This window comes from Sporolactobacillus caesalpiniae, from assembly GCF_040513385.1.
GTDB lineage: Bacteria > Bacillota > Bacilli > Bacillales > Sporolactobacillaceae > Sporolactobacillus.
The window spans coordinates 344,489-402,159 of the sequence record NZ_JBEVCB010000004.1; the positions used below are offsets into that span (position 1 = coordinate 344,489).

Below are 57,671 nucleotides of genomic sequence, written 5' to 3' on the forward strand. Positions count from 1 at the left end.
AAACCAAACAAGAGCGGCATCGGCGCATGGTTTGGTGCAGCAAAATAGCCGCCTAATGTTGTGATGCTGTTGATCGCAATCGCGAGGACAAGATCCTTGATCCGGACGACATCATCCCAAATTTCAATCATTTCGGAATCCTTTTTTGAACGTGCAGTCATGGGTAGCCATTCTCCTTTCTGATTTAAGACGCAGCAACAGGCGCCGTGTACGTAAGACCGTGTCCATTTCACGTAGCTGAACGGGTAGCCAGCGCTTCGGGCCGTGGTCCTCTTAGACGTGCCCACTCGAAAGGGGAACCGCTCAGGATCAGATTCTTTTTCCGAAGTGCCTGTACAGTCGGACAGCCAAGAAGCAGCATAATCTGATTCATTTGTTCTTTCCATTCGTCAATCTGGGCAATCAGTCCATCCTTGCCTTCCGCGAGTGCGGTATGAAGAAAGGTTCCTGAAATACCGACCGCACGGGCCCCAAGTGCAAGAGCTTTTAGAACATCCAGCGGATTGCGCACTCCTCCGGACGCAAAGAAGACCGTCTGATCAATATAAGGCTGCGCTTCAAGCATCGAGATGACCGTCGATTGACCCCAGTCTTGTAAGTAGTCAAATCGTGCCCGCTCGCGGCGAAGATTCTCAATCGCGATAAAATTTACCCCTCCGTTACCGGCAACATCAATGGCCGCGATACCTGCATCGATCAGCTTCTGATAAGTCGCCCGGCTCATCCCGAACCCCACCTCTTTCACGACAACAGGAACATCAACAGCGCGAACAATCCTTTCCAGATTTTTTAGCCATGAAGAAAAATCGCGATCACCTTCAGGCATTACGATTTCTTGCGGGGCATTTAAATGCACTTGCAACCCATTCGCTTCCAGCATATCAACTGCACGTTTCGCTTGTTCCTCATCGAGTTCAGCACCGATATTTGCAAAAATAAATCCATCGGGGTTGACGCGGCGCAGCACTTGAAAAGTGTCGCACAATTCCGGATCTCTTAAAGCCGCCTTCTGCGAGCCGGATGCAACCGCAAGCCCCGTTGCTGCCGCGGCTTTTGACAGACATTCATTGATCTTCTTTGTCTTCTGGCTTCCCCCAGTCATACCATTGATAAAAAAAGGAACCGGCCAACTGCCGAAAGACAGATCCGTTGTGTAAGTAACCTGCCTAAGACTCATTTCCGGCAGCGCATCATGGATGAATTTTACAGAATCAAAATCATTCGTATGCTTCTGGTGGGTTTCCTGAAATAGTCGGACATGCTGATCTTTACGCGATTCCATCTCACGATCCTTCTTCCTTTTACCTCTCTCTGTCATACAGAGCAAGCGGAGTAATTCCATGGTCTTTCCATGCTTTGATTAGTGCCTTCTGATCGGTCTCCTGGTCAGCAAGAACGATGCCGCAATCGCCTCCGCCGGCACCCGATGTTTTTGCTGCACCTCGATTCTTTTCGGCAATGCTGCAGAGCTGATGCAATTTATCGGTTTCAATGAAGACCCCACACAGCTTGGATAATTGAGCAAGAATCCTGCGATTTTCGCGAATCCCTTCCAAAATTAGCTCGGGTTGCGGGTTTAAAAAACCGGCGATCATTTTTTCTACACAGGCTTTGCTTTGCTTCAAAAAGTGCTGGTAGCCTTTTTCCTGACCGCGTCTTGCTTTTTCCACCCGATCAATGAGCTTGGCTGTTGCGGCGGGTATGCCTGTCCATCCGACAATTAAGTGCAGATTTGCGGGAAGCACAAGCGGCTGAATCGATAACTTCGGCCAATCCATCTTGAGTAGCGGCAGCCAATCTTTTTTTGAAGAAACGAACGCTGCCAGCCATTTACGATCAAATGAGGTATAGGCAATCCAGCCGCCATAAACGCCGGCAGCAATATCCCCACATGATCCGTTTCCTTGAACGGAAAGATGTGCAAGGGCAGCCAGCTTGAATACGATTTGTTGCTCAATTTTCATTTCATAGAAAGCAAGGATTGCCTTCGTGCAGGCAACCGTCACAGCAGCACTGGAACCTAATCCGTATTTTCTACCGTCTGTTCTTGTCAAACCACTGCTGATGGTCAGTTGATAAACGCCGAGTTGTTTTCCGAGCGCTTGTACGTACTGCTCGGTTCGTTCGATTGCCGATAATACAAAACGGAACGGAGAAACATCACCCTCAGTGTTCCATTGGTTTGTCGCACTGCGTTTCAAGTCGAGTTTTGCATTGACCCATTGAATTCGGCCACATGTTTCTCTTCTTTCAATGGTTACGGTGACGGATTTGTCGACTGCAGCAATGATGGCAGGATAGCCCGGTTCAACAACCGCATACTCTCCCGCTATATAAAGTTTTCCAGGTGCACATTGTACGCCATACAATTTGTGAATGTCTCCTTTATTGAATAGGGTTCTTCAAATAGTCAACGCCAGGTCCTGGCCGGGCAACGGTCAGGGATTCTGAAGGGAAAAATTCAGATAGATCTTCGAGAATCCGCCCGACATTTGCTTCCGAGCAAAGCAGTTTGACATTTGGGCCGGCATCCATCGTAAAATAGCATGGTATGCCTTGCTCGCGCAGATGAACAGCGCACCGCATTACGGTTATTGTTCCTTCTTCCCAGTATGTAAAGGGAGGATCCGCTACCAGCATAGCCGCATGCATCTTCAGTGCATTTGCTTCAGCAATTTTGCCGACCATGTCCAAATCGTGTTTGCGAATCGCCGGTTCAATTCTGGCAAGATCCCTTTCCGCCTCTTTGATCCAAACCGGATAAAAGGATGATGTCTTGACGGTTCGCCTCATTCCTTCGCGACTGGAAATCTTTTTGGGCTGCTTGTTCACAGCAACAGACACGAGGCAAATCGGCCACTTTGCCGGATCAACCGGAACCGCATAAGAACTCGCATCATCTGTTCCTTTCATCCACTTAACAAAACCGCCGTAAATCGAACGCGAAGCCGATCCCGAACCGCGACGGGCAAGCCGAGAGAGCGCAACTCCCGAGCAGTCCATGCCATAGGCCCGAGCTGCTGCGGCTGAAAGCGCGGCAAAACCGGAGGCAGAAGACGCAAAACCAGAGGCCACCGGAACATGATTTCTCGTTACAATTCGAGCAAACATGCGCCTTCCCGATTTTTCACGAACAAGATTCATAAAACGGCTGATTTTTGCAACGGAAGCGCCGCTTAAAAGCACACCATCCATCATCACTTCATCTTCGTGCAGCCCTTGCAGTGGTTCAACACTTGTTTCCGTATAAAATGCATCAAGCGTAAGCGACAAACTACTGTTCATCGGCAGAATCAACTGTTCGTCCTTCTTCCCCCAATACTTGATCAAAGCAATATTTGTATACGCGCGTGCAGCAGCATACAATGTGCTCACTCTCCTTCTCTCTTGTTGCAGATCAGTGCAAGAGCCCGGCATTGACCGGAAAATCTCTGCCCTGAAGCGGCTGAATCCAAGTCTTAGATGCGCCGGCACCGATTAACTTTTTCGCTAAATCATGTGCCTTGCGCACATCCTTGACCAGGGCAATCATGCAGCCGCCGCAGCCGCCACCGGTCATCTTCGCGCCAAGCGCCCCATCTTTCATCGCCACCGCAACTAAATGATCCAAAGAAGGATGGCTAACGCCCAGCTCTTGGAGCAGACAATGCGCTTCCAGCATTATGGATCCCAAGGCTTCTTCTTCGGCCGCCGCCAAAGCTTCTCTTGCTTTTGAAGTAAGGACACCTAATTGGTTTATTTTCCGCTGGAGCGGTGCACTTTGCAGCAGGCGTTGTTTTAAGGTGGTGACTGCATGTTTTGTCTGCCCTTTTATCCCGCTGTCGGCGATGACCAAACAAGCGTGCAGCTTATGGTGAATCCATTCCATTCCTTTTCCTTTCCTAAAAAAAATCGGATGAGTACTGCTGGCTGCGGCCGCATCGAGACCGCTCGGATTTCCATGAAAATAGTTTTCAGAAACGCCGACGAGATTGAGCAGCACGTTCCGTTCAAGTGGTGTATCAAAATAGTTGAATAAGCTGCGCACCACTGATATCGCAACGGCAGCGCTTGAACCCATGCCGCGCGCGGCAGGTATCGTACTGTTAATCGTGATCGTTATATCTTTTTCAGGCCGCTTTAAAATATGCAGTACTGCCGGAATAATCGTTCTGAGTCCGGCAATCTGATCCGTTCCATCACGCAAAATGCCATTATAGAAGCTGCATTGCAGCCTCAGCGGTCCAAGACAGCGCGTTGTTTTGGTCACTGCATGCACGACCGGAACAGGCAGAGCAATCGCCGGTTTTCCGTAAACAACCGAGTGTTCGCCAATCAGAATAATTTTACTGCTGCTCACGCCAATCCCAGTTTCGTGGTCTCTCATTATTGTTTCCTCATCTTCCACTAAGGTCTGCCGTATTTATCAAGAAACACTGCCAATGGATCCCGAATACGATACTTTCTTCTACCGATGCAGTTAGAAAACTAGGAGCAAAGGCCCTTTCATTAATCAGAATCACGCCGCTTTCACTTTCAAGACCCGTACTTATTTAAGCATTAGTTGAAACTCAAGTGACTATTCTCCACCTACACATTTTATTGATAATGATTCTCAATTTCAAGAATAAGCTCATATTTTATTTTCGCAGCCATCGATTTCTAGCAGCAAAACCATTACACCCTCTGGTCCTCGCCCATCAGATAAAAGCCTTGTCGCCTGCACGGTTATTGTGCAGATAAAGGGTCTATGGGGTATATTTTCACAAAGTGACAATTATGTGACACTCTATTTAATCGGATTGATGTATCCAAAGGCTGTCCCACCGAAAATCCAATAACCATGCATGATTGTACCGAATAAGCCAAAAATACTATATATTGATTATGTATTTGACTTTAACACAATATCTAGTTACTATGAGCAGGAAACGTAGTTGAGAGGAGTAAAATAATGCAGATTAAGTTATCAGATGCTTACATACAAAAGATAAAGTCGGACGTTCAGCCACACTGGGGCGAACTCGGATGGGTCACCTATAAAAGAACCTATGCCCGCTGGATGGAGCCGCTTAGCCGCTACGAAGAATGGGACGAGACGGTAAAGCGAGTGGTCGAAGGCAATATCAATCTGGATCCGAGACTCCATACGGATCACGTATCCGAAGAAACCATCCGCGAGCTTGGAAAAGAAGCCGAGCGTTTATTTAAACTCATTTACAGCCTAGCCTCCACCCCATCAGGGCGCAATCTTTGGATCTCCGGTACGGACTATCAGCAACGTGTCGGCGATGCATTGAATAATTGCTGGTTTATTGCGATTCGTCCCCAAGCCTATGGGGACAGTCACATCGTTCCTTTCTATTTGAAGAAAGAGCAGCCGGCCGTATCCATGCCCTTCTCTTTCCTGTTTGACGAATTAATGAAAGGCGGCGGTGTCGGTTTCTCCGTTTCCAAAGCAAATATTCATCAAATTCCTCCGGTGACGCGTCACGTGAAGCTGGATATTCTGATCAGTAAAGAAAATGGCGATTACGCAGCAGCACTTGAGGTGGGCGCGCAAGATGCCGATACCTGGTATCAGGATCATGACCGCACATCTTGTCTCCGCTACCGGACACCGGATACACGCGAAGGATGGGTAGAATCAAGCGCCCTGCTCATCGATGCCCACTTCTCGTCTATGGTTGACCATGCATCACATGTGGTCATCGATGTCAGTTCGATTCGTGAAAAAGGGAAAAAAATTAAAGGATTCGGTGGTGTGGCTGCAGGCCCTGTTCCGTTCATCGAAATGCTGGGCGCAGTAAACCGTGTGCTGAATCATGCAAACGGGAAACAGCTCACATCCGTGGACTGTACGGACATCTGCAATTTAATCGGCAAAAATGTCGTTGCCGGCAATGTGCGCCGCAGTGCAGAAATTGCCCTTGGTGATCCGGACGACCAAGCCTTCGTCACGATGAAACAGGATCAAGAACAATTAATGGATCATCGCTGGGCCTCAAACAACAGTGTGCTGGTCACCCCTGATTATAATCACTACGATGCGGTTGCCGAGGCGATTACCAAGAATGGAGAACCAGGTATCGTCAATCTGGACAATATCCGCAACTACGGGCGGTTTGCAGACGGCCGTCAGCCGGGCATCGACGCTGACGCAGAAGGAACCAACCCCTGCGGCGAAATTTCATTAGGAAACGGCGAACCCTGCAACTTATTTGAAGTCTTCCCCGGAATCGCGGAAAAAATGGGCTGGTCGATGGAAGAAGTCTTCAGTCTTGCCGTCCACTATACCAAGCGCGTGACGTTCTCGCACTATGATTGGCAATGCTCAAGAACAATCATCGAGAAAAACCGGCGCATCGGCATCTCAATGAGCGGCATCCAAGACTGGGTACTCGAACGATTTGGCGAACGTCTCGTCAGCGGGTTTGTGGAGGCTCAAGATCCGGAAAGTGGAACTTTATATCAAAAACCAATTTTTAATGAGCGAGCGGCACAATGTGTTGATGCCTTTTATCAAATGGTCGTCAAAGCCGATCAACGGTATTCCCAGACACTCGGCTGCAGTCCATCAATCAAACACACAACCGTCAAGCCATCTGGAACGGTCTCAAAGCTTGTCGGGATATCCGAAGGAATGCACTTTAGTTTTGATAAATACTTGATTCAGCGCATCCGTTTTCAGGATAGCGATCCCTTGCTGCCCGCACTGCAAAAAGCAGGCTATACGATTGAAAAAGATGTATACTCTGAAAATACGATGGTCGTCGAATTCCCTGTCAAAGCCGGCAGTGCCGATCATAAAAGCTTTGTATCCGCAAATGATGTGTCGATCGAGGAGCAGTTTGCGACACAGCTGTTTCTGCAAACCTACTGGGCAGACAACTCGGTCAGCTGCACCATTACGTTTCATAAAGAGGAAGCGTCAAAGATTGCCGGTCTGCTTCAGCAATACCGAAGACGGTGCAAGTCAACCTCGCTGCTTCCCTACAGCGGACACGGCTTCGCTCAGGCACCAAAAGAGCCAATCAGTAAAGAAACGTATCTTGAGCGCAAAGCCAAAATTCGCGCGGATGTTGCTGAACTCTATCAAACGCTCCGTCTCAAGGAACAGAAAGACCTTGAAATCGTCGGTCAAAGCGACTGCGTTGGCGGCGCTTGTCCTGTAAAATAAGTGACCTGGAGGGTATCATGATGCTGACCATTCATAAAATGACACTGCTCGCTTTGCTGGCTGCAGCCGCGGTCGCCGGCCGCCTTGCGATTCATGGAGTAAATATCCAACCGGCAACACTCATCATCATTCTGACCGGATGGTTTTTTGGCTGGAAAATGGGGGCTGCGGAAGGGCTGTTAACAGCTCTGGTCTCCGATCTGTTTCTCGGTCTCGGCTACTGGACACTTTTTCACCTGGTCGCGTGGGGACTAATCGGACTCCTGTCCGCGCTGCTTCCACAGAAGCAGTGGCTCTATTTCTTATGGCTGGTCGTGAGCGGATTATTGTTTGGTATGATCATGGCCTTGTCCTATTTTGTTTTCACCCAAAATCCCTTAACGGTCGTCGGTCTCTGGATCAGCGGACTGCCTTTTGATCTCTATCACGCGGCAGGCAATCTCATTTTCGGTTTGTTTTCTCCGCTTTTGTTCAAAGTCTTCGCAAGTGAAGCACGTAAATTGAACAAACAGACCCGTTAAACAAACACCCTATACTAAGAGGAGACAAAACTAATGAAAACCATTTATCGCGTCATCATTGCGCTACTTGCAGCCGCCGTATTATTTGGTGCGGGCTTCTGGTCCGGACATCAAACGGCGCAGAACGCTGCATCAAGCCCAGCCGCACATGCGGCTCAAACCACTGCTTCAAGCGCTTTTATCAGCATTAAGAACGGTTCCCATGTGCAAGAAGGCAAAATCACACTTTCAAAAAACGAAACCGTCTTTAGTCTGCTCCAAAAATTCAGCAAAAAACAGCATCTGGAAATGAGCAGCAGCGGCAGTGGCAAAATGGTTTATGTAACCAGCTTAAACAACAAAAAAGCCTCACAGAACGCCGGCTGGTTATTCACCGTTAACGGCAAACAGCCCAATGTCGGCGCTGGTGCCGTAAAGGTTCAAAAAAATGATCAAATCGTCTGGTACTACAGTAAATTCTAATAAGTTTGGAACAAGATCGGGTTCTTAAATCCTAGCCCAGTGCTGAGATGTTGACATTAACACGTACTGCATACACCCCTGATAATCACTTCTATTCAACTAGTTGATTCGTCAGGTTTAATAAATAGTAACCTTTGATGAATGCCTGCCATGGTGTAACGACCATCGAAGGACAGAATTTCATGAGAGGGTCAACCCTCCGCGTACTAGGGTTGACCCTCTCAACTATCCACTCTACTTTGAGGCCCACACCTTTGTGGAGCCTCATTTTTTTAACCCCACGATGACTGCGTCATGCGGGGCTCCTGTCAGGTAAGAAAAACCGGGCTATGCCTAGTCCCTTGCCATTGATTTTGTGCCTGACGGGCACTACAGCTGCTCGCTTGCCGCGGGCAGTCCAGGAGCCTCCTCAGACAGGCAGGAATCTGCGGGGTCTCGCTGGCACGCGATCAACAGAGACGATCCCGCAGGCGCCCTCGTATCTCCGCTTTGATTCTTACCAAGACACTGGTCTATTGGCTTGAAGACGGGGCAAATCTTATACGTTCTTATCCTGCGAGAAATACAGATTCCACGTTCCTTCCGTATTGGTACTTTAGCCACCTCTGGACATACGATAAAATTCATTTTGCGATGGCTCTCCATCTATATATTTTTTTGACGCTCCCCCAATTATATCTAATCTTTCTTGATAGTCTTTAATCAGCAAATCTTCACTTCCTTTTAAAGCTTGATCCTACAGAACTCTGGCTTTTATTCTGTCATTAACAGCCGAACCCTACGAGACATAAAAAAAGCACTTTGAATTAACAGATTTTCACTCTTTCATCCGTCAACTCAAAGTGGATAGTTGGGTAAGGTCTCACATTTCAAGGTCATTCGTTCAGAAACCTTCGTTTATTGGTCCGGTCCTGTCCCGGTAAAAACGATTCATCATCTTTGCCTCATCGTCCATGTCAAGGATAACAAAATCTAATCGAACATCCTTAAGCTTCCTGAATGCCTCAAAATCATTTTTATTAATTATTCCTTTAAGCATATAATACTCAATTCCGTCAAGATTGGGTTTCCCGAATTCAATCAATGCACGGATCATTTTTTGATTGGTTATTTTAGAGAGATGATAACACAGCGGTTTTTGGAGAAGTGCTAGTGAACCATACTTATAGGTTACTTTCTTTTTCACGGACAGCTGATTGGATAGAGACAGCTGATTCTTAAGTCTTTCATACTCATTTTTTACAGTTTTGAGACTCATCTTATTTTGTCTTATTCGTTCAGCGGCATCTTTAAGCACCAAATTTTCTTCAAGGGTTTGCGCACTCTTTATCTTTTCACGCCCTACCTTATTAAAGGAAGGTTTCACATAATAGTCCGGCGTTAAATGGTAAGGTTCAAATAACTCTATTAATTCCTGATCTTTAGCCAAATCTTGACTTGTCACTTTTGTTAGTCTCTGAAGTAATCCAAGATTATAGAGATATTCATTCAGTCCACTATAATCGTATTGAAAAACTTTTTTGGGAGTGAACTTTGCAACTAAATGACAGCCAATCTCATACCTTCTTGATTCACCGCTGCTGAGACAACCGTGAACAATATCTCGAAGTGCTTTTCCTTCTCTATCAAGTTCTTTTAAACGTTTATAGGAACCCGATTCAATAAATGTCTCCATTAACTGTACTGCATCCCCCCTGTTTGAAGGGAGAATTTTATTTTTTCTTGAATGAGGACCGTGCATAACCTCCGAATGCCCCCTTTTAACAAGGCGTAACCGGCCGTTCACCGCGTACTCCAATTTTAATAGGTGGTTTCCCAATATCGGCTTCAACAGCTTATCAACTATGCTCTGAATCATCTTTTAAAAGCGCTAAGGCTTGAATATCTGTGGCTTAAAGACGCTGAAAGCACCAGTCTACAACGCACAATTCATGATCTCATCCGATACCCCCATCCATTCTCTCAAACGAATGCCACTTCGATCATTCCAGATAATCATTGTCCTTTGCGCTTGTTCACCGGGAGCTTGACCATAATGAATAGCTTTGCCATCGAAGCAGCAAAGTAGAGCGGTTCGATATTCTTGCTCGTTTAATGTGTCCATTTGATTAGCTCCATACATACTGACTCTTGTTAGTAGATCTTTCTTCTAAGATTATTGAAAACAATCTTCAAGTTTTTCTGGATTTAGTAACGTCACGGATTGCCTCTTGCGCTCAATCACACCCTCATCCTTCAATAATTTAAATTTACGAGATAACGTTTCTGGTGTCGTACCCAAAAATCCCGCCAATTCCTTCATCTTCATCGGCAGTTCGAATGTCAGGCCGTCATTTGCCTTCGCTAAATTCAAAAGATAGGACGCGAGTCGCGTCTCAATGGTGTCCATTACCAAAAATTGTGCCTGATGCTGGGCAGATGACAGTTTCTCCGCATTCGTCTCTAATAAATTTATACTGATCTGAGGATACATGAGCAGCAGTTTCTGAAAATCCTGATGATCCAGTGTACACACAACGGTATCTTGGAGTGCCTCGCCGAATAAACTGTCGTTTTCCACACCAAACAGTGCCATCTCGCCCTCATAGTCACCCGTATCGACGACACGCAGAAGCTGCTCTCGACCGGAACCAGAAATTTGATAGACCTTCATGCGCCCCTTGGCTATGATGGTCAGCCGCTTCTGATCATAGGGTCTGAAAATCTGTTCTCCTTTTTTATAGTCATGATGTTTGACGAGTGGATTAATTTTGTCCAGATCATGTGCATCTAAACGATTGAATAAAGGCACCAAGATGAGACAGCTATGCATCCCCATATTTCAGCCCCCCATTATTTAATCAACCTCCTCATCTAAACCCTCTCGAGGAGCGTGACCTAAGTATGCTTGTAATTCGCGAATCTCGTGATTATTCCAACTGAATTGCTGCACCAGAAATGCTTGAAGTGCTGGCTTATCCTCTTTTTCCGCCAATTTTATGGCTCGCGTAATAAACAGATTTTGCGTATCAAAGTCTTTCACTGCAGAAACAAGTAATTCGTGCGCCGAAAGATACTTAAATTTACCATGTTCCGTTAACATGCTGTAACGGCTAAACGCCTCGGTTGTTGTGGGTATGACTTCATTTTCATCTAACAACAATTGGGCGAGCTCGTCAAATCGTCTGGTTTCTTTTTGAATGGCTTTGCTGAAGGTTCGTTTTAAGAATGGCAGCTCAGTGCCTTTGGCATAATAAAGGGCTTGCGCTAGTTTTTCCTGATGAATTTTTAAATTGGCCAAAATATGTCCACTCATCGCTCCAGCAGTAGGAATGTGGTGATCTTTCTCTGATTGTGCAACTTCTGCCTCATACAATTCATCGATGGACATCGTTGTTCCCCCTTATCCTTTTCTCGTATTCATTAAAATCTTATATTTCCTTCACTTTTATAGATTTGACTTCATATCCGAGTTTCGATACAATCTGAGCAACTTCTTCAGCCGAGATCCTATTGGGATCAAATTTCGCTTTTACCTTGCTGGAGTTAAACAGAACACTCGACTTTTCGATTCCTTCTTGGCGTGCAAGACCGGATTCAATTTTTTGCAGACATGACGGACAGGTCAATGTTTCTAATTGCAGAATTACTGTTGGCATCCAAACCCCTTCTTCCTTCTTTTTTCTTTCTTCTCTTAGCATACGGTGAATGATTGATGAATACATTGATAGGTATCAACTTTTCGAAATGATTAGCGAAGATGCCCTGTTTTTTGCTACGTTCTTCGTACGGTAGCTTAATAAACGCATCCCGTTAATGATGACCACTAATATACTCACTTCATGGACAAGCATGCCGCTCGCCATATAAATATAACCGAAAATCAAACCGGTCATTAAGAAAGCAACCGTGGCGATCGCGATCATGATATTTTCTTTCATATTTTTTACCGTTTTCTTCGTTAAGCCATAAGCATGGACAAGCTCGTCAAATCCAGACTTTATCAGAACGATATCTGAGGTTTCCACTGCAACGTCCGTTCCGCTGCCCATGGCAATGCCGATAGGTGCAGCGGCAATAGATGGGCTGTCATTGACACCATCTCCAATGAACGCAACTCTGTGACCGGTATGCTTCAGATCTTCGATATAACGCAGCTTATCTTCCGGTAAAAGCTCTGCATGAACCTCCTCGATACCAACCTGGCGCGCGATTGCTTGTGCAGTCCTCGTATTATCGCCCGTCAGCATCACCGTTTTCCTGATTCCTATCTTTTTTAATGTTGCTAAAGCTTCCTTAACCCCGACTCTCGGCGTATCGGCGATTCCAAGCAGTAACACCAACTGCTGATCAACTGCTACTAATACCGTGGATAGTCCCTTTTCCGCCATGTCGATCAATCGTTGATCCTGTTCGGCGTTCAGTCGAATACCGGCTTCAGTTAACAAGATACGGTTGCCAACCAAGACCGATTTATTTTCCACGACCGCCTTGATCCCTTTGCCCTTAATTACTCGCGTTTGCGTAACCCTTAAATGACGGTAGTCAATGGCATGCTTCTGTGCATAGGCTAAGATTGCCGCACCAAGCGGATGGTCCGATTCCTTTTCGATCGCGGCTGCAAAGGCAAATCCGAATTTTTGATCCGAAACGGGATTCATTTCAACAAGTTCGGTTTGCCCCTTGGTCAACGTGCCTGTTTTATCAAAAACTAAGGTATCCACCTTACTGAAGGTGTTCGTGATTTCACCACCCTTAATTAAAACACCGTGTTTCGCGCCATTACCGATACCGGCTACATTGGATACCGGAGCGCCGATAACCAAAGCGCCCGGACAGCCCAGTACTAAAATCGTAATCGCCAGGCGAATGTCTTGCGTGAGTCCCCAAACAATTAGAGCTGATATGAAGATGAACGGTGTATAAAAACGGGCGAACTGGTCAATAAACTTTTCCGCATGCGATTTCGTATCCTGAGCTTCTTCAATCAGTTCAATGATTTTACCAAATGTCGTATCCTCACCTACACGGGTTGCCCTCATTCGTAACGTTCCATTGTCAACAAGTGTTCCGGCAAAAAGTTTGGTTCCGATCTCCTTAGCAATAATGCGGGATTCGCCTGTGATACTCGCTTCGTTTACATAGCCATGGCCAGAGATAAGCACGCCATCCACGGGTACCTGAGCTCCGGTTTTCACCAGCAGTTCATCACCCGTGTTGACCTCATCAATAACCGTTTCACGTACGTCACCATTTTTCTGGTAAACCCAGGCTTTCGTTGGCACCATTTCAGTCAGTGATTTAATCGAGTTGCGCGTTTTCTGCAACGTTTTCTGCTCCAGATCGCTTCCAAGTAAAAACAGAAAGACTACGATGGCCGACTCGCTATACTCACCAATGAAAAACGCGCCAATCACAGCAATACTGACTAATAATTCGATACTGATAACTTTAACCTTTAACGCTTGCCATGCATGAATCGTGATAGGGATAAATCCAAAGATCGACGCTGCGATAAAAGTCACTGCATAGCCCATTTCCCAATGAAGAAAAACTTTGCTTATCATACCGAAAACCATCAAAACACCACTTGAAAAGATGATGTGTTGTTTATGCTGTTGCAACCACCTTTGACTATTCATGATACCTCCCCCTGTCTGTATCTCTAGGATACACAGAGACCATGCTTAAGAAATTAATGGGTATCAAGAAATTAAAGTTTTCAACTGTTTCTTTCAAAATCATTGCACCGGATCCTATTGAAAAAGAGGAGAGAACAATTAATTTTTCTCTCCTCACAATCATTTTAGAATTTTTTGAGATAACCGCTTTTCATTTCAATGCTCTAAATAAACCAAATCAATCCGGGCAGCTCGATATATTGCGCAATGAACCCTTTTTTTCAGCAGTCGATTCAGATTGCAACAAAGAAAGCTTGTGTTGCAGGGCTATGCGGGCATTCTGACAGGCGAGCTGTACCCAATCTTTTTTATCGCCTCGTTTGGGACAGACAATGCGTATCGGCAAAGCCTCTCGGATCAATTGGATCAACGCTTCGTCAATGATTTCCGGTAAGAAAATTTCTTTAGGTTTGCTATGACGCTCATCCCGGTAAAATTGTTCAATATAGTCCATCACGGTTGACTCCGGTTCATTATCTGATAAACAAATAAATGTGGAGCGTCGCTGAATCAGTTTTCCAAGCCGTATATAAAACATCTGTATACACAGCACACCCTTTTGATGGGCATAGCCAAATACATCACGGTCCACAAAATCCAAATGATTAATCTTCTGACGCACCATAGTCGCTTTAATCGAATCAATCAGCTCATGGTATTTCCGAGCATTTTCAAAATCCAATTGTTCAGCACTCCTGCGCATCTTCAGTTCTAGATCTTTCTCAACTTTTTTATAACCGCCATTAAAAAAACGAATAATTTTGTGAATGACTTGATCATAGTCTTCTTTGCTGACTGTTCGTGCGCAACACCCGATGCATTGTCCCATTTGATAATAAAGACAAGGACGAGTAGCGGAAAGCGGACATTTTCTTAAAGGATACAGATGATCAAGCAGTTTCTTTGTTTCTTTAGCAGCATTAACATTCGGAAAAGGACCGAAATACTTTCCTTTATCCCTTTTCACCAGTCGCGTAATGATCAGCCTAGGATGCCGCTCATCCGTGATCTTCATAAATGGGTAACTTTTATCATCTTTCAACAGGATATTAAATTTAGGACGGTATCGTTTAATTAAATTCATTTCAAGAATAAGCGCATCTACGTTAGACGACGTCACAATGAACGTAAAATTTGCGATTTCACTAACCAATTTTGCTGTTTTTGGATTATGCATACCTGTAAAATAGGAGTGTACACGTCTTTTTAACCGCTTAGCCTTCCCAACATAGATAACATTGCCATTAAGATCCTCCATCAGATAGCAACCGGGCAGTTCCGGAAGCAGCACTAGTTTTTCTCTGATCAATGGATTCATCGCTATCACCTGAACCCTTCGTACGCGTTAACCCCGTTCAACTCCATGAACTACTCATCCTTTAACTAAGTCTTCCAGCCTTGTTTAACCGCGCATACTTCTCCTTTAATACGGATACTTCACTTTCGTCACAGGAGACAAAATGTCCGGGAACGATTTGGCGCAGCCTCTTCTTCGCTGCTTCCTCTGCCTTTTGCTGATCCTGTTGAAAAATCAGTCTTTTTTTATGCTGCTCGCGCAGTGGATCTGCTTGCGGAATCGCCGAAAGCAATGCCGCAGTATAAGAATGGAGTGGGCAATGATACAAGTCATCGGCCTGTGCCAATTCAACGATCTTGCCCGCATGCATCACACCGATTCGATCACTAATATACTTGACCATGGAAAGGTCATGAGCGATGAATAAAAGTGTGAGTCCGCGTTCCTTTTGTAACCTCTTTAATAAGTTGACGATTTGAGCTTGGATCGAAACATCCAGAGCTGATATGGGCTCATCCGCAATGATCAGCTTCGGATGAACAGCGAGAGCCCGAGCGATACCAACCCGCTGACGCTGACCACCGGAAAGTTCATAAGGATAGCGCTGAGCAAAGTTTGGGTCCAAACCAACCGTTGTAAGGAGTTCAGCGACCTGCTTTTCTAAATCTTTTTTGTTTTTTGCAAGACCGTTCAGAACAATTCCTTCGGCGACAATTTGACCAATCATTAAGTGTGGGTCTAATGAAGAGTAAGGATCTTGGAAAATCATTTGTACCTTTTGATAAAAGGCACGCCTCATGCGTTTGCCATGTGGATCGCTAAACGGCTGATCTTCCAACTGTATGCTGCCGCCTGAAGCTTTATAAATGCCCATGATGGTTCGTCCCAGAGTCGATTTGCCACATCCGGATTCACCGACAAGGCCAAAAGTCTCTCCTTGATACAGTTTGAGTGAAAGATCATCAACGGCGCGCAGCTGACTGTTCCCATTTGAAAAGTATTTCTTCAAATGATTGACCTCAAGCATGATTTTGTCTGTGTGCTTTATTTTTTTATGTCTCTTGTTTTCGACGAATGGTTCGCTGTCGTCCTGCTGCCCGCGCCTACGAATCTCCATGGGTACTTCTACCGACGGCGCTTTGGGGTGCAGTAACCAAGTCGCAGCAAAATGTGTATCGGAAACCCGAAACATCGGTGGTTGTTTTAGTTGATCGATTTTCATTGCATAGTTATTTCTCGGTGCGAACGCGTCCCCTTGAATCGGCAGTTGCAAATTCGGTGGAGCGCCTGGAATCGTGTATAACTCATCACCGCTTGTTTCCAGACTCGGTGTTGCACTGAGCAGCCCCCACGTATAAGGATGTTTAGAATTATAAAAAACCTCAGTTGATGTTCCAATCTCAACGATTTTACCCGCATACATGACCGCTACCCGGTCCGCCACATTCGCAATCACACCGAGATCATGCGAAATAAAAATGATGGACATGCCGTTCTCTTTTTGAATATCCTTCAGCAGCTCAATAATCTGTGCTTGAACAGTGACATCAAGCGCTGTCGTCGGCTCATCAGCAAGCAAAATATCCGGCTGGCAAGCGAGTGCAATCGCGATCATCACCCTCTGCCGCATGCCGCCGGAAAATTGATGCGGGTACTGCTTCATACGCAGATCGGCATCCTCGATTCCGACCCGTTGTAACAGTTGTAAAGCCTGCTCTTTCGCTTCATGGTTCGGCAGTTTCCGATGCGTCCTCACAGCCTCCATAATTTGCTTGCCTACCGTCATCGTCGGATTCAATGAAGTCATTGGATCCTGAAAAATCATCGAAATCTCTCGTCCGCGAACACTTCGTAGGACATACTCTTTCGCCCCGACCAAATCTAATCCTTTGTATTGGATACGTCCTTTTTTAATTCGTGTATTTTTTTTGGAAAGCAAGCCAATCATTGCCTTTGCCAGCGTTGATTTTCCAGAGCCGGATTCACCGACGAGTCCGAGTATTTCACCTTTTCGAAGTGACAGATTCACCCCGCGGATCGCTTGGATTTCCCCTCCATACGTGCCAAAAGATAGATGTAAGTCGTCAACTTTGAGCAAAGTTTCTTCCTCCATAATTAGCCTCCCTCTTATGCTTGCCTTGTTTCTATATAGTCGCCCAATGTATGCAATCTATTAAATGGATCGATCATCACAACGTGTTCACTATAACAAAGTGATTATTGTCACATGGTTCACTTAAAATTATAGTGATAGTGATTCTCATTTTCAATTAATACCTTACCTTTATCGTTTATTATCCATGACAGTTTTGTGACCAATCTAACTGCTGATTAACGATTAATCTCATAAAACAACGATTGAGCAAGGCGCAAATGGTGCTCATCGTGTCCAACAATTTTCCTCAACTTTAGTTGCTCTCTAATCGATTTTTTGTCATCTACTTGCAATTGATAATGATTATCACTAAAATAACAAGTGATCCAGTAAAAAATCAGGATGCGCTACGCTTTGCGTTTCAGCTATTGATCAATGAAGGTGGAGGAAAACATGGCGATTTATACGCGAACAGGTGACAAGGGTCAGACAAGTATCATTGGTGGCCGTAGAAATAAGGATGATCTTCGTATTGAGGCATATGGAACAGTTGACGAAACCAATTGCTTTGTCGGATTGGCGGTTGCCCAACTCGATCCCAACCTTTTTCAAGACTTATTGGCTGATTTGGAGAAGATTCAAAATGAATTGTTTGACTGCGGCAATGATCTTGCAAGCGTGATTAAGGAGCGACCAAGCCAATTAAAACAAGAAATGGTCGATTGGTTAGAGAAGCGGATCGATGCATTGACTGATGAAGCACCAGCGATTGAACGCTTCATTCTTCCCGGAGGAACTCCTGCATCGAGTTCACTCCATATTGCCCGTACAGTGGCAAGAAGAGCCGAACGCTGCGTTGTGCATCTCATGAATATGGAGGATGCGCCGGCGTATCTTCCTTTGCAGTACCTCAACCGACTTTCTGATTATTTCTTCGCTGCGGCGCGCGTTGCCAATTTTCGTCTGCATGTAAAGGATGTTGCCTACGTTCGCAGTGCCCGTGTCTTTCGAAAGAACAAACCGCTTCCCAAAAAGTAACGCTAGCTTTCGCGCAGAGGTGGATAAAAGATGCAAAGAATAGCCAATCTATTCAATAAAAATGGTATTGATTTGACGCAGACGTTCGTAAGAGCAACACATTGCCAAAAGTGTGGCAGAGTGCTTAACGTATATAAAATGCGCATAATTGGAGGACCTCAAAAAGGTTCGTGGACGACCATAACGGAACACTGTGATTGTGATTTGTCGCGCCAAGCAACAGAAGCAGCCGATCGAGTCAAACGTGAACGATTTCACGAGCTGTCGACAATTAATGGTGCCCTAAAGCAAGCGACATTAAAAAACTTTTCTGCTAAGAATACGTCACAGATTCAGGCCATGGAACATGCCGTTGACTTTATACAAAAAATGGAAATGAATCAACCAGCGCGACTCTTTTATTATGGCAAACCCGGCCTTGGAAAATCTCATTTAGCTGTTGGTATCAGTAAACTACTCGATCAAAACTATAATAAAACGTGCTTATTTCTGGATGTTCCTACTCTAAAGCTGGTCTTTAAATCAACCTGGACAAAAGACAGTGCCCTCAGTGAACGCGATTTAATGAAATTCATCACCGATGCTGATCTGTTGATTTTGGATGACATCGGTGCAGAAGGGATAACCGCTTGGTCAAAAGAGCTGATGTTTACGATTCTCAATGCGCGTCTATCAAAAAGCCTGCTCGTCACGACCAATCTATCGCTCTCTGAACTCTATCTGGAATATGGCCCTAAAATTACCGACCGATTGATTGAGAATATGGCCCGAGAGGATCTCGTGCACTTAGAAGGCGAATACAGCTATCGACTCGCAAACTTTATCGATGATGATGCTTAAGAAACGAGTGTCTGCCATGCATAAGCGTTCATAAATAGAGCGGCAATTGATTCATCTGTCTCATTCTTCTGATTAAAACAAGTGTTTTTTCATGATTAAATCCGTTTGTTCCTCATCACCCATATAAAAAGAGTGAGCGCCACTTTGAACAAATCCAAATTTCTTATAGAAGGCTATTGCGTTCTCATTCTTCTCCCAAACACCTAGCCAAATCACCTTTTTATTTTGATTCTTGGCAATCTCCATCGCTTTGTTCATGAGATATTTTCCGAGACCTCTCTTTTGAAACGTATCTCTTATATAAATTCGCTCAATTTCAAGTGATTCATCGCCCATTTTTTCAGATTGGGCATCATCGGTATTGATCTTTAAATAGCCAGCAAGTTCCTGATTGAGGTAGATGAAAAAGAATTCTGAATAGGGGTTCGACCATTCTTTTTTCAACTGTTTTGTGTTAAATGCTCTGTCCAAATAGGCGGTCATGTTTTCAGGTGAGTTCTGATCTCTAAATGTTTGATGAAACGTTTCACTACTTAGTTCTTGCAGTAATTGTAACTCTTCACGACAGCACTTTTTTATACGTATCGTCATTTGATCGATCGGCTCCTTTTTCACATCAATAATTTCGCTTGTTTCCTTTTTTTACAAAGTCCCAGTCTTTTTCTATATTTTTTCTTACTCTTTGAAGGAGACTAAAAATCGTCTCCACTTCCGTTTCGGAAAGTCCAGCTAATGAAACGAAATTGGAATAGTCGTTTTCCCGTTTTATAAAGGGATAAATGGTTTTTCCTTTCTCTTTTGGAAAGAGCTTTTTTATTTTTTTATTCTCTTTATCGTCTTTTTTTTCAATAAAGCCATTCATTTCAAGTTTTTGGATCGCGCGAGCTGCTGTTGTTCGATCCACTTTGATCATCTCAGCCAATTTCTCTTGAATGATTCCTGGATTTTCACATATTCGCACAAGGTACAAATACTGTCCTTTGGTCAGTCCATGTTCTTTAAATTCTATGTTGCTTATCGAATCGAGTGCTCTGGCAATTATTCCAATTTCACGGAGAATTTCCTTCATCATTTACTCCTTTACACATATTTTTATTGCAAGTGCAACAACTAGGGTATATAGTAAATTTAATCCAAATTTGATGCATTTGCAACAAAAAGCAATGATAAAGAGGAAGAGGCCGAATAAAGTGAAACTTGTTTTTTATGTACTAGGAATTTTAATCATGACCCTCGGTATTTCGTTCACGATCCGATCAGAGCTTGGCGCTTCACCTTTTGATGCCCTTTTGGTAGGCCTGTCTAAAAATGTGGGACTTACCGTAGGAAGTTGGGAAATCATAATCGCTTTACTATTAATCAGTTTGAATGCCCTATTAATCAGACAAAAACCGGAAATCCTTGGGTTGGTAACCTCCTTTATAACAGGCATGGGTATTGATATGTGGCTTTTTTTAGTGCACTATTTGCCAGTACCGGTGCACTGGTACAGCAAAGCTATTTGGTTTGGCGTCGGATTAGTTGTTATAGGACTAGGAACCGCAATCTATTTACATACAAACTTTGCGCCCATTCCAATTGATCGATTAACGTTAATTATTCAAGAATTGATGCGAACCACTCTATTCTTTTCCAGGACATTTATTTACCTTCTATTCTTGATGATCGCAATCATTTTAAATGGCCCTATTGGTGTTGGCACTTTATTAACGGTTTGTTTCGGGGGACCTCTACTCAATTACTTTATGTTACTGACAAAAAATAATAGGTCTCACAAAAAAACGCTTTGCAAGGAAAGATGAAAACCCAGGTGCACACACAACCCGAAAGAAATGGTTTAAAATTATGTCTTATTAACTATCAATAACTATACTGATATAATTTATATAAGAAGATAAACAGATTCAAATTGACGGATTGCAAAATCGATAAAGTGGGTGACGACATGAATATTGACGTATTAAAGCATGTTCCCTTTGAGGGACTTGCATCTATTGAAGAATGGGGCAATAGCAAGGGCCATACCTTTCGCGTGCATAAACTTTATGAACCCCCCTCAATACCGCAGATCGATGATCTTGAATTTCTGATCATACTCGGCGGACCAATGAGTGCAAATGATCAGGATAAACAATGGATTGAAGGAGAGCGCAGATTAATCCGTAAGACTATTTCCGAGAATAAACCTGTATTTGGCGTCTGTTTAGGCGCTCAACAGATTGCTAAAGCATTAGGAGCCTCTGTTATTCAGGGCGATAAAGAAGTAGGCTGGCATCCGATACGTTCTGTTTCGTCAAGGTTACCGTTTGTACCTGAGGAACTGACTGTTTTTCACTGGCACGGGGAGCAATTTGAACTTCCCGATCAAGCTGAACGATTAGTTAGCAGCGCGGCATGTCAAAATCAGGGATTTATCTACAGTGAAAAAGTGATTGGTTTGCAATTTCATCTGGAAATGACCACTAAAAGTGTTCAGGGATTACTGACCCATGACGGAGATTATATTGATCACTCACAATTTGTGCAAAGCGCTGAAGAAATAACCGACTTTGGTATTCCTGAACAAAACAAAACGGTTTTAGTTAAACTCCTAGACTACTTAGTTAAGAATAAGTCAATTTAAAAAGAGCTACTCCTCGTTGAAGTAACTCCCCAAAAAGCCGATAGGAAAAAGCGTTAAAAACATCAGCTGAAAACGAATGATAGAAATCCTGCAGCCATTCAGGATTTTTTATTTTGCGATCAATTCATTTAGCGATACCATTTCAAGTAATCCTTGCGCCGCTTCACTCCCCTTGTTTCCACTCTTCGTACCTGCGCGTTCAATTGCCTGTTCAATCGTTTCCGTGGTCAGTACGCCAAACATGACGGGTATATCTGAATTTAATTCGATTTGCGCTACGCCTTTGGCCACTTCATTACTTACGAGTTCATAATGTGTGGTTGCACCACGAATGACAGCACCTAAAGTGATGACCCCATCATATTTTTGAGTGGCTACTACTTTTTTGGTGATAAACGGCAGTTCAAAGGCACCCGGTACCCAGTAAACATCGATGTTCTTCTCATCAACGCCGTGTCTTATCAAATTATCCTTAGCACCTGCAAGTAATTTTGATGTGATCAATTCATTAAAACGAGCAATGGTGATGGCAACCTTGACATGTTCTCCTTGATATTTTCCTTCATAAACCGTCATTATTTAATCCCCTTTTCTAATGATAACATGTGATGAAATTTATCTTGCTTCGTCTTTAAATAATGCTTATTTTCTTGATAAACCGTTGTTTCGAGTGGTACACGTTCGACAACTTCAATATGATGTTGCTGCAGCTCTGCTATCTTTTCCGGGTTATTGGTGAGTAACTTAATTTTTGAAACCCCTTCATTTTTTAATAGCCATGCCGCTTGCTCATAGTGTCGTTCATCAGGTAAGAATCCTAAAGCAACGTTCGCTTCATAGGTATCCATACCTTCTTCTTGAAGTTTGTATGCTTTTAGCTTATTTCGTAGGCCAATTCCCCTGCCTTCTTGACGTAAATATAAAACGGCGCCTGTTTTCGCTTCAGCAATTTGTTTCATTGCTTGATCTAATTGTTCGCCGCAGTCACAGCGATGCGAACCAAATACATCTCCAGTCAAACATTCTGAATGAACGCGAATCAAAGGGGGTTCCTTGCTCTTCTTTAAGTCCCCCATTGACAGGACCAGCTGTTCTTTTCCTTCATAGTCTAGGTAGAGCGATAATTTAAATTTACCGTATTTAGTAGGTAATTTGACTGTGACATCGGCAGACTTATTTTGATGCGTTAAATAGTCACTTAACTCGGCAATAGTTATAAAATCGAGTTGCCATTTCCGAGCCAGCTCTTTTAAGTCGGCCGTTCTAGCCATTTTTCCATCTTCTTTTAGAATTTCACAAATATAAGCGGACTCTTCATGAGCCAGTCTTGCTAAATCAACCGCTGCTTCCGTGTGGCCTCTTCTTTTCAAAACGCCCGCATTTTCAGCAACAAGTGGAAAAATATGTCCCGGCCGTAAAAAGTCGCTTGGCTCACTAGTCGGATCAGCGAGCGCCTTTATCGTTTTCGCTCGGTCAAATGCTGAAATGCCTGTAGTCGTATCTTTATGATCAACACTAATTGTAAAAGCTGTTCCAAAGGCATCGGAATTTTCAGCAGTCATCGCATGCAGTGCTAACCGCTGTGCAATCCGCTTTGTTACGGGCGCGCAGAGTAATCCTCGAGCGTTTTTGGTCATAAAATTAACTGCTTCGGGGGTCACTTTACGCGATAACCCGATTAAATCGCCTTCAGCTTCTCTAGTGTCATCATCAGCAACAATGATTAACTTACCTGCTTTTAACGCTTCAACCGCATGTATGATCTTTTCTTCACGCATGATACCCTTCCTCGTTTAAATGAATTGTCGTTCTCAATAGTGACTTCACATATTTACCGACCATATCGGTCTCCAAATTGACGTAATCGCCTTTTACTAAGCGGTCAAAATTCGTATTTTCTAAAGAATGAGGGATCAAAGATATGGTAAAGGTTCCCGGTTTTACATCATCAACCGTCAAACTCGTACCATTGATCGCAATTGAACCTTGTGGAATAATTTCACCTTGTAGTTCTGGTGGGTAATAAAAGGTTAATTTAAGTGAGTTTTCGTACTTCATTTTTTGAATTAATCGAGTGGTTCGATCAACATGCCCAGAGACGATGTGCCCTTCAAATCGATCATCTGGAGACATGGCTCGCTCTAAATTAACGAAAGTGCCTTCTTTCATTCGCGAAAAAGTGGTTTTCTGAAAAGTTGCCGGCATAACATCAACTGAAAAGCTGTCCTTCGCAACAGTCGTTGCCGTCAAGCAAACACCGTTAATTGCCATGCTGTCGCCAATTTTGAAACCGTTTAATCGCTCCGTATCTTCTACAGATACCGTCAACTTGATGTGATGTTGCTGCTTATTCATTCGTTTTATTTTCCCGACCGTTTGAATTAACCCTGTAAACACTTACTTCACCTTCTCACTGACAATTCGTAAATCCTCACCAATACGTTCGATACTTTTGAAGGTCAAATTAGTTTCACGATCGATCATTCCGTTGCCAGAAAACGCTGATAAACCGATACCGCCAATTAATTTAGGCGCGAGATAAGTAATCACTTCTTCATAACAATGCGCTTGCAGAAATTCATGATGAATCTGCGCGCCGCCTTCAACATAGATGGATTGCACCCCTTGCTGGCCAATATCATCCACAATCTTTGGTATTGAGAAATCATCCGTTTGGATAATTCTCACATTATCAGGTACCTCTTCTTGTAATGCACGTTGCGTAAAAATCCAAATCGGCTCCGGATGTTCAAATACTTTAAATGCTTCAAAATGCAATGTCTTCCCGCTTCTGTCTAAGATTATTCGAATGGGTGGATAATCATTGTTTTCACTAGGTAATAAGATGGGATTGTCTGCTAAAATCGTACCACTTCCAACTAGTATCGCTTGATAGTCACGTCGTTCTTCATGCACAAATTGATTCGCCCGTTTACCGGTAATCGCCGTTCGTTCACCTGGTTTAGCTGCTATTTTTCCATCTAAACTAAGGGCTTGTTTCAACACAATATACGGTTTCTTATGCCGATAAAAATAGTTATAGTGCTTATTTAGTGATTCAGCTTCATCAGTGAGACAATTGATTTTCACGTCAATCTGATGGGCTTTTAAAATCGCTGCGCCTTTATGAGCAACAATCGGATTAGGATCGCGTTGGCCAATGACCACGCGCTTAATCCCGCTGTCGATGATCGCTTGTACACATGGGGGTTGTTTTCCGTAATGTGCACAGGGTTCCAAAGTGACATATAAAGTTGAATCGCGCAGTTCTTCGGGGTGAGCGCAATGATCAATGGCCATTCTTTCGGCATGTTTATCACCAAATTTCGCATGATAGCCGGTTGCAATAATGCGATTATTTTTCACAATAACGGCACCTACTCGTGGATTTCTATACGTGTTTCGACCACCTTTTTTAGCCAGCTCAATTGCTTTTTTCATGAACCGTTCATCCAATTGCACGTCCCCCTTTCTTTTAAAGATGCAAAAAGCCCCGTAGTCATCTACGGGGCAACACAAACTAAACTTAGTTTTATTATTATCTAACTAGACCATAGCAAAAAAGATACAATCCTAGTTAGAATTGCAATAATACTAAATTCTTCTCCCATCCAGACTTTAACTGTCGGCTCTAGACTCTCACTAGATCCACCGCAAAATTGCGGGTCACGGACTTTAAGCTTACTTGCTTATTACCGTCGGTCGGGAATTACACCCTGCCCCGAAGAATATATTCAACTTTACTAAGTAATACTAAATCATTACATTTGATCTGTCTACTCTTTAGCTTTTTCAAATGTGCATTACGGATGGCGGATGCTCGTGCATGATCTTGAGTTTCAATGGCTTCGGCAATAGATATTCCGGTAACTATTTTATCCGAAAAAAACCTCCTAAAGTGAATTTTGTTCATTCACCTTAGGAGGTCAATTTCTTCACTTGTTCCACGCAATAAATCCGAAACAGATTTGTTCAACCCCTGTAGAATCGGGCTTATGCTCCAGATCTACTTAATGCTAATAAACATATTCATTAAAACTGATCAATCAGCAATTGTCTTAGTTCATCCAATCCCGGCTGACGCGGATTGGCCGGTGTGCACTGGTCGTTATAAATCAAGTCAACCAATTTATCAAGTGCATCGTCAAATTGTTGCTGCGTCACACCATTGGCCGACAGTTTAGGCACAACATCCAGAGCTTTCATTAAAGTCGCTATCTTATCGCAAAATGCTTCAACCAGCTCTGCATCGCTCGTTCCTTGCATGCCCAATGAACGTGCAATGTCGGCATAGTCTTTTTGACCACGATATACTTCGTAACGAGGGAACGGCGTCCGTTTTACTCTGCCGGAGACACCATTGAAACGAATGACATGCTGCATTGCGATTGAAATGGCCAAACCATGCGGTAATCCAAATTCCCCACCGGTTTTATGTGCAATCGAGTGATTGATGCCAAGGAAGGCATTGGCAAACGCCATACCACCCAAAGTAGCAGCATAATGCATTTTTTCGCGTGCCTGCTCGCCCGAGAGCGTCGGGTTTTTAGGATCATACTTATACGATTCTTCCAGGTTCTCAAAGACAAGTTTAATTGCCTGCAATGACCACGGACGTGTAAATTCAGATGCCATAACTGAAACATAAGCTTCCAAAGCGTGAGACAGTGTATCCAGTCCGGACAAAGCAACGGTTCTTTTCGGAACGGTCATGACAAATTCCGGATCGACAATGGCAATTTGCGGTGTCAGTTCATAATCGGTCAATGGGTATTTAACATGTGTGTTATCGTCTGTGATTACCGCATACGGCGTTACCTCAGACCCTGTTCCGGATGTTGTCGGGATGGCAACCAACTGGGTCTGCGTTTGATGATGGAATTTAACGATTCGTTTACGGATATCAATGAATTTCTGCTGCAGACGCGTGAACAGCTCACTGACTTTTTCATAGCTGTCTAAGAATCCGGGTTCTTGTTCCAGTGAGTACTCATAGATGAAGCGGGCAATTTTAGACGCATCCAGCGCAGATCCACCGCCGATCGCAATGACTGTATCCGGTTGGAACTCGCTCATTTGTTTCGCGATTTCGATCGTCTGCCCCAGTGTTGGATCAGGTCGAACGGTTCCATAGATCGACGTTTTTACCACATTATCTCGAATTTCCAACTGTTCATAAACCTTGTCAACGAAACCAAATTTAACCATTCCCGGATCCGCAACAATAAATGCCCGTGAAACTTTTTCAATGTCCTGGAGATAAGAAATAGCATTTTTTTCATAATATATTTTTTCCGGTAAGCGAACCCATTGCGGACGATTACGACGTTTTGCGACGGTTTTGATATTCAATAAGTCTTCAGTTGATAAGTTATGTGACAATGAATTTTTCCCCCATGATCCTGTTCCTAAAGTCAAGCTTGCACGCAGTGCATCTGTGTAAATATCGCCAATTCCTCCGATTGAATCCGGTTGATTTACTAGAATTCGAGCGGCCTTAGTCTTTTCGCCGTACTCATTGATAAACGGATCTGCCTGTGAGCCGATTTGAATCGCTGCATTGTGTCCTGCTCCTTGGTAATCCAAAAGAGCTGCAATAATTTTAACACCTTGATCACGATCCTTAGCTTTATAAACAGACAGCAGCGGAGAAAGCTTCTCAGAGGAGAGTTTTTCGCCAATGTTCTTCGGGTCAAGCTCAAACAACATAACATCCTTGCCCTCCGGAAGAATGACACCTGCCTGTTCCGCAATCCATCGAGCAGGTCTGCCGGCAACCGGTCCGTTTACACCATGGTTGTCATTGAAAACGAAATCAGCTATTTTTTGATAATCTTTCTGAGGAACAAGGTATGCGCCTTTTTCCAGCATTCTGTTCATCCATTGATCATAGATTGGTGCTTCAACAACCACTGAGTTTTCAGTAGCGCAGATCATTCCGTTGTCAAATCGTTTCGACAGCAGCAAATCTTCGACTGCCCGGTCAAGATGCGCTGTGTGGTCAACAAATATTGCCCCGTTACCGGCACCGACACCCATGGACGGATTACCTGATTGCAACGCCGCATTAACCATCCCCGGGCCTCCGGTTGCTAATATAGAAGCGATTTTGGTATTGCGAATTAGAGCTGTTGTATTGTTAAGCGACGGTTTTTCAATCCATTGAATAACATCTTTAGGTGCGCCGGCGGCTACGGCTGCATCATATACGATTTTGGCTGCATGAGCAGAACATTTTTGTGCCTGCGGATGAAAGGCAAAAACGATCGCATTGCGTGTTTTCAATGCCAGTAATGATTTGAACATTGTCGTTGAGGTAGGATTAGTCGTTGGCACAATCCCTGCCAATACCCCCAATGGAGCCGCAATTTGAACTTCTCCGGCAACTTTATTCTCATGAATCACACCGACTGTTTTGTCATTCTTGATTGTATTGTAAACATTTTCAGTTGCAAAACGATTTTTCGTGTCCTTATCTTCAACAACGCCGCGTCCGGTTTCATCAACTGCCTCATGTGCAAGCAACAAAGCTGCTTCTGATCCTGCCAGAGCTGCTGCAGCAACAATCTTATCAACCTGTGCCTGTGTGAACTTGGCATATGCTTTTTCTGCTTCCAAGGCTTTATCGACCAATCCGGATGTATATTTTTTCGCTTCTTCCATCAAAGCCTTTTTTTCATCTTCAGACAAAACTTTTGTCACTTTAGGTTTTACTAATTTTTCCATTTTAAAAACTCCCTTTTTTTATTTTTATTTTAAAAAACTCGCCGATTGGCAAGCCTTGGCGCAGACAGAGGCTTAGTTGTACACTCGTTTCCTTGAATCTTTAATTTTTTTATACATTCTTACCAGTGTAAAATTACCCCTACATAGTAGCCTTATTACTAATTAAATCAGTGCTGTTTTGTGACTTTTTTCACATAAAGTATACTAACCTGCAACCAAATTTATCACCCTGATTTTTCCCTCAGATGCATTGGGGCTAATCTGAACGTGTCGTAGGCGATCATTAACTCTTCGTTAGTGGGAATGACTAACGCTTTAATTGGTGAATCCGCTTTGCTTATCACTAATTCCTGTCCGTTCATCTGATTCGCTTTTTCCTCGCAAAATACACCCATAAATTCAAGACCATGTAGGACCTCCCGACGAATCATCGAACTATGCTCACCGATTCCCCCCGTAAAAATAATTGCATCCACTCCTGACATTTTTACTGTATAAGACCCGATGTATTTTTGAATGCGTTCAACAAAAATTCGAATGGCTAGTTTTGCCCGATGGTTGCCTTGCTCGGCCTCTTTTTCTATGTCACGCAGATCGCTCGAAACACCCGAAATGCCGAGCATGCCACTTTTTTTATTCAGTATAGTCACGACTTCGGACGCATTCATATCGGTTTTATCCATGATATAGGGGATCAGGGCCGGATCGATATCTCCAGACCGAGTCCCCATTGTTATACCGGCCAATGGCGTAAAACCCATTGATGTATCGACGGATTTACCGCCTTTTATCGCTGTGATGCTTGCACCATTACCCAAATGGCAGGAGATCAGTTTTAAAGTCTCAATCGGCCGTTTTAATAATTTGGCCGCACGGGCAGCCACATATTTATGACTCGTTCCATGAAACCCGTATTTACGCACGGCAAAATCCTGGTAATAGTTATAGGGCAAACTATATAAATAGGTTTCTTCACTCATTGACTGGTGAAAAGCCGTATCAAACACGACAACTTCCGGTACACCAGGTAGAACCTTGCAGAACACTTTGATTCCAATGAGGTTAGCAGAGTTATGCAGCGGTGCGAGATCCGAGAGATTTTCAATTTCTCTAATAACGTCGTCCGTCACCAATGCAGAATCGGAAAAAAATTCACCACCATGAACGACACGATGACCAACCCCCTTGATCATATCCAACGACTGAATGATTTTGTAGGAAATCAGTCGCCTCAATAGCAAACGAACAGCCGTTTCGTGATTAGGAATCAAATTGATTTCCTGAACTTTTTTCCCCTTTACGTTGATGGTAAAGATCGAACGGGACAAACCAATGCGTTCAATAGAACCCTTCGTCACTAATTTCTCTGAAGGCATATCCAAAAGTTGAAATTTGAGTGACGAACTGCCCGCATTGATCGCCAAAATCAAAGACATCTCATTCACCTCCTGTACTACTAAACTTATGATCTAAGAAATGATCCATGCAACCAATGAAAATACAAATGAACCGCGCGTCAGTATCTGTCGCTTTGGCCTAGTGATTTTATGGAAATAATTGTTCATGATCCCATCCATCGTTTGAAATGATTAAGTCATCGTACCTGCTCCTTTCTGGCATTTCATTTTTTAAAGCAGTATTATTTGTGAATATTTTCACATAAATCCCATTAAAAATGCTCTATGCAAAGACTACAAAAGCCAAAAAAACTTTTGCTTATTATGGTTGCTGAACACTTCCCTTATTTGCAACTGTTTTTACAACCCTGTTGTAACCGTTAACAATTTACAAATTGAATATAGCACATAATGCACTGTGTGTAAACGTTTTCGCCAAAGAATATTTTAACTTATAAATTTTTAAGTGAAATTTTTTTGTGTGTCTAAAAAAGTGAGTACAGACTAGCAGTTTCGTTGTTTTTACTCTTTTTCTTGAACGTTTTTGACCCAGCATATGTATTTTCACCCTATGTAAGCCCTGACACCAACTCCTTTTTATCATTTTAGTCGTTTGCAAGTGATTCGCGTTTACTTAATAATGAAAGAAATGACAAAAGGAGTGATATGTATCGGCCTCACTTTCAGTCACTGTGACGCGCATTGGTCTTACGGGCTCTTTCATCAATTCAGGGAAATGCTTGCTTCTGAGATCGGCATGAATTTAAATCAAATGGAGGGTTTCGGCGGAACGACCCCATTCGCTGATTTCAATGATCCGATTATTCCGTTGCTTAATCATTCGGACTGCGACGGTATCTTATCTGTGGAAGAATGTCAACGCATAGCCCCGCGATTAAATGAGTTAACTGCTCATTGGCCGGAAGTAAACTTTAAACAGGAAATTCGTTCACTCATCGGCGGCATGGAACGCGCTGTTCAAGAGAACCAGCCGCTGTACTTTTTCTGATTACATTCTGACGAAATTGAGTTCAATTATTTTTTAGATTCAAGCCTCTCCTCCACATCCAATCCCTTCCCCAAAGGAGCATGATCGAGTGACTGATCACGACCGCCTTTTCAAAGAATTGCTGCATAACTTTTTTGACGAATTTCTCGAAGCTTTTTTCCCAGAAGTCTTCCATGCTCTCGATCTGTCGCATAAGAAGTTCTTATCTGAAGAATTATTTCCGGATCTCATTGACGGTGATAAGAAACGTGCCGACGTGATTGCTGAAACACGGTTTAAAAAGAACCGAACAAACTGTGTGCTCATTATTCATGTCGAAGCCCAAAATACGCATCAAGAGCACTTCCCGCAACGCATGTTCACCTATTTTTCAATGATTTATCTAAAATTCAGAAAACCTGTTTTACCGATTGCCATTTTCAGCTATGATGGAGTTAGAGATGAACCCAATGAATTCGTCATCAAGACACCATTCCTTGATGCCATGACGTTTCGTTTTTTCAAGATGGAATTAAAAAGGATGAACTGGCGCACATTTATGCACAGCAACAATCCTGTCAGTGCCGCTTTGATGAGTAAAATGAATTATAAAAACAAAGAACGTGTCGCTGTTCGACTCTCCTTTCTCAGACAGATGGCCCGTTTGCAACTTGATGAAGCACGCAGCAGTATGATTAACGGATTTTTCGAAACTTATTTAAATTTGACTGATAATGAGGTGGATCAACTCATGAAGGAAGTCCATGCATTGCCTAAAGATGAACGAGAACAAGTAATCAAATGGCCAAATTCATTCTATGATCGCGGGGTGAAGAAAGGGAAAGCGGAAGGTGTGGCTCAAGGTAAGGCATTGGGTAAGGCTGAAGGGATTGCTCAAGGGATTGCTGAGGCTCAAAAAGAGATGGCGCTGCGCATGCTTCAAAAACAAATGGATCCACGCACGATCTCCGAGTTGACCGGATTAACAATAGAAGAAATCATCAAGCTGAAAAATGGTAACGAACTATAAAATGGGCGTGCTTTACAACTTGGTGAAGCACGCAACAGCATGATCAACGGATTTTTCGAAACTTATTTAAATTTGACTGATAATGAGGTGGATCAACTCATGAAGAAAGTTCATGCATTGCCTAAAGATGAGCAAGAACAAGTAATCAAATGGCCGAATTCATTCTATGATCGTGGGGTTAGGAAAGGAAAAGCTGAAGGTGTGGCTCAAGGTAAGGCATTGGGTAAGGCTGAAGGGATAACTCAAGGGATTGCTCAAGGGATTGCTGAGGCTCAAAAAGAGATGGCGCTGCGGATGTTTCAAAAGCAAATGGAATCACGAACCATCTCCGAATTAACTGGATTATCAATAGAAGAAATCATCAAGCTCAAGGAGTAAGCGCCAAATAAGGAAAGCTGAAACCTTTGTATGTTTTTCTTTAAAGAAAATGGATTTCAAATTTTTGAGCATAAGTTTTCCAAGTCCGGGAGTAATTATTGCTACTTTTGTCATTCTATTGCCACATTTCAAACAGTTTCCTTCACCATTTTTAAATTTTCACCTCTCAAAGTTACATGATTAATTGATGTAATTCATTAAGGCATATGCAACTCCATTATTATCGTTCGTTTCAGTAATAAGGTTGGCCACATGTTGAATTTCTTTCGGAGCATTTTTAACAGCAACACCAATACCTGCATATTCAATCATGGCCAAATCGTTATAATTATCACCAATGGTCATTATTTCTTCTTTAGTGAAGTGATAATATTTTGCAATTTTTTTTACTGCTGTAAGTTTGTTAGCCATTACGTGAGTAATCTCCAGATAATTGAGGGACGACCGATAAATAGCTGTATTGGAAAATAGATGCTTCCTGAGTTCATTCTCTAATTGATTCAATGTCGATTCGTCACCCATAATCATAATCTTATGGAAAGTGTGGTCGCTTTTCAGGATTAAATTATTAAAATCGGCCAATACCGGTTTACAACCTGTCAGTTGAATTTCTGCTTGAACACCTTCATCGTAACGTTGCGCATACCAAGTGTTTTCTGAGTAAACAGTTAGACTAACGTCTGGGAATCTTTCTTGAATTTCTAAATAAATAGATTGCATTTCCTTTCTTTCCAGTGGAACACTGTCCAGTATCTGTAAGTCACCTGATGAATTATATTTGTAGATTATCCCTCCATTGTAACTAACTAGAGGGGTTTTTAGGTCTAACTGACGTACTGCTTCGATCATTTCTTTTGGCGCGCGCGCTGAAGCCAGGATAAAGGGAATCCCCCTTTGAGAAATCTGACGTACACTTTGAATCGTTTTTTCTGATAGTTTGCCATACGTATTCAAAAGTGTTCCATCCATATCTGAAAAAATAATTTTAACCTGATTCATTATGAGACCTCCTGAGCTAACTTTCGATTATCCTAAACAATTTCTATTCTTGTATCATTGCTAAAAAAAGCTCTTTGTTCAGTAGATAAATTTTTATCGGTAATAAACACATCAATATCTTTCATTTCACTGCCACGATAAAAGGAATGGTTATCAAATTTGTGATTTTCAGCAACAAGTATTACTTTTCTAGAATGCTTGACCACACGTTGAACAATTTCAGCATCTTCTTCATTAACAAAATAAATTCCTCTTTCATCAATTCCGGAAGCGGCAACAAAAGCCACATCAAACACTAAATCATTAATCTTTTCCATAACGTCTAAACCGTAGAAAAATCGATTCTTATGATGTAATCTGCCACCGAATAGATTTACTGAGACTTCGGGTTGCTCCGCTAAAGCAAAACTGTTATCCAAAGAGTGAGTAAAAACGGTCACTTTTTTATTAAGATTCTGACATAGTTTCAGCAAAATTGTAGATACGTCAATAAAATAAACACCGTCGTTCTTAATGTAATTTAGTGCAGCCATTGCTATTCGAATTTTCTGCTTTGTAAATTTCTGAAGTCGATCTTCATAATTAGGAACATTGGTCCCATAATTGATAGCCAGAATACCACCGTGAGTCCGTCTTGCCTCACCTCGTTCTGTCAATAATATGATATCCCGTCTCGCTGTATCTTGAGATATATTGAACCGTTCCATGATTTCTTTAGTCGTAATTTCTTGCTGATTCGTCACTAACTGTTTGATGAGGGCGATCCTTTTTTCTTGATGCACCGTTTATTCCTCCCTTGCTCAATCTAATTATAAATAAAAATAAATGATTTTCAAGTATTTTATATGTATATTGATTTATTTATAAGCATTTATCGTTTTTATTGGTGATTAACTGTTTGTCTGGAATAAAGTTTAATTGAAAGTAAGCTGTGGGGATGTTAATACACCTGTATCCTTCGAAGACTCTCACCCATAAAAGTTGACACAAAAATTCCTGCCTAAACGAACAGGTTGGCAGGGATTTGGCAGAGAATTATATCATTTTTACCAGTTTTTATCCATTTTACATCGCAACAAATTCTGTTAAATCAATGTTTCAACACCAAATGAGGTATCTACTTTATTCCCACTCGTTTGTTATCAACGGCGTTAAAGAGCAGAATGTTGATTTATTGGGACCCTGGTTGTTACATAAAAATTAAGTAACTGCTGATTGCATACAATGTACTCAAAAGAGACCCAATGAGATAGTACTCTGCAAACGCTTTGTCTTCGATTATTTTATTATACCTTGCAACCGATTTAGCCGTCAGTACGAGGCCAATTGCAGAATATTGACCTGCATTGATTAACAACAGAATAATAATACGTTCAAGGCTTCCAATAAGTGCTCCTGCCTTATTAGAATCTGAGTCTTGTCCGATAGGCGCCGGACGGTATCTTTCAACTAATTTTTTTATGGTAACATTTGCGGGCTGCATGACCAGTAATAAAAGGCCCATCCACGCGAGTCCTTTAAATGGATTCAATGCAACTTTTGTAAAGAATACCTGTAGGGGAAACAGCAGTTTCATTTGAGCTCCCATAAAAACCAGCAGCGAACTTGCGACTGTGATATACCCAAGAATAATTAATTGATCTCTGATAAACTGTTTAGGATTTGTTTCTTGTTTCATAAAGAATGTGACATTAGATAACAGAAAATACAGAACCGGCAAGATAAGTGCTGATATGAGGAGAGGTGTGGACCAAAATGGAATGAGACATAACAGAGAAACAAGCAAATAAATAAAGCCTTGCCGCATGATTGATGCATAGCCAACTGTTTTATTTCCATGTGGCCTGTCCCATTGAAAATAAAAATAGCCCAGAGTATGGATAAGCAAAAAGAAGCTAAAGAACGCTCTAAACATCTTCTTCCCCCTTTATTTTTGATAAAATTCCTGTAATGTTCACTACAACTTTTTGATAAGTGAAAAAATTAGCGCTTGCTAGGGCCCTTTGAACGTTCGATTGGTTAATACCGAGATATTTCGCCGTGTCAACTTGTGTCCTGCCATGCTTCAAATAAGCATAAATAATTTCTCGCTGCCTGACTGTCCATTTTGATTTCAATACTGCATTTAGTGAAAAAATGGTATTCATTAATACTGAAATATCGTCATAACCTTCAATGTCTATTTTCATTGTAAGCTTGGATTCCATCTTCTTTTTTTCCATTGCTTTCAACTCATCAATCATTTTCCTTGCCCTGTAATAAGCCGGTCCGTCCGCGCCCAAAGGTATGTCGCGATCAATCGTTGTCGTTATTTGACCGACTCCAATACCGAAGCGAACTTTTGACGGATACAATTCACGTTCAATTCTTTCAATAATTTCAAATGCATGATTTCCAATTTGGAGCAGTCCCTGAAATTCATCACCCAGCGTGATCATAAATTTAGATGCCAAATCTTCATCATAAATTGTATTAATTTCATTCAGTGTTGTTTTCATTTTTTGCTGCACGTTTTGTCGATCATCAATTTCCTTTGAGTTTACGAGATCACCAATAACAGCAATGTAAGGTTTAAAATCAAAAAAGAACATAGCATCCTCCTTGTAACAAATTCTACATCATCCATACTTAGCCATCAACAATCATGCGCATAATGTCGCATAATTATAAAATATGCGTTAATAAAAGCATAAAACATTGAGATAACCAGGTTTATTAGGGGATTTCTATAGATGAAAGCGCTGAGCTAAATAAACCAAAAGATGAAACCACTACAATCACAAGACTTCATCGAACTTTTGTTTCAAATATACTGGGGCATACCACGATTGGACCCAATCGATGATGATGGTAACAAGATGGAGAAATTGCCTACAAATAACTAGATTATATCCCCTTTTCCAGCAGGGATTTTATATTGTAATAAAGCCCTGAAAACTTTTGGCTTAAGTAAAAAAAGATAATTTATAAAAAATCCATTTATATGGATAATTCACATTTTATATATTGATAAAATAGTATTATCAATTAATTCCAAAAGTTTTAATTATACCGAGTTGGTGAAAACAATGCAGACAAGGGATACGGTTCAGAAAATTTTAAAAGACGCCATTATGTTTTACGTCTACGCTGAGTTAAACAAAGTTCTTATCCCACAAAAACAAAATTATTCGTCTGAAATACTGAAAAAGAAAGAAATATCTGAGGACCTTGGATTTAAACCAAGTTGGTTCAGTGAGGCTTCCAGTAACTACAAAGACATTACGACAACTTCATTGATCAAACTTCTGGAAAACATATCACATCATGGGTTCAAATTACCTAATGAAATTAATGTGGTAAATGTTGATGTTCTAAGGATCGCAAAAATATTAAGGGAATACCTTACCGATAATGAAGGTCACTCTCTAATATCATTACTTGATTATCTAGATAAAAATGAGCGGACGACATTAGAACTTCCTATACACATTCAGTTGGAAAAATGTAGTGTTTGGTTAAAAAAACATCCTGATGACATTAATAGGCAATTAATTACTTCTGAAAATGAATTAAGAAAAAAAGTGCTGTCACGACTTATTTCAATAAAAAAGGAGAAAGGTGAAAGATCATAATGACCAAAAGAAAAGTATGGTTCGTAACTCGCCCTCAACGTGACCCCCAATTTCATGTTAACGCTCTTCGTGCCTTGGACAAAGTCACAAACCACTTTTCAAGCGAAATGCCCTGGTTAGGAAATCGTGAATTACAAAAAAGGTATGAACAAGAATTGGCTAATTCGGGTTTAAAAAGAGATCATGTTTCGAACGATGGCTCAGGTGCTCGCACTTGGGTGGCGATGTTGAGAACCTATGATTATGTATACTTGAATGAAGACGGTTGTCTAGTTCTTAACAAAGTTGGTCAAAAGATTATCGATAATAAATTTGTTTGGAAAAATACACGAAAGCAGATTCTTACACTCCAGATTCCCAATCCCTATTTTTTAAGTTCAGGATTCCGTCCTAAATTTGAAAATGGATTTAGAATTCGTCCAGTTCGTTTTATAATCAAATTAGCTGCTCAACAAGCACTTAGTTACTATGTAACGAAAGAAGAAATAACTTTATTTTGTCTAAAAGCTAAGAAAGATTCCGATCTTGGAGAAGTGATAAACGAAATTTCAGATTATCGACGACTACAATCGGATAGACAAAGTGAAATTATCGCTGAAATAAGCAGTGCCTATGAATACCGAAACCGAGCAGATTCAAGTGCCCGAAACTATATTGAAAACAATTCAGATGTTGCTCATACGTTTATGATACTGGCAGAATACACTGGATTAGTTACGTATTTTCGAGGCGATGCATTGCGGGTATCTCCCGAGTCATTAAATCAAACAAAGGAAATAATTGAATACTTTGATTCACGTTATCCCTTCAATACTCGATACTTAATCTCAGATGAAGCATTTTCTCGTAATGCAGGTTTAGATATAGATAGTTACAAAGCCAGCAGTATGGGAAACATTGCAGTCGCGTCTAATAAAAGAAAAAAGCAAAAAGTTATCAATAATGCAATTAGGAAATATCCAGATATCAGTCATTTCAGTATAAACGAAATTGAACAAATATTAATTGACGATGCTCACTTCTCACCTACTCAGGCAAAACAATATGCCGAAGAAATAAAACAATATGATTTCAAAGCGGTTAATAACGAATTCATTGAGGCTTATCTGAATAATCGTGACGACAGGCAGTTTGAAGAACAAACGGAACTTATATTACAGTGCTTAGGATTTAAAACTGACTTTCATCCTGATCCTGTTTCAACACTTAATGAATCAAATGAAAACATAGATGTATTGCTCCATGTAAATAACAACTATCTATGTTTAGTAGATTCTAAAAACTACAAAGAGAAATTTGGTTTAACCGCTGCATTACGAAGCCATATGGCTACAAGTTATATTCCTGGTTACAATGGCTTTCAGGATAAAAAGGTAAAATATTTCTGTTATGTAACTGCTAAAGATATTTCAGGGGTTAAAAATCTTCAAAAGGTGAGTGAAATCGTAAAGAATAATTATGGATACAATGTACATGGAATGATGATTTCTGCTAACGCTTTGTTGAATTACCTAGACTACTGTATTGCTAATAAAATTCCAAGCGAAGATCGGCAAAAGAATTTTTTAAAACTCTTTACTAATGAAGCATACACAAACTTTAATAAAGTGTTAGAAAAAATGTTTTTATAATGTTTTTTCATAAGCTTGAACTCTAAAATGACACAGAGTCCAAGCTTTTTTTTAATGACAAAGTGCAAAACAAATGATATTATCGTATATATCAGTTAACGCTTACTTATATGCTAAAACGTTTGTTCTTATATTGGAGGATTACATATGATATTTAGAAACGGAGAGCTTTTTTCCGGACCAGGAGGACTTGCTTTAGGTGCTGTTAATGCCGGCTTTGTAGATTCCAAAGGAGAAGCGTGGGGATTTGCACATGCTTGGGCAAATGACTATGATCAGGATACAGTGCAAACATACAAAAACAATATTCTTCATAATCCTGATGCTGAAACAGTATTTTGTATGCCTGTAGAACGCTTTCCCATTGGAGAGCGGAACATACTTGGAGAGATTGATGCCCTTACATTTGGCTTTCCTTGTAATGACTTTTCTAATGTAGGAGAACAAAGAGGCCTTGATGGAAGATTTGGTCCTCTATACACTTACGGCGTTCGTGTCTTAAGAGAATATCAGCCACGAGTATTTATTGCTGAAAATGTAGGTGGACTATCCAGTGCCAATGAAGGTGAAGCCTTTATTCAGATACTCACTGAATTTGAAAATCAAGGATATACATTAGTTCCAAATCTATATAAATTTGAAGAGTATGGGATACCACAAGCGCGACATCGAATTATGATTGTAGGCATCCGCAATGATCTTGATTCTGAGGGGATAAAATTTCATGTTCCAGCTCCCACTGCTCCAAACAGCGAGCACTATCGAACTTGTTATGATGCACTAATGACTCCCCCCATTCCAGATAATGCACCAAATCACGAGAAAGCACATCACACCAACAAAGTTAAAGAAATGCTGTCTTTCATACCAGAAGGAGAAAACGCATGGTATATAGGCATACCAGAGGAACTTAGATTGAATGTAAAAGGTGCAAGATTATCTAGTATTTATAAACGGCTAGATAGAACAAAGCCTAGTTATACCGTAACAGGATCTGGTGGTGGAGGCACTTCAATGTATCATTGGTCAGAGAATCGTGCCCTAACCAACAGAGAACGTGCCAGGTTGCAAACATTTCCTGATGATTTTGTATTTGTTGGCAACAAAGAGTCTGTTAGAAAACAAGTTGGGATGGCTGTTCCACCAAAAGGTGCAGAGATCGTCCTAAATGCTGTCTTAAAAACCTTTGCACATATTGATTATGACTATGTTGATCCCACACCGAAATTACAACTTAAAAATTTGCGCCGTGGGACAGGAAAAAATGTACAGTTGGCTACACCATTATAAAACTTTCTCTACATCCTGAGTGTTTCTCAGGTATTTTTTTTATCGAATTCATAAACGGCTTCTAATATTTTGTCTACACATTTCTCCAAGTTTTTTAAAACCTGATGTTTTTCCCAAAAGTGGAGAACAGTCCACCCATTTTGAGTTAAGGTAACATCAATTTTTTTATCTCTAGCTATATTTTTTTCTATTTTAGCTATCCAATATTCTCTATTTTTGTGTATTCGTTTTTGTTTTTGATTTTCCCAATCATATCCATGCCAAAACTCTCCATCAACGAATATGACTATTTTTTTAGTTGTTATTACAATATCAGGCTTTCCAATAAGTTGTTTATAATTTCTTCTATATCTGATTCCATGGTGCCACAATGCTTTTGCTAATTCTGTTTCAGCTTTTCCGCCTGTTGAACGGATCTTCTTCATCATTTGTGAGCGATATGGAGTGGTAATCAGTTTTTTTGTCATCACATCAAGTCCTAATTATTAATCAACGATATTGTTGTCCACTGTAAAATTTAAGACTTTTTATAGCAGAATCATTTTGATAAAACGCTGAATCAAATTCATTTTTTCAAACAATTGATTTGTGTTTAAAGTTATACACTGCTTCTATAAGTTATCTCTTGTATGTAGGCATTAAATTGCCCACGCCTAGTCAAAAGTAATCTGTACCTTTTCAAGTTGACAAGAGAAATAATGAAAGTTCATTTTTACTCTTAAACCTCCTAATTCCAGTATTCTTCCAGCGTCAGGCAGTTTTAGACATAACTTAAACAATTCAAGAATAGCAGGAAACACCTAAGGTACGGGACGAATTACTGATTTCTTTTCAACCTAGAAATTTTGACCTTCCAGCTTTTATTTAATAGGAAAAAATCCATATCTACCGCTAATAATATCCCTCGTAAATTCTAAATAATTAATTTTTTCCTTTACAATCTCACTAGGCTCTTTATTATCAAGTAATATAATTTGCATATCATTATTAAGTGACGATAGATCACTAAAAAATGCTGATTGAATATCTTCACTTACTTCTTCATTCAGTGACCTTTTACCTTTATAAGTTGTTAATGGAGAGTCTATCACAACAAAACCTGGGTGGGGCAATCCATTAGATTTACAAAATTGCATTAATGCTATAGCGAATCCACTATAGATAATCGCCCTATATCCTTTACCATAATCGTGTGTAGATTTTGAATCAACATAGAATTCACCTTTCTCATAAAGTACCTTTGGGCTTTCAGAAAATTTCCATCTTTTTAATATACTAGAGAAGTATTCACAAAAATCCATAATTGAGTTTAACTCTATTATATCTTTTTCAGCATTTATATTAATTTTTACTTGAGATTTATTTTTTAATTGACTAATAATTATCTTTTTTTCACTTTTTAACTCATCTATTTTTTTCTCGATGGTATGATATTCAATATACTTCTCTCTATGATTTACGTATGTATTAAGTAATTCTTTTAAATCCAGTTGTTTTGGTTGCAATATTGAAACTAACTCTTCCTTTACAAGCTTATATTTTTCTTGTTGATTTGCGATTTCCTTTAACAATATTCTATAATCATTTTCTTCTTGCTCAATAGTTGATTCTAAATCTGATAATTTTCCTTTAATTTTTCTTATTTCAACTTCAACAGAAGAAATTAATTCATTTGAAGGTTTATTAAATCCACAATTATGTTCGGTGCACGATTTTTTATCGATTTTTTGATGACAAAATGGACATTTAGAAAAATTTAATTGAGAGAAATAATAATCACCTTCTATTACAAAATTCAACCTTTTTAAATCTGAATGATAATAATCTTTAAGTAATTTAAACCTCTTGATTAGTTCTGAATCTGATATAATTTGTGATTTATTCTCTTCTATTTTATTCCACAAATTTCTTCTATCCATTGTTTTTTGTTCAATTTCTTTATTTATAGTTTCAAGCTCTACTTGTATTTCACTCAATAAAACACTCAAATTATTTTCCGGTAATGTTTCTATCAAATTTATTTTTTCAAATTTTATTTCTTCTTTAGCAATAAGCCTCTCTACCAGTTCCTTCTGACCTTCTAGTTTATTCTTTGAAAGAGTGCTATCATTTTGACCAATATCATTATTATTACTATTAGCTATGCCAGATACTAAAAATGTAAATATTGATTTTTCAACTGTTGAAGTTGAATATTGTCCAGATAATATCGGTGAATTTTCCTTTATAATTTTCGTTTCACCAATATTAATATATAATGGAAAGTCTCTAAAACTAAGTGTCCTTATTTTACCTTTTTGGTTTGTTTTCACATAAATCGGGTGACTATATCCTGATTTTTCGAGAAGAAATGCAGATAAATTATCAGTCTTTTCTTTGTCATGTTTTATATTTAAATTTATAGCCTCACTTTCATCAATCAATGAAAGTTTTATAGGAAAAACATCTACAGTTTGAGTTTTAAAATCTCTTTTAAGCAAATACGTTTTACCACTATATAACTCGATTTCCATTAATACGGCTGAGTAATCTTTTGCCTCGTCTATTTTTTTGGGTTCTTTAGATGCACCTAACATATAATTAATACAATTAAAAATATATGATTTACCTGTATCCGATGGTCCAGATATAATATTTAATCCTTTTTTAAACTGTACAGTAGCATTTTTAACATTTTTTCCAATCACACTAACTTTTTTTATAAAAAAGCCATAATTATTCACTAAGCCACCCTCTTACTAGAGATTCTTTAGTAAATTCAGTTCCCCATTTTGACAAATTATTATTAACATATAGATTTAATTCATCGTCAGAATAATTCTTAAAATTACCAATTACAATTTTTGAAATTCTACTTAATTCTAATGCATAAGTTGAATCGAAATATTTCAAAAATTCTTTTGTTAGTTGATTAGATTTAAAATAGATACCATTCAGTGTATAGTGAATATCTAAAAGTTCTCGTGAGTACATTAAATAGATACCCTCTTGTATTACTTTTCTTTTAAGAATCAATTCTCCAAAACGCTGGGGTATTGAAGGACGTAAACTTTTTGAAGTTTTGTCAAAATCACTACTATGATTTATAAAATAATCATAAATAACCAGTCTGTTCAAATCAATTGTTTCCTCTGTTAATTCATTTAAAATAATTAATACTCTTAACCCAATTTCTAAAGGTGTGTTATACACATTTATATTTCTTCTAGAATATAATTTATTCTTCATCTTTTATCACCCATAATATTTCGTCATTATCTATTAAATTTTCTTCGTTTGCTAAATGATGACACAGTCCTCGCTTGTCCTTAACATTCACAAATTCCGCTAATGGATTATCTAAAGTAAATGATAGAGTCGAAGCTTTATCTGTTGTTGCCTTAACACGTTCAAACCCATCAGTAAAATTAGAGTAAACCGTGTCGACTATACCATGGTAAACTTCATCTTTCAGTTTTTCAAAAGCATTTATTCCTTCTGGCAATGAATCCTTTTCAAATACTTTTAAAGATTCTGCCTGATAAAAATGTGTTCTTTGTCTTTGAAAATGTTTGAATAGTAGTGTATGCTTACTTACTTCATTTATATTCGTTATCTCTTTATGTTCATGCTGAGAATAAGCATCAAACAGTTTCTTTACATAAAGTTGCTCAACATCTTTTATTTCTTCAGGAGTTTTATCTGGTCGCCTGGGTTTCTTCGTTAATCCTCCACCAAACCTAAATGGAAAATAGATAGTTTGCTGGTATTGCTGAATTAGCTCACCTGGATTTATTGAATCAAATATTGAAAAATCAAATTCTTGAACATACTTTTTAAATGCTCCTTCTAAAGGGATTTCAATTTTTGATATTTTTTTAAGACAATGTATATTCCAACTTTTAATAAGTCCTTCCTTTATTTTTTCCGGTTTCGATATTAGATCATGGAGCCTAGTTCCAACCCCCTGAGGAGAAACAAAATAATATTTTTGCGGAATACTGTAGATTTTTTTATATGTATAATAACAAACTTTCCCCAATTCAACCCACATTTTGGAAGGAGTAAGTGGAGAATTGTAGTGTTTACATTGATAATTATCCCATATTTCTTGACCATCTTTTGAATACTTTTTATATGCCACTACATCTCTTCCTTTATCTCCTGAACCAGCTAATCTAACGACTTTTTCAATCCTCTCTATTTTTTCATATTTATTCATAAGATATCCATAAATCCATTCTTCAATCAATTCCTCAAATCCATCTTCTGAAATTATTTTTAACCTATCTATCGGAGGGATAGGAGTACCCATTAGTAATTGTCTATTAGAAATATTTCTATTATATTTTGGCTCTACTATTTCTTTTAATTCTTCTAACTTAGTCATTGTTAAACACCTTCAAGAACGTTTTTACATATAATTATAGCATGTATTGGTAATATTCAGCATTTTTATTGAGTAAATATACCTGAACATTCAAATCGATAGTGAACTTCGCGCGGTAAGTTCCAAAAATTAATAAAAAAAAATGCGTGGTGTACCTGTATGTATTGAATAGTGATCTTGTTAAGGAAATGGCAAAATGATTCAAGCTTTCTCACAGCAAAACATTTTTCCTCAGAATCCAAATTGAATTACATTTCCAGAACTTGATAGCGCAGAGCTCTGTAATTCTTCTTTGAGTTCATATGTCATGAATTTAGTGAAAGTCAAAAAACATTATACTGATGGCTTTCCTAATTTCACAATACGTTTGTTGAACGTTTTTGTCAGATCGGTCTATACAATTTGAATGATTTCTCATAGCTCAACCTTTACCGATACATAAAAAAACGATTCAGTGTATTAACCATCTGAATCGTTTTTTTATGTTAACAGAGATTTTGGCAGGAGCCAATTTTAAAGATGTTGTTAAAACTGTATTTTCATGCAAATTTGTATTTGCCTTTTACTCCCACTCAATCGTTGCCGGTGGCTTGGAAGTCACGTCATACACGATCCGGTTGACGTGTTCGACTTCGTTGACGATTCGGGTTGAGATCTTCTCCAGCACGTCCCATGGGATACGTGCCCAGTCGGAGGTCATGCCGTCGATTGAGGTGACGGCGCGGATCGCGATGCAGTGATCGTAGGTACGACCGTCGCCCATGACGCCGACGCTCTGGATGTTCGGCAGTACGGTGAAGTATTGCCAAATGTCGCGGTCGAGTCCGGCTTTTTTGACTTCTTCGCGCAGGATCGCGTCGGATTCGCGCACGAGTTCGAGTTTTTCTTCATCGATTGCTCCGAGGACGCGGATGCCGAGACCCGGTCCTGGAAACGGCTGACGCCAAACGATGTCATCGGCGAGACCGAGCTCTGTGCCGAGTGCGCGGACTTCGTCTTTAAACAGCGTGTTGAGCGGTTCGATCAGCTTGAATTTCATGTCCTCCGGCAGTCCGCCGACATTATGGTGTGATTTAATGTTCTGAGATGAGCCGCCGGCGCCGCTTTCGACAACGTCTGTGTAGAGCGTGCCCTGCACGAGATACGCAATATCCTCGAGTTTATTGGCTTCATCTTGGAACAGATAGATAAATTCATTGCCGATGATCTTGCGCTTGCGTTCCGGATCGCTGACACCTTCCAGCTTGTCCAAGAAACGTTTCTTGGCATCGACATGAATGAAATTCATATGGAACCGGTTTTGGAATGTATCGACAACGCCCTCTGCTTCGCCTTTACGGAGCAGGCCGTGATCAACGAAGATACAGGTCAGCTGATCGCCGATTGCTTTATGCACGAGTGCGGCAGCAACCGAAGAATCCACGCCACCGCTCAGGGCGCACAGCACTTTTTGATCGCCAACGGTTGCGCGAATTTTTTCAACTTGTTCGTCGATGAAGTGTTCCATCGACCAGCTTTTTTCTGCACCGCAGACGCCGAACACGAAATTGCTTAAGACTTCATTACCATATACAGAATGGCGCACTTCCGGATGGAACTGAACCGCGTAAACCTTTTTCACGTCGTTTGCCATCGCGGCAACCGGGCAAGAAGGGCTGCTCGCTTCAATTTTGAAGCCCTCCGGAAGCGTTTTGACGCGATCACCGTGACTCATCCATACCGTTTGTGTCTCCGGCAATCCCTTAAAAATAGCATTGTCTGTGTTTGCCGTAATCTCTGCTTTTCCGTATTCACGGTGCGTCGCACGTTCTACGGTCGAGCCATAGTGCTTGCTAATCAATTGCAGACCGTAGCAGATGCCGAGAATCGGAATGTTCAGATCGAAAATGGCTGAATCGCACAAAGGCGCGCCCTCGTCATAAACACTGTTCGGTCCGCCGGAGAAGATAATTCCCCTTGGATTCTTTTCTTTAATTTGCTCCGCAGTCAGCGTATTCGGGAACAGCTCGCTGTACACGCCTAAATCACGAATTCGCCTTGCAATCAATTGATTGTATTGACCGCCGAAGTCCATAACAAGAATCAAGTTGTTCGGTTGTCCCATCCTTCTGTCCCACCCCATCCGTATTTATCCATACTTTGAACACATATCCTTAACGATTTAAAAAGCCGGAGGCCGAAATGGCTTCCAGTTCGATTTACAGTATCAGTATTCGCCAAGATTCAACAAAATGAATCACTTTTCCTATTTTAACAATGAATGCGGTGTTCAGCAACCATCAAAGTAAATACCTCAGGTAGACATAAATAGTCGAAATAACCATTGAAAGCAACATCACAGGAATTCCCAATTTCATAAAACGAATAAACGTAATGCGGTGGCCACCCCGTCCTGAAAGAGCGGCAACAACAAGATTTGCACTGGCTCCTATTAAGAGCCCGTTTCCACCAAGACACGCGCCCAAGGAAAGGCTCCACCAAAGTGGTTCAAGATTCGTGACGCCCAGTTCTCCCATATCTTTAATAAGCGGAATCATGGTAGCGACAAATGGAATATTATCAATAACTGAAGAAGCGATCGCGCTCATCCAAAGGATCAGAAAAGTCATTGGAACAAGTTTGCCTCCTGTTAGCGCAAGCGCTCCTTTAGCTACACTTGCAATAACCCCTGTCTCCACAAGTCCTGCTACGAGAACAAAGAGTCCTACAAAAAAGAATAAGGTCGTCCATTCAACACCCGCTAAAGCATCTTCCAAATAACGTTCTCCGGATAGTAAAAGTAAAAAGAATGCTCCAGCAAGCGCAATCGTTGCCGTTTCCGTTCCAATAAACTCATGCAAGAAAAATCCAATAATAGTAAGGAACAAAACGGCAAGGGCTTTGATCAGCAACATCTTATCCTTGATTGCTTCACGTGCATTAAGTTTTGCAATCTTCGTTCGCGCTTCTTTACTCCCTTGCAATGAGTGACGGTAAATCATTCCGATCATAAAGAGTACTGCCCCTACTATTAGCAATACAACCGGTGCTAGGTTTGTAATAAAGTCTAGAAAGCTGAGTTCAGGTACTGCGCTTCCAATCATAATGTTCGGAGGATCACCGATCATCGTTGCCGTGCCACCAATATTGGACATGAAAATCTCCGACATCAGGAAAGGTGTTGGAGAAATATCTAATTGTCTTGCAATGCTGAGCGTAACGGGTACAACCAGCAGCACTGTCGTTACATTATCAAGGAATGCTGAGCCTACTGCCGTAATTAATGAAAAAACAATCAGCAACGCAAAAGGCTGCCCGTTCACCATTTGTGCCGAGCGAATAGAGATATATTTAAATAATCCAGTTTGTGCGGTGATGGATACAATGATCATCATGCCCGTCAGAAGACCGATTGTATTAAAATCTATATGTTTAATTGCTGTATCTTGAGAGAGGACACCGAAAAGAAGCAATAAAGAAGCTCCACTCATGGCCGCTATCGTTCGATGAATTTTTTCCGATATAATCAGTGCATAGGCAATGATAAAAATGATTATAGCAATTAAGGGTTCACTCTGCATGTCCATCTTCCTTTAATATGTTGTTTATCTTGAATTTTCGTTCGACACCATTAATGCACATTGCAAAAGAATCAGATTTGTGCACCGGGCCGATATAGAGCTCGAAAAAATTGCTTTATTTAAAAATAGTCCATTTTTACAAATTCTAGATCATTTTGTAAAGAAATAAATTAAGAATTCTCCTCATTTATTTTCTGTTCTTCTTGGCGAGTTTTTACGATTAAAGCTACCATTCGTTCAAATGCTATTTATTTGCACGTACCGGTTTCTCTTCTTTTTCAAACAAAATTTTCAAAAGCGGCGGTGTGACCAGTGTCGTCAGGATAACAACGAGAATAAGCGGTGTAAAATATTTTTGCGCCAAAAGATGGGCCTCTATGCCAATCGAGGCAAGTATAAGTGCCACCTCGCCTCTTGAAACCATTCCGGAGCCAATTCGAAATGAAGACAATGGTGAGAAGCCTGTCAGCCATGCGCCGAATCCGGAACCGATAAATTTGGTCAGTACGGCAAGAAGAGTCAAACCGAGAATGAACCACACTTGATCAAGAATTCCTGTGAATGTCACCTTCAGTCCGATGCTGACAAAAAAAACAGGAACGAAGATGCCATAAGCTACGGGTTCAATCTTACGCTCGATCGTTTCTTTGAACGATGTCTGGGCAAGCGCTGTGCCGGCAATAAATGAACCAATAATTCCTGCAACACCGAGAAGTTCTGCATACCAGGCAAAAATAAAACAAAGTACGATTGCAAAAGCAATCACGGGCTCGGAAACTTTTAATCTTCCAAATAACCGAATGATCCACGGAACACCTAACCACGCTGCAACGATAGCCGTGGCAAAGAAGAAGATTTTTTCACCAATAACCCACCAAATTGCTGTATTTGAATCACCAAATATACTCATAGCAAAAGCCAAAAGAACAATGACAAGAACATCATCAAGTACAGCTGCACCAAGTAATGTCATGCTTTCCTTTGATTGGAGTTTGCCTAATTCCTTCAATGTTTGGACGGAAATACTTACCGAGGTCGCAGACAAGACCAACCCAAGAAAGATCGCATGATCGGTATCCATACCGAGTAAAGTTCCGGCTAGATAACCAAATCCAAGCGGTAGGATTACACCGCCCAAAGCCACCGCTGATGAAGAGCGAGCACTGTTTCTAAGATCCTCAAGATTTGTTTCCAGACCGGCTATGAACATAAGCATGAGTACACCGATTTCACTAAAGACATGCATCATTTCAGAATCCGGTATCCACCCGAGAAGCGCCGGACCAACCAAAATGCCAACTATTAGCTCACCAAGCACAGCCGGCTGTCCCAACCACCGAACACTTGCATGACCGGCTATTTTTGTTGCAACGATTACGATTGCTAACTGAATAATAAACGTCAATTCATATCCTCCTTCTCCTCCAAAAAAACAAAAAGGGAGCCTATAATGACAGGCTCCTCCAAAAAACATTTCTTATTCACTTATTAAGTTAAGCTTACTTAATGAGCAGCTGAATTGTCAACCATTTGTGACGAAAATAAAATCTGATCGTTCGATCCAGGATGACAAAAAGGAACAGATTGAACCTTCCCACTCTTTAGCCGACAAAAATATCTTCGTCCGGATACCTAATTTTTGCTTTTGTACGTTTTAAAAAAGAAAATGCAATCGTGAGTGGACCAATTTTCCCCAAAAACATAACGCACATGATCACAAGTTTCCCACAAACAGTCAAATGGGCGGTCAACCCCATTGACAATCCTACGGTACCGAAAGCAGATACAACTTCAAATAAAATACGCTCAAGTGAAGCTTGTTCAGTGATCGAAAGGGCAAACACGGAGCCAAACACAAGAATCAGTGATGTCAACGCAATGGTCAATGCACGCGCTACAATATGCCGTCCAATGGTTCGTTTACCCACCTCGACCTCACGCCTTCCTTTAACGAAACTGATCATTTCTGCAACGAGAACGATGAATGTTGTCAGTTTGATACCTCCACCTGTTGATGTACTGCCCGCGCCGACAAACATTAAAAAGATCGTTAATAAGATGCCTGGAGTTGTCATGGCGCTATAATCAATGGTATTAAACCCAGCGGTGCGAGGCGTAACTCCTTGAAAATAACCCGCCCATAATTTTTCGCCAAGCGAGAGCTTTCCCAACGTTCGGGCATTATGCCATTCGATAAGCAGAATACCTGCAATTGCAATTACATTCAGTACAATCGTTCCGGTAATCATTATACGTGAATGCAACGACATTTTTCGAAATTTCCGCTCCGAAAGCAGTTCGGCAAGAACCGTAAAACCAAGTCCGCCGGTGACGATTAATCCGGAAATGGTTAAATTGATCACCGGGTCGCCAACATATCGGATCAAGTTATCCGGGAACAATGCAAAACCAGCGTTATTAAAAGCGCTGACTGCGTGAAAAACGCTGTAAAAAAGACCCTTACTCCACCCAAATTCAGGAACCAACCGTGTTGAAATTAAGAGTGCCGCTACACATTCAATCGTAACAGAAAAGACAAGCAACCACACCACGAGCCGAATGACACCTCCGAATGATGGCTGATTAAGTGCCTCCTGCATCAATTGTCGCTGTCTGATCGAAACCTTCCGACCAAGCAGGATAACAAAAAAAACGGCAAACGACATGACACCAAGCCCACCTACTTGAATCAGAAGCATGAGCACCGTCTTACCGAACACCGTAAACGTCGTGCCTGGATCAATCGGTGCCAGCCCGGTAACGGTCGCTGCAGACACAGAAATAAAGAAGGCATCGATCCACGAAATCGAGTGAATCGTTGCGATCGGCAGTTTAAGCATGATCCCCCCAACAATCACGAGTGTGAGAAAAATAAGCCCTAAAAGCAAAGGAGGGTTAAACGTAAATGGCCTGATATCAAGCTGCGCCATCTTGTCTCTAAGCCAAGCCATTCAGTCACACCCCTTCTTTCTCAAACCGTTCAAGGTCTTCACTTTTCCCAATAATCAGCAAGACATCGTTGCGCTCAAGTTTTAAATCACCGATGTTGCGTACAATAACCGAACGATTACGCCGGATCGCGATCACGTTGCAGCCATAATTCGCACGTACATCGATTTCCATGATCGATTTGCCAATTAATCGATCCGTCACTTCGATTTCAATAATGCTGTAGTCCTTCGACAACTCGATATAATCAAGAATCTTATTTGCGGTCGCCAGGTGTGCGATCCGGTAGCCGATCTCGACTTCAGGACGAATGATCTTGTCCGCGCCAAGCTTCCTGAGGATTTTCTCGTGATAATCATTCTGTGCCTTCGCCCAAATTTCCTTCACACCGGATTCTTTCAGCAACAGCGTCGTCAGTATGCTCGCTTGAATGTTACGTCCGATCGCAACGATCACATGATCAAAATGATGAATTCCAAGCGCCAGCAGTGCCTTCTCATCTGTCGAATCCGCCTGAACCACCTGAGTCACTGCGTCCGAGTAATCATTCACTTTATCTAAATCAACGTCAATGGCCAGCACCTCATAACCCATATTGCTCAGTTCGATGCTGACACTCGACCCCAACTGGCCAAGCCCGATGACGGCAAATTGTTTACTCATTAAAATCATTCCAATCTGTGATTGCATATTAAAAATTTACAAAACTGTCAATGTAAGTGATCTTACAGTGCTCACTTTATTTAAATGAAAGCCTATTGTCAAACCAATCCGAAAATCAATCAGCGGTGAATTGAATTCAGAGGTCCATTCATCTATAACGTTTCAAATAAGGTCTTCTTCCTCATTTTGTATAGCACGAAGGCCTACAGCGCGCTGCATGAATTGTTTGAAGCGCGCCTTCTACTATGCGATAATAAATTGCGAACAAATAAAAATTAAACCGTCAAAAAGGAGTTTCGTATCTTATGAAGATCGCATCGATTCAGCTTCAAATCTCCGACACACAATCGACATCCGAGCGCATAAAAAGAGCTGATCAATGGTTGGACAAATTTTCCGGCTGTGATTTTTTTCTGCTTCCAGAAATCTGGATGACCGGCTACAACACATTTGATCGCTACCTCGAAGAAGCTGAACCACTAGACGGCCCGTTCGTTGCACATTTCGCTCAAAAAGCGCGTGAGTTGAATGCCTATCTCTTTGCCGGAAGCTTCGTGGAAAAATCAAACGATCATTTTTACAACACCAGTATTCTGTTCAATCGTCAAGGACAACTGATCGCATCGTATCGAAAAATTCATTTATTTACCTATGGATCAGAAGAAGGCGAGCTGCTGACGCGCGGGACTGATCCGGTAACGGTTGACACGGAGTTCGGCAAGGTTGGACTCGCAACATGCTACGATCTGCGTTTTCCTGAACAGTTTCGCAAAGAACTTGATCGCGGAGCTAAAATGTTTCTTGTTACTTCAGCTTGGCCGCTCACGCGTCTCGCACACTGGGAACTTTTTAATGCCGCTCGCGCTGTTGAGAACCAATGTTTTCTCGCTTCGTGCAATTGTGTAGGGATTAATCGAGGTGTCATCCTTGGCGGTCACAGTCACATCGTTGATCCCTGGGGCAATGTAGTCGCTGCCGGTGATGAAAATGAGTCCGTCGTTACGGCTGAGATTGATCTGGCAGCTGTTGATAAAATCAGAGAAGAATTTCCGCAGCTCAAACACCGAGTTCCAATTGAATGACCTGCAGCGAAAGATTCCTGCATACCAATTTTTATAGTTTATTTACGTGTAAAAAAGTGTCTAACCAAGCCATATAACATACCTTCTCGAAGGATTGTTTCGATTAGTTGAAAAAGTAAGCACTGCTAATTGAATGATAATCGTCATTTGATCCTTCCTTTCTTCCTGAAAAAAAGCAAAATGGAGCCCATGTTGACAGGCTCCACCAAATTTCGTTTTGTATTCATTTCCTTAAGATTACTCATTAACCCACTGCGTTGTCAACTATCGTAAACTCTATCGTTTTGTTAAACTATGTAAAATTCATGCAAAGATGCGCCCTACTCTTGAAATCTAGCACGCTAGCCCCGATAATTAGATTACTAGGGAAGTTTGTCTTATTAAAAAGAAAGGAGGTTCATCCTGTCGGTAATCTGCAATTAGGGAGAGGAAAAAAGTGAATAAAGCAGTAAAAATTTTAGCCGTCACGCTTGTATTTTTCTCACTGGCGGTAGGCAGCCTCATCGCGCCATTCGGAGATACGGCTCAAGCGGCGTCCGCATTCCAAGCGCGCGTCACCGTCAGCAAAGCAAAGGTCTACACAGGTCCCGGAAAGAAATACCGCTCCATCGGCACACTCTACAGAAACACTTCAGTCACGGTCAAAGGAAGCAAAGGCAGCTGGTATAAAATCAGCTTCAAAGGAAAAACCCGCTACATATATAATAAAAACGCAAAGAAAATCGTGCGGGCAAAGTTCACCTCCTATAAAGCCTATGTCAAATCCTATTCTCTTAAAATCCGCAACAAAGCAAGCAGCAAATACAAAACCATCCGCACTGTTTACATGAATACCAAAATTACAGTTATCGGCCAAAAAAACGGCTACGCCTATATTTACTCCGGTGGTAAACGTGGCTATGTACAGAAAAAGTGGCTAAAGTCCAAGATCAGCTCCTACAAAGCCTATGTCACAGCGAGTACGCTAAACATGCGCAAAGGACCCGGCACCAAGTATAAGCATGTTAAATACCTGCACAAACGGTACAAAGTTACGGTATCCGGCTACAGCGGCGGCTGGTACCGAGTGAAATACGGAAACAAAACAGGCTTCGTCAAAGCCCAATACATTAAAAAAGGCACACCGCCTGTAGCAAGTGTGGCACCGGCACCGCATCCTGCTCCAGCTCCTACGCCGCAACCGACAGCACCGGTACCGCAGCCTGCTGCATCCGATAACAAAACGCAGGATCAGAATCAATCACAAAATCAGAACCAGAATCAAACGACACAACCCGCACCAGCGTCGGTAACACCATTAAGTTATAAACCTGTAAGTCCCTATACTTCTTATGTGGGACAATACAGCATTAAAGTGTATAGTGCGCCAAGTAACGACTCAAATGTAACTGCAACATTGTACGATCGAACAGCAGTTCAAGTCATCGGGATGAGTCAAGATGAAAATTGGTTGAAAATCGATTTAAATAACGGTAAAGATAATTTTGTCCAGAAAGAAAATTTGGATAGTGATTGGAATCATTTCATTCCTCCGGTTGGTGCAAAATATGGAGTGGATTTTTCGTATTTAAAAGGTAATGTGAATTTCCAATCAGTTCAAGGTGCAAATAATAGTTTTGTTATTCTTAAAGCATCAGAAGGCACTACCTTTGAAGATCCGAACTTTTCTACTTACATTCAGCAAGCACGTGATGCTGGATTACAGGTGAATGCCTACCATTTCTTCAGAGCAAGAACTGTAGAAACTGCTCGAGCCGAAGCTGATTATTATGTATCTCTTTTAAATAAAGCTCATATTACTGACAGTAATTCTTTTGGTCACACATTTTTGGATGTAGAAGCAAAATCTAATAATACGGTACTGTTCGATGGTATTACACGTGAACAAATGGCAGAAAATATTAATGCATTTCTTGATGAAATGAGGGTTAAAGGATTTACGAAATTGGGAATTTACGCGAACAAAGATTTTTATGAAAATAAAATAGATTACTCAAAAATTGATCGAAGTAATACACTCCTCTGGCTTGCACGTTATAGGAGTGATGAAACCAGTCAGGGTGTTGGAACAACAAATTATTCTGTTGATATATGGCAATATTCCAGTGCTGGTAGAGTTAGTGGGATTAATGGCTACGCCGATCTTAACGTCGTTTATACAGATAAATTTTAATAGATTATTATTGGGACCTTCCCTTCCGAAGGTCTTTTTTTCACTGGTAAAGAAAGTATAAGATCTTGAGCATGCTGAACCAGAAAAAATATCCAGACACGAAAGTGCGAGACGCATGCGGGACCGGCGAGCCAAGGGAGACCCCGCAGATAAGAGCATGTTTGAGGAGACTCCCGGATCGCCCGCGGCAAGCGAGCAGTTGAAGTGTCGTTCAAGTCACAAGGTTGATGGATCAAAGCCGCGTGCAGAATAATAGCCAGGATCGGGCTGTGCCCGGTTTTTCTAACAGGTAAAGAAAGTTTATCGTTTTGCCTTGCCGGTACGACGATATGGTCATAAGATTCGGGTGGACGATTAGGTAAGCCGCCCAATCTAAGAAATAAACGGAAAAATTCCACTTATTTAGAAAATTAAAGAAAAAATAGCTTAAATAGACGGAGAAATTCCGCTTATCGAAGCGAAAAACGTGAAAATAGAGGTTTTTTCCGTTCATAAGCGGAAAAATTACCCTTATTTACCTGTAAAACAAGCACCATGATGCAAATAGCCGGAAAATCTCCGCTTATTTTATTCTGGCCACGTTATTTAATCAAGGATCAAAATGATTCATGAAATAGAAATGTTTGTTCAAGAAAAGCTTGATGATTCAAAACGGTATTTGGAGCAAAGGGACTTTCGTATGTAAGGAACTTTCGCTAAATGTAATGGAAATGGAACTTTCGTATGTAAGGAAGTACGTCCTGTATGCAACGCGAAAGCCACCGTATCCTGCGGAAGTAGGAAGTAAGGATCGGGCTTGCCCGGTTTTTCTAATTGCAAAAAAAAAGGAGCGCCTACAACCGGGCGCCCAAGAGTTGTTCTTATATAAAAAGGGGAGGTTAAACAATGTTTCATTGATTTAACATCCTTTATATTACAGGGGAATTATTAATAATTGATTAACAAAATGCTTAATGTTTTTCTTAATTGGTTCCAAACAACGTACGCAAAAAAATAAACCCTCTTGCAAGGGCTTCAAAAGATGTATAACAGGGGGAAGTTAAACAAACACAATTTAATTGAACAGTTAAAGCATAGCGTACTTTTCTAGAGGAACATCAATTTCGGCAAAATTCCCAAATACATGTAAGGGTTCTCACACTATTCACGATCTTTGATGAACACGTGGTAGGGCACTTTGAGATGAATAATCCCATTCGAATAGGGTGCAACTTCATATTCCTGGAAAACGATCACGATGCCATGCTCATAGAAATAGAATTGTCCATTCTTTAAATCAACGCCCTTGAACGCGTCAAGAAAGAAATCATAGCGTCCTTCATTTTTTAGTTTAGTCATTTGCTCTTTCAGATACGCATTTACTTTCTTGAGTTCCTGCTTGTTGCGGATGATGTCCTTCAGCTGATACTGCCTCCCGCTGCGTGTATCGAAATTGTATACTTTTTCATAATGCATCCCATGGGCGCCGCCTGTATAAGATTCATCGAGAAACGACACGCTGAGCAGGCAATTGTTATTAAAACGCACTGTCGGCTGAGTATGGGCATAATATGGCCCTGCCGCGCTAATCAGCTGATCATGCGCATACTGTTCTTTATACTTCTTATCTGTTTTCAGCACTGCATCAGCATGATGGCGAAAGGTTCGGTTCATCTGATCCATGATTTGCCGGTCTTCAATTCCTGAAGTAATCAACGGATAGTAAATGCCTTCGGATAACCGGTGGATTTTGTACTGTACCGGAGGACAGGTGTTTGCTTTAACGGCTGGTGCAAAAGTCATACCAGATAACAGGCTGAAGCAAATGATAAGAGGTATTATCCATTTTTTGTTCATGTTAAATGCCTCCTCGCTTTTCGCTTAGTATGTCCGATCACAGCCAAGCTATGAACGCACTTAAAAATAATCGTTTTCACTTCTGTTTTGCATGTCCGACCGGCACAGGTATCGCTTTTTGAAGCAGAGAAAAAGCAGTAATGCGCTTTGTTCATTGGCCATTTCCTGTATTTTCATGACATCATTTTCTTTAAATGACTCAAGATAATGAGGTACCAAACATTTGAGGAGATGAAAACACAATGGGAAACGGTCATGCTTTCTGGTCTTTTTTAGCAGGATGCGGGGCAACAGCAGCTTTCTTCTTGATGAGAAACAATCAGAAGAATATGCCTTCATGGATGAAAAAGCCAATAGACCAAATGGGGAAAACCGCTCAGAATATGAGTGGAACGTTTAGTCCGCAAGGCTAATGCATGAGACACACCACCATACAAAAAGCTCTCTGCTGGGAAAAATGCAGAGAGCTTTTTGCTGCCGGCTTCATTTTCTAATTGTGCGAACCAACTCATAATGGCGCTCTTTATAATAAAGCCTTTCCTTCATCAAATACTCAACATAGGAACCGGTTACTGTTAGAAGAACCATATCTGCTACAATAAGGTCCCAAAATTGTATCGTTTTCGTGAAATATAGAATCCAACACAGGCACGAAATAAGTACCCATTTTAAAACTAAGCGATAAATCGATTTTATTGGCATACCCAATTACCACACCCTTTATTGTCGCGATTTTGCCCTTCGCTTCGCTACCTTAAGCATCCGTTCGCCCGGTGCACAGGTGTCCGTCAAACCTTGCTATTGCCTATTCGACTTTTCTTCATGAACCACGGGTACCAGAATGCTCCAATTATATTCACAACAAGCACCGCTAAAACAATGCCAATAATATAACTAAACCTGCTCCTTCCGAGTAAATAAGTTGGAATAAGCCAAACGAAAAGAATCATTATGCTAAGATTAACAAGATAAGCGACTTTATGATGTGCTTGAAAATATTTTCTCAATCTTTTCAATGGCAGCACATTCTTTCCTAATTTTGATTTTTAAAACAATTTACCTTCATCGTTTATTTTAGCAAATTTCCCCTTTACTGTCTCGGCTAGGGCACAAATTCCATTTTTTTGAGGAGGATTATTATGAATAGCCTGCTAAGATTTTTGTTTTTGATTCCGTATCTTATTCTTATCTATGTTCATCCAATAAAGCCCATTTACTTTGGCTTTTTCTGTTTTGTTTATTTTGCGCTCTATTTCTACGTCTGTAATGTGGTGAGCAGAAAAAAGAATAA

51 protein-coding genes and 1 riboswitch (1 of these 52 cut by a window edge) are annotated in these 57,671 nt (G+C 41.1%); of the genes, 16 read left to right on the forward strand and 35 right to left on the reverse strand.

The features are described 5' to 3' along the window. The 5 genes from ABWW58_RS10095 to mvk form a co-directional block, all read right to left on the reverse strand. Positions 1-161 carry the 5' portion of a hypothetical protein gene (locus ABWW58_RS10095; protein ID WP_353869014.1) on the reverse strand. The gene continues 85 nt to the left of window position 1, outside the view, so 161 of the gene's 246 nt are visible here — the first part of the coding sequence; it begins with the start codon at positions 159-161; its stop codon lies off the left edge, out of view. A 68-nt stretch (positions 162-229) separates the two neighbouring features. Beyond that, positions 230-1,282: a type 2 isopentenyl-diphosphate Delta-isomerase gene (gene fni, locus ABWW58_RS10100; RefSeq protein WP_353869015.1), complete on the reverse strand. Its 1,053-nt coding sequence runs from the start codon at positions 1,280-1,282 to the stop codon at positions 230-232. 19 nt (positions 1,283-1,301) lie between these two features. Then, the gene (locus tag ABWW58_RS10105) at positions 1,302-2,369 is read right to left on the reverse strand and encodes a phosphomevalonate kinase (protein ID WP_353869016.1); all 1,068 of its coding nucleotides are present in this window, start codon (positions 2,367-2,369) and stop codon (positions 1,302-1,304) included. Positions 2,370-2,385: 16 nt separating this feature from the next. Continuing rightward, positions 2,386-3,375, reverse strand: coding sequence for a diphosphomevalonate decarboxylase (gene mvaD, locus ABWW58_RS10110; protein ID WP_353869017.1), 990 nt, complete (start codon positions 3,373-3,375; stop codon positions 2,386-2,388). A 22-nt stretch (positions 3,376-3,397) separates the two neighbouring features. Next, positions 3,398-4,366 (reverse strand): mevalonate kinase, encoded by a 969-nt coding sequence (mvk, locus tag ABWW58_RS10115; protein WP_353869018.1) that lies wholly within the window; start codon positions 4,364-4,366, stop codon positions 3,398-3,400. A gap of 567 nt (positions 4,367-4,933) precedes the next feature. Between mvk and nrdJ the strand changes: the two genes are divergently transcribed. The 3 genes from nrdJ to ABWW58_RS10130 are packed head-to-tail and all read left to right on the forward strand — an operon-like array spanning position 4,934 to position 8,142. Next, positions 4,934-7,159: a ribonucleoside-triphosphate reductase, adenosylcobalamin-dependent gene (gene nrdJ, locus ABWW58_RS10120; RefSeq protein WP_353869019.1), complete on the forward strand. Its 2,226-nt coding sequence runs from the start codon at positions 4,934-4,936 to the stop codon at positions 7,157-7,159. Between the two features lie 20 nt (positions 7,160-7,179). Further along, entirely contained in the window at positions 7,180-7,680 is a 501-nt protein-coding gene (locus ABWW58_RS10125; RefSeq protein WP_353869020.1) for an ECF transporter S component, read from the forward strand. Positions 7,681-7,713: 33 nt separating this feature from the next. Next, positions 7,714-8,142 (forward strand): DUF4430 domain-containing protein, encoded by a 429-nt coding sequence (locus ABWW58_RS10130; protein ID WP_353869021.1) that lies wholly within the window; start codon positions 7,714-7,716, stop codon positions 8,140-8,142. Between the two features lie 883 nt (positions 8,143-9,025). Here ABWW58_RS10130 and ABWW58_RS10135 read toward each other — a convergent pair. The 8 genes from ABWW58_RS10135 to ABWW58_RS10170 form a co-directional block, all read right to left on the reverse strand. Then, positions 9,026-9,817, reverse strand: a complete 792-nt coding sequence (locus ABWW58_RS10135; RefSeq protein ID WP_353869022.1) for a hypothetical protein — start codon at positions 9,815-9,817, stop codon at positions 9,026-9,028. A gap of 240 nt (positions 9,818-10,057) precedes the next feature. Further along, the gene (locus ABWW58_RS10140; protein WP_353869023.1) at positions 10,058-10,246 is read right to left on the reverse strand and encodes a hypothetical protein; all 189 of its coding nucleotides are present in this window, start codon (positions 10,244-10,246) and stop codon (positions 10,058-10,060) included. Positions 10,247-10,297: 51 nt separating this feature from the next. Further along, positions 10,298-10,960 carry a Crp/Fnr family transcriptional regulator gene (locus ABWW58_RS10145; RefSeq protein ID WP_353869024.1) on the reverse strand — a complete coding sequence of 221 codons (663 nt, stop codon included), beginning with the start codon at positions 10,958-10,960 and terminating at the stop codon, positions 10,298-10,300. Between the two features lie 18 nt (positions 10,961-10,978). Beyond that, positions 10,979-11,512, reverse strand: a complete 534-nt coding sequence (locus ABWW58_RS10150) for a ferritin-like domain-containing protein (protein ID WP_353869025.1) — start codon at positions 11,510-11,512, stop codon at positions 10,979-10,981. 40 nt (positions 11,513-11,552) lie between these two features. Continuing rightward, entirely contained in the window at positions 11,553-11,780 is a 228-nt protein-coding gene (locus tag ABWW58_RS10155; protein WP_353869026.1) for a heavy-metal-associated domain-containing protein, read from the reverse strand. A 75-nt stretch (positions 11,781-11,855) separates the two neighbouring features. Then, entirely contained in the window at positions 11,856-13,763 is a 1,908-nt protein-coding gene (locus tag ABWW58_RS10160; protein WP_353869027.1) for a heavy metal translocating P-type ATPase, read from the reverse strand. A 217-nt stretch (positions 13,764-13,980) separates the two neighbouring features. Next, positions 13,981-15,120, reverse strand: a complete 1,140-nt coding sequence (gene uvrC / locus ABWW58_RS10165; protein ID WP_353869086.1) for an excinuclease ABC subunit UvrC — start codon at positions 15,118-15,120, stop codon at positions 13,981-13,983. A 61-nt stretch (positions 15,121-15,181) separates the two neighbouring features. Beyond that, positions 15,182-17,212, reverse strand: coding sequence for a dipeptide ABC transporter ATP-binding protein (locus tag ABWW58_RS10170; protein ID WP_353869028.1), 2,031 nt, complete (start codon positions 17,210-17,212; stop codon positions 15,182-15,184). Positions 17,213-17,647: 435 nt separating this feature from the next. Between ABWW58_RS10170 and ABWW58_RS10175 the strand changes: the two genes are divergently transcribed. Beyond that, complete coding sequence (locus ABWW58_RS10175; RefSeq protein ID WP_353869029.1) at positions 17,648-18,232, forward strand: cob(I)yrinic acid a,c-diamide adenosyltransferase; 585 nt, start codon at positions 17,648-17,650, stop codon at positions 18,230-18,232. A gap of 30 nt (positions 18,233-18,262) precedes the next feature. Beyond that, a complete protein-coding gene (locus ABWW58_RS10180) occupies positions 18,263-19,072 on the forward strand; it encodes an ATP-binding protein (RefSeq protein WP_353869030.1) in 810 nt (269 codons plus the stop codon). A 72-nt stretch (positions 19,073-19,144) separates the two neighbouring features. On the opposite strand, the gene paiA is transcribed toward ABWW58_RS10180, so the two are convergent. After that, the gene (paiA, locus tag ABWW58_RS10185) at positions 19,145-19,663 is read right to left on the reverse strand and encodes a spermidine/spermine N(1)-acetyltransferase (RefSeq protein ID WP_353869031.1); all 519 of its coding nucleotides are present in this window, start codon (positions 19,661-19,663) and stop codon (positions 19,145-19,147) included. Positions 19,664-19,688: 25 nt separating this feature from the next. Further along, positions 19,689-20,141 carry a MarR family winged helix-turn-helix transcriptional regulator gene (locus ABWW58_RS10190; protein ID WP_353869032.1) on the reverse strand — a complete coding sequence of 151 codons (453 nt, stop codon included), beginning with the start codon at positions 20,139-20,141 and terminating at the stop codon, positions 19,689-19,691. A gap of 121 nt (positions 20,142-20,262) precedes the next feature. On the opposite strand from ABWW58_RS10190, the gene ABWW58_RS10195 reads away from it, so the two are divergent. Beyond that, on the forward strand, positions 20,263-20,874 hold the full coding sequence (locus ABWW58_RS10195) for a YczE/YyaS/YitT family protein (RefSeq protein WP_353869033.1): 612 nt from the start codon (positions 20,263-20,265) through the stop codon (positions 20,872-20,874). 143 nt (positions 20,875-21,017) lie between these two features. Then, on the forward strand, positions 21,018-21,695 hold the full coding sequence (locus tag ABWW58_RS10200; RefSeq protein ID WP_353869034.1) for a type 1 glutamine amidotransferase: 678 nt from the start codon (positions 21,018-21,020) through the stop codon (positions 21,693-21,695). Positions 21,696-21,803: 108 nt separating this feature from the next. Here ABWW58_RS10200 and ribH read toward each other — a convergent pair whose 3' ends face one another. The 6 genes from ribH to ABWW58_RS10230 form a co-directional block, all read right to left on the reverse strand. Beyond that, positions 21,804-22,271, reverse strand: a complete 468-nt coding sequence (gene ribH, locus ABWW58_RS10205) for a 6,7-dimethyl-8-ribityllumazine synthase (protein ID WP_353869035.1) — start codon at positions 22,269-22,271, stop codon at positions 21,804-21,806. Continuing rightward, entirely contained in the window at positions 22,271-23,473 is a 1,203-nt protein-coding gene (gene ribA, locus ABWW58_RS10210; protein WP_353869036.1) for a GTP cyclohydrolase II, read from the reverse strand. Before ribA ends, ribH begins: the two co-directional genes overlap by 1 nt. Then, positions 23,466-24,092: a riboflavin synthase gene (locus tag ABWW58_RS10215; protein ID WP_353869037.1), complete on the reverse strand. Its 627-nt coding sequence runs from the start codon at positions 24,090-24,092 to the stop codon at positions 23,466-23,468. The genes ribA and ABWW58_RS10215 overlap by 8 nt, the downstream gene beginning before the upstream one ends. After that, positions 24,093-25,151, reverse strand: coding sequence for a bifunctional diaminohydroxyphosphoribosylaminopyrimidine deaminase/5-amino-6-(5-phosphoribosylamino)uracil reductase RibD (gene ribD, locus ABWW58_RS10220; RefSeq protein ID WP_353869038.1), 1,059 nt, complete (start codon positions 25,149-25,151; stop codon positions 24,093-24,095). 139 nt (positions 25,152-25,290) lie between these two features. Next, positions 25,291-25,428: riboswitch (FMN riboswitch) on the reverse strand. A gap of 299 nt (positions 25,429-25,727) precedes the next feature. After that, positions 25,728-28,421 (reverse strand): bifunctional acetaldehyde-CoA/alcohol dehydrogenase, encoded by a 2,694-nt coding sequence (adhE, locus tag ABWW58_RS10225; protein WP_353869039.1) that lies wholly within the window; start codon positions 28,419-28,421, stop codon positions 25,728-25,730. Positions 28,422-28,645: 224 nt separating this feature from the next. Next, entirely contained in the window at positions 28,646-29,857 is a 1,212-nt protein-coding gene (locus ABWW58_RS10230; RefSeq protein WP_353869040.1) for an acetate/propionate family kinase, read from the reverse strand. Between the two features lie 610 nt (positions 29,858-30,467). On the opposite strand from ABWW58_RS10230, the gene ABWW58_RS10235 reads away from it, so the two are divergent. From ABWW58_RS10235 to ABWW58_RS10245, 3 genes are all read left to right on the forward strand, one after another. Continuing rightward, positions 30,468-30,827 carry a hypothetical protein gene (locus ABWW58_RS10235; protein ID WP_353869041.1) on the forward strand — a complete coding sequence of 120 codons (360 nt, stop codon included), beginning with the start codon at positions 30,468-30,470 and terminating at the stop codon, positions 30,825-30,827. 88 nt (positions 30,828-30,915) lie between these two features. Further along, on the forward strand, positions 30,916-31,836 hold the full coding sequence (locus tag ABWW58_RS10240; protein WP_353869042.1) for an RpnC/YadD family protein: 921 nt from the start codon (positions 30,916-30,918) through the stop codon (positions 31,834-31,836). Between the two features lie 39 nt (positions 31,837-31,875). Next, entirely contained in the window at positions 31,876-32,214 is a 339-nt protein-coding gene (locus tag ABWW58_RS10245) for an RpnC/YadD family protein (protein ID WP_353869043.1), read from the forward strand. 180 nt (positions 32,215-32,394) lie between these two features. On the opposite strand, the gene ABWW58_RS10250 is transcribed toward ABWW58_RS10245, so the two are convergent. The 4 genes from ABWW58_RS10250 to ABWW58_RS10265 form a co-directional block, all read right to left on the reverse strand. Further along, on the reverse strand, positions 32,395-33,213 hold the full coding sequence (locus tag ABWW58_RS10250; protein ID WP_353869044.1) for an HAD family hydrolase: 819 nt from the start codon (positions 33,211-33,213) through the stop codon (positions 32,395-32,397). A 32-nt stretch (positions 33,214-33,245) separates the two neighbouring features. Next, the gene (locus tag ABWW58_RS10255; RefSeq protein WP_353869045.1) at positions 33,246-33,995 is read right to left on the reverse strand and encodes a DeoR/GlpR family DNA-binding transcription regulator; all 750 of its coding nucleotides are present in this window, start codon (positions 33,993-33,995) and stop codon (positions 33,246-33,248) included. 407 nt (positions 33,996-34,402) lie between these two features. After that, entirely contained in the window at positions 34,403-35,128 is a 726-nt protein-coding gene (locus ABWW58_RS10260) for a hypothetical protein (RefSeq protein ID WP_353869046.1), read from the reverse strand. Next, a complete protein-coding gene (locus ABWW58_RS10265) occupies positions 35,121-35,804 on the reverse strand; it encodes a SatD family protein (RefSeq protein WP_353869047.1) in 684 nt (227 codons plus the stop codon). Before ABWW58_RS10265 ends, ABWW58_RS10260 begins: the two co-directional genes overlap by 8 nt. A 477-nt stretch (positions 35,805-36,281) precedes the next feature. Here ABWW58_RS10265 and ABWW58_RS10270 point away from each other — a divergent pair, with 477 nt between their 5' ends. From ABWW58_RS10270 to ABWW58_RS10280, 3 genes are all read left to right on the forward strand, one after another. Beyond that, entirely contained in the window at positions 36,282-36,827 is a 546-nt protein-coding gene (locus ABWW58_RS10270) for a hypothetical protein (RefSeq protein ID WP_353869048.1), read from the forward strand. Continuing rightward, entirely contained in the window at positions 36,827-38,458 is a 1,632-nt protein-coding gene (locus tag ABWW58_RS10275) for an AlwI family type II restriction endonuclease (RefSeq protein ID WP_353869049.1), read from the forward strand. Before ABWW58_RS10270 ends, ABWW58_RS10275 begins: the two co-directional genes overlap by 1 nt. A gap of 147 nt (positions 38,459-38,605) precedes the next feature. Further along, the gene (locus ABWW58_RS10280) at positions 38,606-39,748 is read left to right on the forward strand and encodes a DNA cytosine methyltransferase (RefSeq protein WP_353869050.1); all 1,143 of its coding nucleotides are present in this window, start codon (positions 38,606-38,608) and stop codon (positions 39,746-39,748) included. Between the two features lie 26 nt (positions 39,749-39,774). On the opposite strand, the gene ABWW58_RS10285 is transcribed toward ABWW58_RS10280, so the two are convergent. From ABWW58_RS10285 to ABWW58_RS10325, 9 genes are all read right to left on the reverse strand, one after another. Then, complete coding sequence (locus ABWW58_RS10285; protein WP_353869051.1) at positions 39,775-40,215, reverse strand: very short patch repair endonuclease; 441 nt, start codon at positions 40,213-40,215, stop codon at positions 39,775-39,777. 393 nt (positions 40,216-40,608) lie between these two features. Continuing rightward, positions 40,609-42,471 carry an AAA family ATPase gene (locus ABWW58_RS10290; RefSeq protein ID WP_353869052.1) on the reverse strand — a complete coding sequence of 621 codons (1,863 nt, stop codon included), beginning with the start codon at positions 42,469-42,471 and terminating at the stop codon, positions 40,609-40,611. Beyond that, the gene (locus ABWW58_RS10295; protein WP_353869053.1) at positions 42,464-42,976 is read right to left on the reverse strand and encodes an ABC-three component system middle component 2; all 513 of its coding nucleotides are present in this window, start codon (positions 42,974-42,976) and stop codon (positions 42,464-42,466) included. Before ABWW58_RS10295 ends, ABWW58_RS10290 begins: the two co-directional genes overlap by 8 nt. Continuing rightward, a complete protein-coding gene (locus ABWW58_RS10300; RefSeq protein WP_353869054.1) occupies positions 42,966-44,117 on the reverse strand; it encodes an ABC-three component system protein in 1,152 nt (383 codons plus the stop codon). The genes ABWW58_RS10295 and ABWW58_RS10300 overlap by 11 nt, the downstream gene beginning before the upstream one ends. A gap of 562 nt (positions 44,118-44,679) precedes the next feature. After that, positions 44,680-46,221 (reverse strand): glutamine-hydrolyzing GMP synthase, encoded by a 1,542-nt coding sequence (guaA, locus tag ABWW58_RS10305; protein ID WP_353869055.1) that lies wholly within the window; start codon positions 46,219-46,221, stop codon positions 44,680-44,682. A 175-nt stretch (positions 46,222-46,396) separates the two neighbouring features. Continuing rightward, complete coding sequence (locus ABWW58_RS10310; protein WP_353869056.1) at positions 46,397-47,677, reverse strand: ArsB/NhaD family transporter; 1,281 nt, start codon at positions 47,675-47,677, stop codon at positions 46,397-46,399. A 244-nt stretch (positions 47,678-47,921) separates the two neighbouring features. Beyond that, on the reverse strand, positions 47,922-49,082 hold the full coding sequence (locus ABWW58_RS10315; protein WP_353869057.1) for a cation:proton antiporter: 1,161 nt from the start codon (positions 49,080-49,082) through the stop codon (positions 47,922-47,924). Positions 49,083-49,278: 196 nt separating this feature from the next. After that, positions 49,279-50,628, reverse strand: a complete 1,350-nt coding sequence (locus ABWW58_RS10320; RefSeq protein WP_353869058.1) for a TrkH family potassium uptake protein — start codon at positions 50,626-50,628, stop codon at positions 49,279-49,281. 4 nt (positions 50,629-50,632) lie between these two features. Further along, entirely contained in the window at positions 50,633-51,289 is a 657-nt protein-coding gene (locus tag ABWW58_RS10325; protein WP_353869059.1) for a potassium channel family protein, read from the reverse strand. A 305-nt stretch (positions 51,290-51,594) separates the two neighbouring features. Here ABWW58_RS10325 and ABWW58_RS10330 point away from each other — a divergent pair, with 305 nt between their 5' ends. Both ABWW58_RS10330 and ABWW58_RS10335 read left to right on the forward strand, forming a co-directional pair. Next, the gene (locus ABWW58_RS10330) at positions 51,595-52,371 is read left to right on the forward strand and encodes a carbon-nitrogen family hydrolase (RefSeq protein ID WP_353869060.1); all 777 of its coding nucleotides are present in this window, start codon (positions 51,595-51,597) and stop codon (positions 52,369-52,371) included. Between the two features lie 436 nt (positions 52,372-52,807). Next, positions 52,808-54,544, forward strand: a complete 1,737-nt coding sequence (locus tag ABWW58_RS10335; protein ID WP_353869061.1) for an SH3 domain-containing protein — start codon at positions 52,808-52,810, stop codon at positions 54,542-54,544. 1,140 nt (positions 54,545-55,684) lie between these two features. On the opposite strand, the gene ABWW58_RS10340 is transcribed toward ABWW58_RS10335, so the two are convergent. Next, the gene (locus ABWW58_RS10340; protein ID WP_353869062.1) at positions 55,685-56,380 is read right to left on the reverse strand and encodes a DUF3298 and DUF4163 domain-containing protein; all 696 of its coding nucleotides are present in this window, start codon (positions 56,378-56,380) and stop codon (positions 55,685-55,687) included. 242 nt (positions 56,381-56,622) lie between these two features. Between ABWW58_RS10340 and ABWW58_RS10345 the strand changes: the two genes are divergently transcribed. Beyond that, on the forward strand, positions 56,623-56,793 hold the full coding sequence (locus tag ABWW58_RS10345) for a hypothetical protein (protein ID WP_353869063.1): 171 nt from the start codon (positions 56,623-56,625) through the stop codon (positions 56,791-56,793). Positions 56,794-57,671 lie beyond the last annotated feature (878 nt).

Excerpts from the sequence above, each read along its gene's own strand:
- fni (WP_353869015.1), bottom strand. The coding sequence starts at position 1,282 with ATGGAATCGCGTAAAGATCAGCATGTCCGACTATTTCAGGAAACCCAC.
- mvk (WP_353869018.1), bottom strand. The coding sequence starts at position 4,366 with ATGAGAGACCACGAAACTGGGATTGGCGTGAGCAGCAGTAAAATTATT.
- nrdJ (WP_353869019.1), top strand. The coding sequence starts at position 4,934 with ATGCAGATTAAGTTATCAGATGCTTACATACAAAAGATAAAGTCGGAC.
- ABWW58_RS10125 (WP_353869020.1), top strand. The coding sequence starts at position 7,180 with ATGCTGACCATTCATAAAATGACACTGCTCGCTTTGCTGGCTGCAGCC.
- ABWW58_RS10130 (WP_353869021.1), top strand. The coding sequence starts at position 7,714 with ATGAAAACCATTTATCGCGTCATCATTGCGCTACTTGCAGCCGCCGTA.
- ABWW58_RS10135 (WP_353869022.1), bottom strand. The coding sequence starts at position 9,817 with ATGGAGACATTTATTGAATCGGGTTCCTATAAACGTTTAAAAGAACTT.
- ABWW58_RS10140 (WP_353869023.1), bottom strand. The coding sequence starts at position 10,246 with ATGGACACATTAAACGAGCAAGAATATCGAACCGCTCTACTTTGCTGC.
- ABWW58_RS10145 (WP_353869024.1), bottom strand. The coding sequence starts at position 10,960 with ATGGGGATGCATAGCTGTCTCATCTTGGTGCCTTTATTCAATCGTTTA.
- ABWW58_RS10150 (WP_353869025.1), bottom strand. The coding sequence starts at position 11,512 with ATGTCCATCGATGAATTGTATGAGGCAGAAGTTGCACAATCAGAGAAA.
- ABWW58_RS10155 (WP_353869026.1), bottom strand. The coding sequence starts at position 11,780 with ATGCCAACAGTAATTCTGCAATTAGAAACATTGACCTGTCCGTCATGT.
- ABWW58_RS10160 (WP_353869027.1), bottom strand. The coding sequence starts at position 13,763 with ATGAATAGTCAAAGGTGGTTGCAACAGCATAAACAACACATCATCTTT.
- uvrC (WP_353869086.1), bottom strand. The coding sequence starts at position 15,120 with ATGAATCCATTGATCAGAGAAAAACTAGTGCTGCTTCCGGAACTGCCC.
- ABWW58_RS10170 (WP_353869028.1), bottom strand. The coding sequence starts at position 17,212 with ATGGAGGAAGAAACTTTGCTCAAAGTTGACGACTTACATCTATCTTTT.
- ABWW58_RS10175 (WP_353869029.1), top strand. The coding sequence starts at position 17,648 with ATGGCGATTTATACGCGAACAGGTGACAAGGGTCAGACAAGTATCATT.
- ABWW58_RS10180 (WP_353869030.1), top strand. The coding sequence starts at position 18,263 with ATGCAAAGAATAGCCAATCTATTCAATAAAAATGGTATTGATTTGACG.
- paiA (WP_353869031.1), bottom strand. The coding sequence starts at position 19,663 with ATGACGATACGTATAAAAAAGTGCTGTCGTGAAGAGTTACAATTACTG.
- ABWW58_RS10190 (WP_353869032.1), bottom strand. The coding sequence starts at position 20,141 with ATGAAGGAAATTCTCCGTGAAATTGGAATAATTGCCAGAGCACTCGAT.
- ABWW58_RS10200 (WP_353869034.1), top strand. The coding sequence starts at position 21,018 with ATGAATATTGACGTATTAAAGCATGTTCCCTTTGAGGGACTTGCATCT.
- ribH (WP_353869035.1), bottom strand. The coding sequence starts at position 22,271 with ATGACGGTTTATGAAGGAAAATATCAAGGAGAACATGTCAAGGTTGCC.
- ribA (WP_353869036.1), bottom strand. The coding sequence starts at position 23,473 with ATGCGTGAAGAAAAGATCATACATGCGGTTGAAGCGTTAAAAGCAGGT.
- adhE (WP_353869039.1), bottom strand. The coding sequence starts at position 28,421 with ATGGAAAAATTAGTAAAACCTAAAGTGACAAAAGTTTTGTCTGAAGAT.
- ABWW58_RS10230 (WP_353869040.1), bottom strand. The coding sequence starts at position 29,857 with ATGTCTTTGATTTTGGCGATCAATGCGGGCAGTTCGTCACTCAAATTT.
- ABWW58_RS10235 (WP_353869041.1), top strand. The coding sequence starts at position 30,468 with ATGACAAAAGGAGTGATATGTATCGGCCTCACTTTCAGTCACTGTGAC.
- ABWW58_RS10245 (WP_353869043.1), top strand. The coding sequence starts at position 31,876 with ATGATCAACGGATTTTTCGAAACTTATTTAAATTTGACTGATAATGAG.
- ABWW58_RS10250 (WP_353869044.1), bottom strand. The coding sequence starts at position 33,213 with ATGAATCAGGTTAAAATTATTTTTTCAGATATGGATGGAACACTTTTG.
- ABWW58_RS10260 (WP_353869046.1), bottom strand. The coding sequence starts at position 35,128 with ATGTTTAGAGCGTTCTTTAGCTTCTTTTTGCTTATCCATACTCTGGGC.
- ABWW58_RS10265 (WP_353869047.1), bottom strand. The coding sequence starts at position 35,804 with ATGTTCTTTTTTGATTTTAAACCTTACATTGCTGTTATTGGTGATCTC.
- ABWW58_RS10270 (WP_353869048.1), top strand. The coding sequence starts at position 36,282 with ATGCAGACAAGGGATACGGTTCAGAAAATTTTAAAAGACGCCATTATG.
- ABWW58_RS10275 (WP_353869049.1), top strand. The coding sequence starts at position 36,827 with ATGACCAAAAGAAAAGTATGGTTCGTAACTCGCCCTCAACGTGACCCC.
- ABWW58_RS10280 (WP_353869050.1), top strand. The coding sequence starts at position 38,606 with ATGATATTTAGAAACGGAGAGCTTTTTTCCGGACCAGGAGGACTTGCT.
- ABWW58_RS10285 (WP_353869051.1), bottom strand. The coding sequence starts at position 40,215 with ATGACAAAAAAACTGATTACCACTCCATATCGCTCACAAATGATGAAG.
- ABWW58_RS10295 (WP_353869053.1), bottom strand. The coding sequence starts at position 42,976 with ATGAAGAATAAATTATATTCTAGAAGAAATATAAATGTGTATAACACA.
- ABWW58_RS10300 (WP_353869054.1), bottom strand. The coding sequence starts at position 44,117 with ATGACTAAGTTAGAAGAATTAAAAGAAATAGTAGAGCCAAAATATAAT.
- guaA (WP_353869055.1), bottom strand. The coding sequence starts at position 46,221 with ATGGGACAACCGAACAACTTGATTCTTGTTATGGACTTCGGCGGTCAA.
- ABWW58_RS10310 (WP_353869056.1), bottom strand. The coding sequence starts at position 47,677 with ATGCAGAGTGAACCCTTAATTGCTATAATCATTTTTATCATTGCCTAT.
- ABWW58_RS10320 (WP_353869058.1), bottom strand. The coding sequence starts at position 50,628 with ATGGCTTGGCTTAGAGACAAGATGGCGCAGCTTGATATCAGGCCATTT.
- ABWW58_RS10325 (WP_353869059.1), bottom strand. The coding sequence starts at position 51,289 with ATGAGTAAACAATTTGCCGTCATCGGGCTTGGCCAGTTGGGGTCGAGT.
- ABWW58_RS10330 (WP_353869060.1), top strand. The coding sequence starts at position 51,595 with ATGAAGATCGCATCGATTCAGCTTCAAATCTCCGACACACAATCGACA.
- ABWW58_RS10340 (WP_353869062.1), bottom strand. The coding sequence starts at position 56,380 with ATGAACAAAAAATGGATAATACCTCTTATCATTTGCTTCAGCCTGTTA.
- ABWW58_RS10345 (WP_353869063.1), top strand. The coding sequence starts at position 56,623 with ATGGGAAACGGTCATGCTTTCTGGTCTTTTTTAGCAGGATGCGGGGCA.